We start from the raw sequence: 55,601 nt of genomic DNA on the forward strand, positions 1-55,601 counted from the left end.
CGCCGATGGTACTGCAGGGGGGACCCTGTGGGAGAGTAGGACACCGCCGAACAATTCTTCAGAAAAGGCCCACGCCGAAAAGGCGTGGGCCTTTTCGTTTTGCTGGACTACCGTGGCCCCATGAGCAGCCCCGACAGCGATGAGAAGTTCATGGTCCGCGCCATACGCGCCGCGGAGTGGCCGGCGATGAAGGCGCTGCGGCTCCTCGCCCTGCAGGACCCGATGGCCCCTCTCGCGTTCCTGGAGACGTACGACGAGGCCGTGGCCCGGCCGGACTCCTTCTGGCAGGACCGGGCGACCAACGCCGCGGTGGGTGCGACCGAGGCCCAGACGTTCATCGCGGAGGGGCCGGACGGCGAGTGGGCCGGGACCGTCACGATGCTTCTGGAGCGGGCCGGCACCACGGACTGGGCCGGGTTCCCCGTCGAGCGGCGGCAGGGTCACGTCGTCGGCGTGTACGTACGGCCCGAGCACCGTGGGTGCGGGCTGACGGAGGTGCTGTTCGACGAGGCCCTCCAGTGGGCGTGGAACGCGGATGCCGAACGGGTGCGGCTGATCGTGCACGAGGACAACGGGCGGGCCCAGCGCTTCTATCGCAGGGTCGGGTTCGTGCCTACCGGGCGTACCGTGCCGTTGAGCTCCCGCCCCGACGAGATCGAGCTGGAGTACGTCCTCGAGCGCCCCTGAGGGTCACGCCGGAAGCTCGTCGTGCGGCCAGCGGGCGCGGCCCTGTTCCCTGGAGCGCAGCAGGGCCAGCGTCGGCATCCCGCGGTCGGCTCCGCCGGAGAGCAGTTCGGGGAGCTGCGGCAGCGGGGCGACGGCGGCGACGTCGTCCAGGACGAGCGTGAGTGGTGGGTCGAGCCGACCGGAGGATGACCGTTCGGCCATGCGCCGGCCGCGCTCGACCACGCTTGCGGCGAGTGCCGTCAGCAGCGGCATCGCGCCCGGGTTGGTGCGGGGATCCTCGATGGATTCCCCGACCACATAAAGCGTTCCCCCCTCGTTCACGAAGGAATCCAAGGCGAGCGCATCACTTCGGTTGGGTGTGCAGGCTTCCCGGATGTTCACCATGACGAGTGAGGCCAGTGCCCGGCTGGTCAGCTCCAGGGCGATGTCGCGTCGTTCGGGATGCGAGGTGAGTGCGGCCTCCAGCTCGCCGGCGGATCCGGCCGCCGCCTTGGGGTTCGTACGCAGGGACCGTACGGCCTCCTGGAGCTGGCCTCCCTGCGACCAGCGGTGGACGTGGCGGACGGTGCGGCCGTCGATGGCCGCGGCGTGCAGATAGCTGCGCAGGAGTGTGTGTGCGGTGTCGCTCACCGCCTGGTCGATCCTGGCCGTCGGGCGGACCGGGGCGAGGAGGGCGTCCGCTCTCGCCACCGCCGTCTCCTTGTCCTCGCAGCCGCTGATGGGCGACCAGTGGAGGCGTGCCGGGGTGTCGCAGAGGTGACCGGGGTCGTAGAGGAGGACCGGGCCGAGCTTGGCCCTGGAGTCCTTGGTCTCCTGCCACAGGGCGGGGTTGGAGGTGACCACGAGGGCGGGGCCTGCCGCGTCGCGGATCGCCTGGGCGGCGGTCACCTGCCGCTCTTCACGCGGTGCCACGAACACCGTGGTCCGTCGGCCGCCCGCGAACACCGGTTCCCGGGTTTCGGGCGCCGGCCTCGGCTGCTGGGCCGGCGCGAGCGACGGCTGCTGCGGACCGGCCTGTGATCCAGGCTGCTGTCCGGGCTGCGGTCCAGGCCCCGGCTCGGGCTGCGGTTCGGGCTGTGGTTCGGGCTGTGGCGCAGGCTCCGGGGCCGCCCTCTGCGTGGGGACCTCGTGGGGGACCGGGGAAACGGGCGCCTCCCGCGGACCTCTCGCGGCCGCTTCCCGCGGCTCCCTGGCCGCCGCCTCCCAAGGCTGCGCGGCCGCCGCTTGTTCAGCCCGTCTTCTCGCCCGCCCGGCCCGCCATCTCGCCACCGTGCCCATCACGAACACCGTCAGCACGAACAGCACCATCAGCTGGCCGATGAACAGGCCCCAGAACAGCCCGTAACCCGAGAGCTGCCCGGTCGGGGTGTCCGGCCAGGCGCCGGCGATGTCGTGCGGCTCGCCGACGAGGTGGCGCATGGCCAGGGGCGTACGGGTGAAGGTGACCCCGGACGGCCAGGCGCCGTGTGCGAACAGACCGGCCAGGCCCGTGGCCGTCCACACCAGCAGGGTCATGCCGAGAAGGAAGGCCAGGAGGCCGATCAGCAGGCCGTCCGGGATGCCGCCCTGGCCGTCCCTCCGGCCCTGCGCCTGCTGCCCCTGACCCTGACCCTGCTGTCTTGGATAGTGGTCGTTCGGTCCCACCTCTGTGCGCCCCCCTTACGCCACCGTCGACTCGGAGGAGCCGCCCAGATCGGGGACGTGCTGCTCCATGAAGGCCGCCGCGCGCTGTTCGGCCTCCAGCTCGGCGGCGCGCAGTGCGTCGTCGGCGGCGAGGTCGCGGGACGACTCCGTCATGGCGCGGTCGGTGAAGACCAGCGGCCGTTCGGTCTCCGTGACCAGGTGTTTGACGACCTGGACGTTGCCGTTGACGTCCCACACCGCGATGCCGGGCGTCAGGGTCGGGATGATCTCCACCGCCCAACGGGGCAGGCCCAGCACCCGGCCGGTGGCCCTGGCCTCGTCGGCCTTCTGGGCGTAGATCGTCCTGGTCGACGCCATCTTCAGGATCGCGGCCGCCTCCTTCGCCGCCGCCCCGTCCACCACGTCGGACAGGTGGTGGACGACCGCGACGAAGGACAGACCGAGCCGGCGGCCGAACTTCAGCAGCCGCTGGAACAGCTGCGCCACGAAGGGGCTGTTGATGATGTGCCAGGCCTCCTCGACCAGGAAGATGCGCTTCTTGCGGTCGGGGCGGATCCAGGTGTGCTCCAGCCACACGCCGACGATCGCCATCAGGATCGGCATGGCGATGGAGTTGCGGTCGATGTGGGAGAGGTCGAAGACGATCAGCGGGGCGTCCAGGTCGATGCCGACCGTCGTCGGTCCGTCGAACATGCCCCGCAGATCGCCGTCGACCAGGCGGTCGAGGACCAGGGCGACGTCCAGGCCCCACGCCCGCACGTCGTCGATGGCGACGTTCATCGCCTCGGCCGACTCCGGCTCGGGGTGGCGCAGCTGTTCGACGATGTCGGACAGGACCGGCTGGCGCTCCACGATCGACTCGTTGACGTAGGCGTGTGCGACCTTCAGCGCGAAGCCGGACCGCTCGTCCAGGCCGTGCCCCATCGCGACCTCGATGATGGTGCGGAGCAGGGCGAGCTGCCCGGTCGTCGTGATCGCCGGGTCCAGGGGGTTGAGCCGGATGCCGTGGTCGAGTGCGGCCGTCGGGTCCAGCCGGATGGGAGTTATCCCCAGCTCCTGCGCGATGAGGTTCCATTCGCCGACGCCGTCCTCGCCCTGGGCGTCCAGGACGACGACCTGGCGGTCGCGGAAACGCAGCTGGCGCAGGACGTAGGTCTTCTCCAGCGCCGACTTGCCGTTGCCGGACTCGCCGAGGACCAGCCAGTGCGGGGCGGGGAGCTGCTGGCCGTACAGCTGGAAGGGGTCGTAGATGTAGCCCTTCCCGGAGTACACCTCGCGGCCGATGATGACGCCGGAGTCGCCGAGGCCGGGTGCGGCCGTGGGCAGGTAGACCGCCTGGGCCTGGCCCGTGGAGGTGCGCACCGGCAGCCGGGTCGTCTCGACCTTCCCGAACAGGAAGGACGTGAAGGCGTCCGTGAGTGCGGTCAGCGGGTCCCGCATCAGAGCATCAGCCCCTACCGTCGGATTCCGGTGGCGAACGGGAGCGTGTTCACGAAGGCGCGGTGGTGCTCGCGGTCGCACCACTCCAGTTTCAGGTACGACTTTCCGGCCGAGGCCCTTATGGTCCGCTTGTCGCGGGCCAGGGCCTCGGGGGTGCGGGCGGAGACGGTGATGTAGCCGACCAGGTTGACGCCGGCGGCGCCGCTGGCGAGGTCCTCGCCGCGCTGGTCGAGGCGGTGGTGGGCCTGGACGTCGCGCGGGTCCACGGTGCGGTTCATCTTGGCGGCGCGGCTGGCCTCGGCGACGTCGTTGGTCTTCTCGGTCAGCATGCGTTCGATGGCGACCTCGGTGGGTTCGAGGTCCATCGTGACGGCGACCGTGCGGATGACGTCCGGGGTGTGGACGAGGAGCGGCGCGAGGAAGTTGACGCCGACCGGGGTCATCGGCCACTCCTTGATCCACGCGGTGGCGTGGCACCAGGGCTGGCGGGTGGCGGACTCGCGGGTCTTGGCCTGGAGGTACGTCGGCTCCATCGCGTCCAGCTCGGCCGGCCAGGCGTTGCGCTGGGTCATCGCCTGGATGTGGTCGATCGGGTGGTCCGGGTCGTACATGGAGTGGATCAGCGAGGCCAGCCGCCCCTGACCGAGCGGCTGCCGTACGCGGATGTCGGCCTCCTGGAGCCGGGAGCAGATGTCGGTCAGCTCGCGCGCCATGACGACGGCGAGACCCGCGTCCCGGTCGAGTCTGCGGCCGGACTGCGCCCGGGCCGCCCGCGCCATGGCGTTGGCCTCGGCGGCCAGTTCGCGGCTGTAGTGCATGCAGGCGACCAGGTAGGCGCGGTGCTGCTCGCTGCTGGTGGACACCATGGACTGGAGCTGGTCGTAGGACTGCCGCAGCCACGCCGGCGCGCGCTCGTCCCCGCGCTGGGTGACGTCCTTGGCGTGGGCGTCGGGGTCGGCGGGCAGGGTGCGGGCGAGCATCTGGAGGCGGGTGACGAAGCCGTCGCCGTTGGCGACGTGCTTGAGCAGGGTGCCGAACCGGTCGACGAGGGCTTCCTGGTCCTCGGAGTCGCGCAGTCCGACGCCGGGGCCCTCGATCTCGATCGCGGCGGTGACGGTCTTGCGGTCGGCGTGCAGCAGTACGGCGATCTCGTCCGGGCCGAAGGGCGCGGCCAGCCAGGTGATGCGGCCGATCCCGGGCGGCGGACCGATCTCGATCTCCCGTCCGTCGATGCGCGTTCCGGCCTCCATCACGCCCGAGCGGTAGGCGGCGCCCCGCTTGACGGTGCGCTTGTAACTGCGGTTGATCTCGAACCACTTGTAGAAGGTGCGGTGCCGGTACGGCACGTAGACCGCGGCCAGCGCCAGCAGCGGAAAGCCCGTCAGCAGGACGATCCGCAGGGGCAGCACGGGGACGAGGAGCCCGCACATCATGCCGATGAACGCGCCCACGACGATCAGCGCGATCTCGCCGGTCTCGCGGTTGCGGCCGATGATCGCGTTCGGCCGGGCGCGGCCGATCAGATACGTACGGCGGGGCGTGACCGTATGGGACATGTGGGACTCGGTCGTCAACGCCCTTCACCTCCCGTGCGGTTGGTACTGCTGTTGCGGCTGCTGCTGGCGTGGGGAGTGTTCACCGGGCTGGGTGCGCGGGGAGCAGGTGCGGCGGAGGGGACGGATCCGCCGCCGTCCGGGACGCGTGTGCTGTGTGCGGCGACGCCACCGGAGACGGGGTTGGCCGGGCGGGGCGCGGGCGTGTGGCCGGCCGCGGCGCCGTTGCTGTCGGCCCGGGTGCTGTGGGTCTTGATGCCCTGTGCGACCAGGGTCGCCGGGGAGCTGATGACGGCCGCGGCCTTGCTCTCGGCGCCCTGCATGATGCGGTTGTTGCGGCCGGCGGCGATCTCGTCGCCGAAGCCGGGGACGAAACGGTAGATCATCGCGCTGGCGAAGATGGCGAGCAGGATGATGGCGAGGCCGGAGACGACGGCGGAGAACGCGCCGGGGCCGTTGTCGTCCGACGACAGGGCCCCGGCGAGCCCGAGCACGATCACGATGACCGGCTTGACCAGGATCACCGCGATCATGATGCCGGCCCAGCGGCGGACGTGCCCCCACAGGTTCTTGTCGACGAGTCCCGCGTAGACGACCGTTCCGAGCAGCGCGCCGACGTAGAGCAGCGCGGCGCGGATGACCAGCTCCAGCCAGAGCACTCCGGCGGCGAGGATCGACACGAGGGAGACGACGATCAGCATGATCGGGCCGCCGCCGATCTCGTTGCCCTTGCCGAGCGCGGCGGAGAACGTGCCGAAGAACGTGTCCGCCTGGTCCCCGGTCGCCTTGGCGAGCACGTCGGAGACGCCGTCGGCGGCCGAGACGACCGTGTAGAGGATCAGCGGGGTGAACGCGGAGGCGAGCACGGTCAGCCAGAGGAAGCCGATCGCCTCGGAGATCGCGGTGGTCAGCGGTACGCCGCGCACGGCCCGCTTGGCCACGGCCAGCAGCCACAGCAGCAGGGTGAGGATCGTCGACGCGGCGAAGACGACGGCGTACTGCTGCAGGAACTTCTGGTTCGTGAAGTCGACGTTGGCCGTCTCCTTCACGGCGTGGCTGAGCTTGTCGATCGTCCAGGAGGCGGCGTCGGCACAGCCCTTGGCGAGGGAGGAGAGGGGGTCGAGGGCGGAGGTGGGGTCGGGTGCGTCGGAACCTCCGCCGCTGCTGCCGTTGCCGCGTTCGCAGTACTTCTTGGCCTCGCCGAAGATGAGGTCGCAGTTGTTCTTGCTCGGCGACGGTGTCGGGCTGGGCGAGGGCGCGGCGACGGCACGGGTCGCCAGCAGCACGACCGACGTCTGCACGGCTGCCACGACTCCGGTGAGTTCGAGCGCGCGCTGCCTGCTACCGGGCATACGTGAACCCTCCGTACTCTTCGATGGCCTTGCGGATCTCGTCGGAGGTGGCGGCCTTGTCGTCACCGGGGACGGGGGCTGGGCCGTTCTGCTGCGCGTCGGAGACGATCTTCCAGTCGTCCCTCGTCCACCGCAGGTCGAACGTCCACGTCTTCCAGGACGAGGTGACCGGGTCGGTCGAGGTCTCACCGGACATCCCGATGAGCCCCACGTACCAGACCGCGACCTTGGCGCTGTCGGCGCTGTACTGCTGCACGGTGGTGCCCACGGGGACCACCCGGGAGACGAACGTCTTGCCGGCCGGGGCCTCGCCGTCTGCGTTCAGGCCCATCTTGTCGAGGAAGCCGGGCGAGTAGGCCTGGTCCATGGGGCCCTGGAGTCTGGCCGCGGCCTGGGGCGTGTAGAGGAGGTCCACGATGGCGTGCCGGCTGTCCTTCTTGAACATGCCGGTCGAGCCGAGCGTCACGGCGTAGTTCGCCGCCGCGCTCTGCACCCCCTGTTCGTCGTGGCCGAAGCCGGAGGGGATGCCGCTCGTCTTCGTGGTGACCGGGCGCTTGCCCGTGGGGGCGGTGGCGGAGGCCTTGGGGTCGTTGCCGTGGCCGCCGGAGTCCGCGGAGGAGGAGCCGCCTCCACCGCGGTTCGCGAAGGCGATCGCGGCGACGAGGAGGACGACGACGGCGACCACCGTGATCAGGCTGCGCGAGGACGAGCGGGGGCCGCGGCGGGCACCGCCGTAGGGGTCGGTGGAACGCTCGGGGAGCCGGGTGCGGGTCTGCCCGCCGCCCGCGTACAGCTCGTCGTCGGCGCGCGCGGAATCGCCGTGTCCGTGCTCGTCTCCGAGACTCATGTCCCGTACGCCCCCTCGACCTCGACCTCGTACCGGAACGCGTAGGAGTACGACGGTAGCCGTGCTGGTTCCCGCGTGGGCGCGGTGTGGTGACTCGACATCAGGGAAACGCAACCTCGGCCGGTGGGCACGGTGGGTGGGTGGGGGCAGCGGGGGCACCGGACGCGCCCGGGCGGGCCGGCCGGCGGCGCGGGCGGGGCACCGTGCGCGGCATGCGCGGGTGTGCGCCGGGCACAGGGCGGCGATCTACACCGCCATGCCGTACACGATGGTGAACAGTGTGCCGAGGGAGCCGATGATGAAGACGCCCGTGAGGCCGGCGATGATGAGGCCCTTGCCCTGTTCGGCGCTGAAGGTGTCCCGTAGGGCCGTCGCGCCGATACGCTGCTTCGCCGCGCCCCAGACGGCGATGCCGAGGCAGAGCAGGATGGCCACCGCCATCACCACCTCGATCATCACCTTCGCCTCGTTGCCCAGGCTGCCGAAGGGGCCCCAGTCCGGAGCGATCCCGCCGATGATGGTGTTGATGTCTCCCTTGTCGGCCGCAAAGAGCATGTAAGTCACCGCCCCTGGTGGGTAGTTCCGGACCCCTGCGGGCACGCAGAGGTCAGGCCTCATTGTCACCGACAATGACGCCCGCGTATGTCGACTTGACGCCATTGCCGACGGGTTTCGTGCGTACGGTTACTCTGTGTATCACGGCAGGTCACGCCTAGCACACTTTTCACGCTCCCGCAGGGCTTCTGACGGCCGGTCGGGTGAGTGGTGGCGTGTGGTCGCGTGCCCTGACGATGGTCTCACGCCGTGCCGGTCGTGAAGAGGCCGAACTCGCATGTCCGTACGCCCAGTCCGGCTGCGGGCGGTGCGCGGGGAGGTGGCCCGTGCCGGGTGCGGGTGAGGTGGGGCAAGAGGGACGATGCCGGGCAGAGTGTGCGGTGAACGGGGGTTTCACAGAAAAATCTCAGTGAAGTCGGGATCCCTTTCTCACCTTCTTGGGACACAGTGGGGCCTGATGAAGCGCACCTCAGGGATCCAGAGCCACGTCCGTCACGTACGTCCGCGCGCCCGCACCCGGAACTCCGCGCTGTTCGTCGGTCTGGTGCTGATCGCCGTGACGTCGGCCTCCGTCGCGTCCGCCTCCGACGGGCCAGGCCCCCTCGGGGTGACCGCGGTGATCGCGGAGAACGCGCAGAGCGCGCGGATCGGGGCGCTGTTCGGCGCCGACAAGGCCGGCGACCTCCCCGGCAACCACTTCTGCACCGCGTCGGTCGTGCACAGCCCCAACCGGAACCTCGTCCTCACCGCCGCGCACTGCCTGACAGACGGCAGCGATCTGGTCTTCGCGCCGGGATACCGGGACGGCAAGGCGCCGTACGGGGTATGGCAGGTCAAGCGGCGTTTCCTGCCCGACGGTTGGTCCAAGGACCAGGACGAGGACAGCGACCTCGCCTTCGCCGTGATCGCCCCGAAGGTCGGCAGGAACATCGAGGACGTCGTCGGCAGCAACCGTTTCGTCAGCGGGGTGGCGACCGGGGCGACCGCGGTGACGGTCACCGGGTATCCGGACTCCCGCGAGGTGCCCATCACCTGCACCAACAAGCCGCACCCGCACAGCAGCACCCAGCAGCGCATCGACTGCCCCGAGTTCACCAGCGGCACCAGCGGCAGCCCGTGGATCAACGGCGACCGGCAGGTGGTCGGGGTGCTCGGCGGGCACGAGCAGGGCGGGTCCACGGCCGACACGTCGTACAGCGTCGTCTTCGGCGCCGAGGCGGCCGCGCTCTACAAGGACGCCGCCGCCGATCCGTGAGGGCCGATCCGCGGCCCGTTTCCGCTGGGCCGGCCGCGGTAGCCCCCTAGACTGTCCTGGGCGGACTGACTCCCGGGCGGCGAGGGGTGGTTGACGGTGCGTAAGGCATGGGTCGTGGCGATCGCCGCCGTCGGATCCGGGGTCGCCTTCGTGATGCTGCTCGTGGTCGGCGTGTACGTCGTCGCCGGCAACCTCGTCAACGGGGTGGGCGGCGGGGCCGTCCGACTCGCCAAGGGGGCCGTGCCGGCCGTCTACCAGTCGCTCGTGCAGAAGTGGGGCAATCTGTGTCCCGCCCTCAACCCTGCCCTGCTCGCCGCCCAGTTGTACCAGGAGAGCGGGTTCAACCCGAACGCCAGGTCGGCGGCCGCGGCGGAGGGCATCGCGCAGTTCATCCCGGGGACCTGGGCCACGCACGGCGTCGACGGCGACGGGGACGGCAAGCGGGACGTCTGGGACCCGGACGACGCGATCCCCTCGGCCGCGTCCTACGACTGCGAGCTCGCGAAGTACGTGAAGGACGTGCCCGGCGATCTCTCGCACAACATGCTCGCGGCCTACAACGCGGGGGCGTACGCCGTCATCAAGTACGGGGGTGTGCCGCCGTACGCGGAGACCCAGAACTACGTGAAGACGATCACGACCCTGGAGAAGAGCTTCGCCGCGCCCGCCACGCGGGTCGATCCCTCGCAGCAGGCCGCCGGTGCGATCTCCTACGCTCAGAGCAAGCTCGGTACGCCCTATCTCTGGGGCGGGAACGGCACCGCCGACCAGGGCGGGCGGTTCGACTGCTCGGGGCTGACCAAGGCCGCGTTCGAGAGCGTGGGGATCAGCCTGCCGCGGGTGGCCAACGACCAGTACAACGCGGGTCCGCACCCCCGGCGGGAGGAACTGCTCCCGGGCGACCTGGTGTTCTTCTCCGACGATCCGACCAATTCCCGGGCCATTCGGCACGTGGGTATCTACGTCGGCGGCGGGTACATGATCGACGCGCCGCGGTCGGGGGCGGTCATCCGCTTCGACCCGATCGACACACCGGACTACTTCGGGGCCACCCGGGTCACCGAAGATGGCGCGAAAGCGCTCCCCACCTCGGTGTGAACCGAGCGTGAACCCCACCCCTGAGCTGCGACGACGAGTCTCTCTTCGATAACGTCTGCGTGATCATTCGGTGGACCGTGGAACGTATCAAACGGGGTCGTGCGTTCCTGTTGACGTACTGACGTCCAAGGACACGACGAAGGGGCCGCAGCACGATGGCTGGACTCGCCGAATCCGGGTCGAACCCCGACGTCGACCTGCTCTACGACATCAACGGCCTGGCCAAGGACGCGCCGCACTGGTTCGACCGGGTCATGGAGTACGTCGGTGAGTACGGGCTGCTGCTCGCCATGGTCCTGCTGGTGGTGTGGTGTTGGTGGTCCGTGCGGCGGCGGGGCGCCGAGAATGCCGCCTCCTCCGTGGCCGCGCTGGTGTGGGCGCCGCTCGCGGCGGGCATCGCGGTGCTGGTGAACGTGCCGATCCGGGGTTTCGTGCAGCGGCCCCGGCCGTTCCGGGACCATCAGGGGCTGGACGTCCTGGTGTCGGGGAAGACCGACTTCTCCTTCGTCAGCGATCACGCGACGCTCACCATGGCGATGGGGGTGGCGCTGTTCGTGGCCAACCGGAGGTTCGGGCTGGTGGGGATAGGGCTCGCGCTGCTGGAGGGGTTCTGCCGGGTGTACATGGGCGTGCACTATCCGACGGACGTGGTCGGGGGGTTCGCGCTGGGTACGGCGGTGGCGCTGCTGCTGTCGCCCGTCGCCATGGCGCTGCTCACGCCTGTGCTGAAGGCTGTCGAGGGCGCTCGGTGGGGGGCGTGGGTCGTGCGGGCTCGGTCGGCCGGGGTGCGCCGGGGGGCTGTGCTGGCCGGGACACGGGGGGATGAGCTGGCTGCCGCGGAGGAGCGGGATCTGGCGGCATAGCGCAGCGGCACCCCGCAAGCGTGGCGAGCGCACCGCCGGCCTCAGCGACGGCGGCTGCGCCTACAGCCCCTGCGGGTACGTGAAGAAACCCTCCGGGTCGTACTGGTGCTTCAGTTGCTTGAGGCGGGGGGCCGCCGCGCCGTAGTAGGCCGTGCGCCAGTTCGTCAGGGCGGGGTCGGTGTAGTTCTGGTAGGCGGCGCCGGAGGCGTACGGCCTCATCGCGGTGTGGGCGGACGTGAGCCAGGACCGGGCGCTCGTGCCGGTCGTGCCGGGGCTCCAGGACGCTATGTACTGGGCGAGCATGCGCGAGCGGCGGTGGACGAAGGCCGTCGCCGTGGGGGAGACACGGTTGACCGCGCCGCCGAGTGCGGTGAGCGCGATGCTGCCCGCGCCGCCCCGCACCGACGGAAGCTGTGACAGCAGCGTCTGCACGCCGGCGGCGGACAGGGACCGGTCGAAGAAGTCGGAGCGGGCCGCGTAGGTCTCGCGGCCGAGCCTGCCCTGCGCGGAGCGGCCGGGTGTCGAGCCGGGCAGGTGGCACTGGGGCTCGGTGGGGAAGGACGAGCAGCCGGCGTAGGCCTCCATGGCGCCCTCGTAGGAGTGGCGGTTCAGCGAGACGCTGGAGGCACGGGCGCCGATCCTGGCGGCCAGGCGGTCCACCGCGTTCTGCAGCTCGCCGTAGGTGCCGAGGGAGAAGGCGGCCACGGACACCCTCGGGGTGCCGCCCGGTGTGTTCTCCAGGTGGAGGGAGGACCAGATCTCGTCCGGCTGACCGGGGCCCCACTCCTGCCAGGCCGTCACCACCGCCGCCGCCTTCGCCCACGGCCAGGTCAGGTAGGCGGACACCCCCTGGGGCGCGGGGTGGGTGCGGAACCGCAGTTCGGTGACGACGCCGAAGTTGCCGTTGCCGGCGCCGCGCAGCGCCCAGAACAGGTCCTTGTTCTCGGTGGCGCTGACGGTCAGTTGACGGCCGTCGGCCGTGACGATCGTGGCCTGGGTGAGGCTGTCGCAGGTCAGGCCGTAGGCGCGGGAGACGACGCCGTGGCCGCCGCCCAGCACCAGGCCGGAGACGCCGACCGTCGGGCAGGAGCCGGCGGGTATCGTCACGCCCTTCGCGGTGAGCGCCCGGTAGACGTCGATGAGTTTGGCGCCGGCCCCGACCACCGCCGATGTGCCACTGGCCCTGACCTGGCTGAGCCCGGAGACGTCGAGGATCAGGCGGCCGTCGCCGGAGGACCAGCCGGCGTAGGAGTGGCCGCCGTTGCGGATGGCCACGCGCAGGCGGTGGGCGCGGGCGTAGGAGAGCGTCGTACGGATGTCGTCGGCGTGGGCGACGTAGGCGACGGCGGCGGGCCTCAGTCCGTCGAAACGGGTGTTGTAGAGCTGGTGGGCGGTGCTCCAGTGGGCGTCGCCGGGGCGGATCAGGGTGCCGTCCAGGGCGCGGCCGAGCGCGGTCCAGCCGGCGGGGGCCGCGGCGCCGGTGGCGCGCGTCCCCGTGCCGGAGGGCGCCCCGCCGGAGGACGATGAGTTCGCTCCGGCGGCCGTACCGGCCGCCCCCGCGGCCGACCCGCTGCCGCCGCCGCTGCACGCGGCCGTGACCAGCCCGGCCACCGCCGCCGCCCCGCCCCCGATGAACGCACGCCGTTCCATGTCTGTGCCTCCCGTCGCTCCCGTGGACCGAGACGACGGCCCGGCCCGGCGGGTTCCAGGAAGTTTGAACGGGCGGTCGCGGCCCGTCCGTCGGGACCTTCGCGTGCCCTCCCCGTGAGCGTTCCGTGACCTCACCGCACCGTCGGCAGGGGTTCACCCCTCGTTCACTTCCGGCCATCGGCGGCTTCACCTGTTCTGCCTAATTTCGGCCTTACCCGGTGCTGATGCGGCATCTCGCCGCATCGGCGTCCACCACTCTTCGCACGCCGCCGATCAGGACGGCGGCTCCTGGAAGGAACTCCCTCAGTGAAGCTTCAGCGCAAGAACCGGCGGGCACTCGCTCTCGGCGTCCTCGCCGCCTCCGGCGCCCTGGCCCTCACGGCGTGCGGCTCCGACAACAACAGCGGCAAGGACGGCGGCGGCAGCAGCTCGTCCGCCGCCGCCGCTCCCGGCTCGGTCAAGTGCGACAGCGCCAAGGGCCAGTTGCAGGCGTCCGGTTCCTCGGCGCAGAAGAACGCCATCGACGCGTGGGTCAAGCAGTACGGCCAGGCCTGCAAGGACGTCCAGATCAACTACAACCCGACCGGTTCGGGCGCCGGCATCACCGCCTTCCTCCAGGGCCAGACCGCGTTCGCCGGCTCGGACTCCCCGCTGAAGCCGGAGGAGATCGACCAGTCCAAGAAGGTCTGCTCCGGCGGCCAGGCGATCGACCTGCCCATGGTCGGCGGCCCGATCGCGGTCGGCTTCAACGTCCCGGGCGTGGACAGCCTGACGCTCGACCCGGCCACCATCGCCAAGATCTTCAATGGCAAGATCACCAACTGGAACGACGAGGCGATCAAGAAGCTGAACCCCAGCGCCAAGCTGCCCGACCTGAAGATCCAGGCGTTCCACCGCTCCGACGAGTCCGGCACCACGGACAACTTCACCAAGTACCTGATCGCCACCGCCAAGAGCGACTGGCCGTACTCGGGCGGCAAGGCCTGGCAGGCCAAGGGCGGCCAGTCCGCGCAGGGTTCCTCCGGCCTCGCCCAGCAGGTCAAGCAGACCTCCGGCGCGATCTCCTACTTCGAGCTCTCCTACGCCTCCGACGGCATCAAGACCGTCGACCTGAAGACCGGCGCCGCCACCCCGGCCAAGGCCACCGTCGAGAACGCCACCAAGGCCATCGCCTCGGCGCAGGTGGTCGGCACCGGGCAGGACATGGCGCTGAAGCTCAACTACGAGCCGAAGGAGGACGGCGCCTACCCGCTCACCCTGGTCACCTACGAGATCGCGTGTGACAAGGGCAACAAGGCCGACACCCTGCCGGCCGTGAAGTCCTTCCTGTCCTACATCGCCTCCGAGGACGGCCAGAAGCAGCTGACCGGTGCCTCCTACGCGCCGATCCCCGACGAGATCATCACCAAGGTCCGCTCCACCATCTCGGGCCTGAGCTGATCTGAGCGTGCGGCCGGGTCCCGCCACCGAACGGGACCCGGACCGCATCGTCCGGTGCACCGCCGCCAGGAGCCCGTACACCGCGTACGGCTCCGCAGACCGGAGAACCCGATGGACACAACAACACAGCACAACGACGCAGCGCCGCCCCTCACCCCCACGGGCCCGGGCGCCCACAAGCGCGCCACCCGTGGCGCCACCCGTCCCGGGGACCGCATCTTCCTCGGGCTCTCCCGGGGGTCGGGCATCCTGCTCCTGGTGATCATGGCCGCGATCGCGGTCTTCCTCACCTACCGTGCCGCCCTCGCCATCAACAAGGACGACGGCAACTTCCTGACCACCTTCGAGTGGAACACCGGCCTGCTGCCGCCCCAGTTCGGCATCGCCGTGCTGGCGTTCGGCACGGTCGTCTCCTCGATCGTCGCCATGGCCCTCGCGGTCCCGGTCGCGGTCGGCATCGCGCTGTTCCTCACGCACTACGCCCCGCGCAAGCTCAGCGGCCCCATCGCCTACGTGATCGACCTGCTGGCCGCCGTGCCGTCGATCGTCTACGGCCTGTGGGGCGCCCTGGTCCTCGTACCGCACCTGAACGGTCTGTACGGCTGGCTCGACGACTACTTCGGCTGGACCGGCATCCTGTCCTGGCAGGGCGGCGCCCCGCGGTCGCTGCTCACCGTGGGCATCCTGCTGGCGATCATGATCCTGCCGATCATCACCAACGTCAGCCGCGAGGTCTTCCGCCAGGTCCCGCAGATGCACGAGGAGGCCGCGCTGGCCCTCGGCGCCACGCGCTGGGAGGTCATCCGCATGTCGGTGCTGCCCTTCGGCCGCTCCGGTGTGATCTCCGCCTCGATGCTCGGCCTCGGCCGCGCGCTCGGCGAGACGATGGCCGTCGCCACCGTGCTCTCCCCGACCTTCGACATCAAGGCCAGCCTGCTGGACCCGGGCGGCGGCACCTTCGCCCAGAACATCGCGAGCAAGTTCAACGAGGCCACCGAGTTCGGCCAGGACGCGCTGATCGCCTCCGGTCTCGTGCTGTTCGTGATCACCCTGCTGGTCAACGGTGCGGCCCGCATGATCATCAACCGCCGCAAGGAGTACTCGGGGGCCAACGCATGAGCACGCCAGCCGTCACCGACAAGCGCGCCGGCTCGCTGCGCGGCGCCAGCCTTCCCAAGTGGTTCCCGCTCGCCGTCGTCGTGGGCTCCGTCGCCGTGGCCGTGGCCATCGGCCTGGGCGCCGGACTGGACAGCAAGGTGCAGTGGGGCCTGATCGCCGCCGTCCTCGCCGTCCTCGTCACCTATGTCGTCGCAAGCCGGGTCGAGGGCCGCAGGCAGGCCAAGGACCGCATCGCCACCAGCCTGGTCTGGGTCTGCTTCCTCGTCGCCGTCGTCCCGCTGGCCTCCCTGATCTGGGCCACCGCCAAGCGCGGTGTGAAGGTCCTCGACGGCTACTTCCTCAGCCACTCCATGGCCGGCGTCGCCGACACCGAGCCGGGCGGCGGCATCTACCACGCCCTGCTCGGCACCCTGGAGCAGGTCGGCCTCGCCACCCTGATCGCCGTGCCGATCGGTGTGCTGACCGCGATCTACCTGGTCGAGTACGGGCGCGGCGGGCTCGCCAAGGCCGTCACCTTCTTCGTCGACGTGATGACCGGCATCCCCTCGATCGTCGCCGGCCTCTTCGTCCTCAGTTTCTGGATCCTGATCCTCAAGATGGGCTACTCCGGCTTCGCCGGCTCGCTCGCCCTGGCGATCCTGATGATGCCCGTGGTGGTCCGCTCCACCGAGGAGATGCTCAAGCTCGTCCCCAACGAGCTGCGCGAGGCCTCCCTCGCGCTGGGCGTCCCGAAGTGGCGCACCATCCTCAAGGTGGTCCTGCCGACGTCCATCGGCGGCATCGCCACGGGTGTGATGCTCTCCATCGCACGCATCACCGGTGAGACCGCTCCCGTCCTGCTGCTGGTCTGGGGTACGAACTTCATCAACACCAACCCCTTCAAGGACCCGCAGGGCTCGCTGCCGCTGTACATCTACCAGCAGTACGCGAACAGCTCGGGTTCCGGCGCGGCCTACGACCGCGCCTGGGCGGCGGCTCTCACCCTCATCGCCTTCGTGATGATCCTCAACCTGGTGGCCCGCGGCATCGCCCGCTGGAAGGCCCCCAAGACCGGTCGCTGACGGCGGCCACTCAGCGACTGAGACGACTGGAAGTGAAGAAGTAGTCATGGCCAAGCGAATCGACGTGAGCGGGCTCACCGCCTACTACGGCTCCCACAAGGCGATCGAGGACATCTCGATGACGGTCGAGCCGCGTTCGGTGACGGCCTTCATCGGGCCGTCCGGCTGCGGCAAGTCGACGTTCCTGCGCACCCTGAACCGGATGCACGAGGTCACGCCGGGCGGCCGGGTCGAGGGCAAGGTGATGCTGGACTCCGAGGACCTCTACGGCGCCGGGGTCGACCCGGTGTCCGTCCGCCGCGAGGTGGGCATGGTGTTCCAGCGGCCGAACCCGTTCCCCACCATGTCGATCTTCGACAACGTGGCGGCGGGCCTGCGCCTGAACGGCAACTACAAGAAGAGCCAGCTGAACGACATCGTCGAGAAGTCGCTCAAGGGCGCGAACCTCTGGAACGAGGTCAAGGACCGCCTGAACAAGCCGGGCTCGGGGCTCTCGGGCGGTCAGCAGCAGCGGCTGTGCATCGCCCGTGCGATCGCGGTCGAGCCGAAGGTGCTGCTCATGGACGAGCCCTGCTCCGCCCTGGACCCGATCTCCACCCTCGCCATCGAGGACCTGATCGGCGAGCTGAAGGAGCGCTTCACGATCGTCATCGTGACGCACAACATGCAGCAGGCGGCGCGTGTCTCGGACCGTACGGCGTTCTTCAACCTGGCGGCCGTCGGGCAGCCGGGCCGGCTGATCGAGATCGACGACACCGAGCGGATCTTCTCCAACCCCTCGGTCCAGGCGACCGAGGACTACATCTCCGGCCGCTTCGGCTGATCCGAGCCGGTACCTGACCCCTCGCGGTGCTGCATGGCGGTGCCACCGTGAGGATGCGGAAAGGCCCGCCCCTGGCTCCCGGGGGCGGGCCCTACGCGTTGTGGCCGGGCGCTCCCGCCACGGCCGACGCTCCTAGAGGAACGCCAGGTTGATCAGCCAGAAGGCCAGGGCCGACACGATCGCGGCGGCCGGCATGGTGATGAACCAGCCGAGGACGATGTTCTTCGCCACGCCCCAGCGGACGGCGTTCACCCGCTTCGTCGCGCCCACACCCATGATCGCCGAGGTGATGACGTGGGTGGTGGAGATCGGCGCCTTGAACAGGAAGGCGGTGCCGAACATGATCGACGCGCCGGTCGCCTCGGCCGCGAAGCCCTGCGGCGGGTCCAGCTCGATGATCTTGCGACCCAGGGTGCGCATGATGCGCCAGCCGCCCGCGTAGGTGCCCAGCGACAGCATCAGCGCGGAGATCAGCTTCACCCACACCGGGATCGGGTCGCCGTACGTCTCGACGCCGCCGATGACCAGCGCCATCACCACGACACCCATGGTCTTCTGGGCGTCCTGGAGGCCGTGGCCGAGCGCCATGCCGGCCGCGGAGACGGTCTGCGCTATACGGAAGCCGCGCTTGGCCTTGTGCGGGTTGGTCCGGCGGAAGATCCACATGATCAGCGCCATGACCAGGTAGCCGACGATCAGGCCGACCACCGGCGACAGGAACATCGGCGTGACGACCTTGTCCAGGACGCCGTTCCAGTGCACCGCCGTACCGCCCGCCAGGGCCGCGCCCACCAGGCCGCCGAACAGGGCGTGCGAGGAGGACGAGGGCAGGCCGAAGTACCAGGTGACCAGGTTCCAGACGATGGCGCCGAGCAGCGCCGAGAAGAGGATTCCCATCCCCTTGCCGCCGCTGGGGGTCTCGATCAGACCCTCGCTGACGGTCTTGGCGACCCCGCTGCCCAGGAAGGCGCCGGCGAGGTTCATCACCGCGGCCATCGCCAGCGCGGCCCGCGGGGTGAGCGCGCGGGTGGAGACGGAGGTGGCGATGGCGTTCGCGGAGTCGTGGAAGCCGTTGGTGTAGGCGAAGCCGAGGGCGACCAGGATGGTCAGTATCAGAGCGAAGGTGTCCATGGACGCCTCAGGACTCCTTGACCGCGATGGTCTCCACCGTGTTCGCCACGTGCTCGAAGGCGTCCGCCGCCTCCTCCAGTACGTCCACGATCTGCTTGAGCTTGAGCACCTCGATCGCGTCGTACTTGCCGTTGAACAGGTGGGCGAGGAGCTTGCGGTGGATCTGGTCCGCCTGGTTCTCCAGACGGTTCACCTCGATCCAGTACTCGGTGAGGTTCTCCATCGTGCGCAGGTGCGGCATGGCCTCGGCGGTCAGCTCGGCCGCCCGCGCCAGGACCTCGATCTGCTGCTCGACGCCCTTGGGCAGTTCCTCGATGTTGTAGAGGACGACCAGGTCGACGGCCTCCTCCATGAAGTCCATGATGTCGTCGAGGGACGACGCGAGGGAGTAGATGTCCTCGCGGTCGAAGGGCGTGATGAAGGAGGAGTTCAGCTGGTGGAAGATCGCATGCGTGGCGTCGTCACCTGCGTGTTCCGCGGCCCGCATACGCTCTGCGATCTCGGCCCGGGCGGAAGCGTCCGCCCCGAGCAGTTCCATCAGGAGTTTCGATCCCGTGACGATGTTGTCCGCGGACGCGGCGAACATGTCGTAGAAGCTCGTCTCCCTGGGGGTCAGACGAAAGCGCACGTGGGGTCCTCGGGGTGCTTCGGTTTCGGTCAGGGTGATGCTAAGCGCATCATCCGGCCACGGCTAAGGGGCCGTCCCCCAGTGTCGCCCATCGGGCACGGTGCTCGTCACGGGGGCTTGCCAGGGGTCCCTACCCCGGAAAATTCGGTACGATATACCCGGCAGGGGTATGCCCTTGACTCCGTTACGAGCGGGAGGACGCGATGACGACCACCGAGGCCGGCGCGACGGCGCCCTCCGACGGCACCACGGCCGCGCTCCCCGAGGACGCCGGGCATGAGCACGCCACGTACGGCTACCACAAGCAGAAGGACGAGCACCTCAAGCGGCTGCGCCGGATCGAGGGCCAGATCCGCGGACTGCAGCGGATGGTCGACGAGGACACCTACTGCATCGACATACTCACCCAGGTGTCCGCCTCCACCAAGGCCCTGCAGTCCTTCGCCCTGCAGCTGCTGGAGGAACACCTGCGGCACTGCGTGGCCGACGCGGCCGTCAAGGGCGGCTCGGAGATCGACGCGAAGGTGGAGGAGGCCACCAAGGCGATCGGGCGGCTGCTGCGTACCTGAGCACGCGCAGGGGGCCGGCGGGGCCCGCTCAGCCGTCGGAGCCGGTGCGGCGTTCCTCGGCGACTCTCAGCACCTCGTCGATGCTCTCCAGGCTGAGCCGCTCCCGGGCCGCCGAGGCAGCGATGATCAGCTCTCCGCACAGCTCGATCTCGGCGAGGGCCACGTGGTCCTGGACTGCCGTACCCACCGGAGCCACGCGCGTCACCTCTTCTCTGTCGTCGCCGGCTTCCTAGAGTAGGGAGCCGTCCACGGACCGCGCATGGCACGGAAGGGCTAGTTCGCCGGTCATTTCCGGCCACCGGGCCGCTTCACCGGGCCGCCCGGTGCCCCTCTCACTGCTCGGCGATCCGGCCGGCGTAGATGTCCTTCGACTGCGGCAGCGTCACGCTCACCGGGGTCCCGAAGGCGTACAGCAGGGTCGTGGAGAAGACGGCCACCGTCTCCTTGCCGTGCCCGTGCCCGCCGACGAAGCTGAAGCGCTGCCGGAGCTTGCGGACCCGGCCCTGGTCGTCGAGGTAGACGTCGAAGGGGACATCGGCCGTGGCGAACCCTTTCGCCGCCGCCTTCAGCGCGGCCCTCAGCGCCGCCTCGTCGGCCGCCGAGGCGTTCTCCGCCGCCAGCGCCAGATCGGCGGTGCCCCGGAAGTGCCGCACCGCGACACCCGCCACCTGCGTGTCCCCCACGAACGCCGCCGTGCGCGTCCCGCGCAGCACCTGGGCGGCGGCGAACGGGTCGGTGGCGCCGCCGGTGACCAGGTTGCCGTCGGAGAGCGTCGCCGTCTCCACCCGCACCCACTTGTCGGCGGGCACGCCCGCGCCCCGGTTCTTCATGAACAGGGCGCCCGGAGCGAGCAGTTCGGTGATCGGCCGGTGCTCGGGGGCCCCGGCCGGGTCCTGCGGCAGCACCAGCGTCAGCCGCCCGAGCTGCTGCCGGAAGTCGTAGACCCCCTCGCCGCGGATCGTCACGCGGGTGCCGCCCGCGGCCATCTCCATCGCCGTACGGGCCTGGGAACTGCCCGCCGCGAGCAGCGCCTCGGGCGCCTGGCGCACGGTCCGCACCGGGTCGTGGGCCGCGCGCGAGTCCTCGGCGGCCACGCCGTCGCCGGAGCATCCGGTGGCACACGCGCAGAGCAACAGCCCCGCCGCGAGCACCGCCTTGCCCGTCTGCCGCCGCTGCCGCTCCGCCATCGCCTGCCTACCCCCAGCCGGTCCGTCCGTCACGGGCCCCTGTCCCTCGGTTCAACGACGAGTGCTGAGGCCCGTCACGCGCCGGGGCGGCACCCACAGGAAGCCGCAACCGGTTGTTCATCTGGCGTGGGTAGCGTGGTCGGCGTGGCGCGACAAGAAGGGCTCGGCCCTGCGCAAGAGCAACGGCAGCACCAGGAACACCGCACGACGACCGTCGAACAGGGGCGTTTCTGCCTGGCCCGGTGCAGCTGCGGCTGGCGCGGCCCCGCCCGCCGGGCGCGCAGCCTGGCCCGCTCGGACGCGGAGGGGCACGCGCGGGACGCCTGACGGCCCCGAAGGGGCGCCGGGCCGTTCCACGGCATCAGGTCAGGCGCAGGGCCGTCAGCAGTTCGTCGACGAGTTCGCGGTCGCGGAACTGGGTCAGCCGGTCGCGGGCGGCGGCGGGCGGCAGCCAACGCAGCCGGTCCACCTCCTTGTTGGGGGTGAAACGGCCCGCGGTGGCCTCGGCCACCCAGTACCGCACCCGCTTGGGGCGCCCGCCCGCCATGTAGGCGACGGTGCTCAGCTCCACGCCCGGAACCGCCGTGTACCCGGTCTCCTCCGCCACCTCCCGCAGCGCGCCCGCGAGCGGGTCCTCGCCGGGCTTGAGCTTTCCCTTCGGCCAGGACCAGTCGTCGTACTTCGGCCGGTGCACCAGGCACAGCTCGAGGGAGCCGCCCGACGGCGCGCGGCGCCACAGCACGCAGCCGGCCGCCCGGACGACGGTGTCCTTCGTTTCCTTCGTACGCGGCACCGGGGCTCACCGCCTCCTTCGGTTCGTGCCTTTCAGTTCGCGCCGATCGCCTGCATCTGCCACGCCTGCTGGAAGGCGAACCTGGCCGCCTCCACCTCGTGGCGCTGATCCGCGTGGAGCACGCCGAGGGCGTACGCCGTCGCCGGGGCGATGCGGGGCGTACGGGCGGCCGCGGCCGCGGCGGCCGCCGCCTCCGAGGCGTCGCGGTGCCGGTCGAGGGCGCGGCCGGCCGTCAGAAGCCGTACGTCCACGGGGGCGCCCTCCCCGTCGACGGCGTGCAGTGCCTCCTGGGCGTACCGGTGCAGGCGCAGCAGCAGGCGGACCTGGTGCCAGGGGGCGTCCTGGGGGTGCGGGGACGGGTCCGGGGACAGGCCGTGGACCAGTGCGGCCGCGTTGTACGGGCTGCCCGCGGTGACGAGGGGGAGCGCGGCGACGGCGTCCGTCAGGCGTTCTTCGGCGTCGGTGGCGAGGGGGTGGGGGGCCATGGTGTGTGCGGTGGGGGTGAGGGGGACGTCGCTGGCGAGGACGGCGACCTTGTCGGCGACGGCGTGGAAGCGGCTGGAGCCGAGGGCTTGGAGGGCTGTGGAGTGGGCTCGGGTGCGGGCGAGGGTGAGCTGGCGGTCCAGGAGGGCGCCTGCTTTTGCGGCGCCCACGGTGAGGTTGCCGTTGCCGTTGCCGCGGTCGGGGGTGGGTGCGGTTGGGTGGGGAACGGTTCCGGCCGTCCCGGGTGCCTCCCCCACGCTCGAACGAGCTCGCGCGGGGGCACCCCCATCGCCCACCCGTGCCGCCCTGGGGGTACCTCCCAGGCGTTCAGCACCGGGGGAGGTACGACTGCCCGCAGCTACGTCAGGGACATCCGTCTGCGGGGACAGCCTGTGGAGGGCCTGCAACAGGCGGTCCAGGCGGGCCTGGTAGGCGTGTTCCCGGGCCAGGGTGCCGGAGAGCCAGGCGAGTTCGGGGCGGAGTTCCTCCGCCCAGGTCTCGTCCAGCAGGGGGCGGAAGGTGTGGAGGGTGCCGCTGATGCGGCGGGCCGCGCGGCGCAGGGCCCGGGCCGCGTCGACGGATTCCTCGCTGCCGCCCGCGGCGCCGCTGCCGCCGGTCTCGCGGTGCAGGCGCAGGGCGCGGAGGAACTCCGTCGCCTGCGCCCGCAGATAACCCGCGAGGGCGTCGACGGCCACCGGTCCGGCGGCCGTGGGGTCCGTCGGGTCAAGGTGTCGTTGTGCCACGCCGGCGCCTCCGGGCGTCTATGAGCATCTCCTGAATGTTGCGCAGGGGCTGGCCGTCACCGTCGACCGCGTGCCGGGTCCAGTCGCCGTCCGGGCCGAGGTGCCAGGAGGCGGTGGTGTCGGACATGCCGGTCTCCAGGAGCCGGTTGAGCGCGGCTCGGTGGGCCGGGTCGGTGACCCGTACCAGGGCCTCGATACGGCGGTCGAGGTTACGGTGCATCATGTCGGCGCTGCCGATCCACACTTCCGGTTCGCCCCCGTTGCCGAAGGCGAAGATCCGCGAGTGCTCCAGGAAGCGGCCGAGGATCGAGCGGACGCGGATGTTCTCCGACAGGCCCGGTACGCCCGGGCGCAGCGCGCAGATGCCGCGCACCCACACGTCGACGGGCACTCCCGCCTGGGACGCGCCGTAGAGGGCGTCGACGACCGCCTCGTCGACCATCGAGTTGACCTTGACGCGGATGGAGGCGGGCCGTCCGGCGCGGTGGTGCTGGACCTCCTTGTTGATCCGCGAGACGAGGCCGTCCCGCAGGGACTTGGGGGCGACGAGCAGCCGGCGGTAGGTCTCGCGGCGGGAGTAGCCGGAGAGGCGGTTGAACAGGTCGGACAGGTCCGCGCCGACCTGCGGGTCCGCGGTGAGCAGGCCGAGGTCCTCGTACAGGCGTGCGGTCTTGGGGTGGTAGTTGCCGGTGCCGACGTGGCTGTAGCGCCGCAGGGTGTCGTCGCCCTCCTGGCGGACCACCAGGGACAGCTTGCAGTGGGTCTTCAGGCCCACGAGGCCGTAGACGACGTGGCAGCCGGCCTCCTCCAGCTTGCGCGCCCACTTGATGTTGGCGTGCTCGTCGAACCGGGCCTTGATCTCCACCAGGACCAGGACCTGCTTGCCGGCCTCGGCGGCGTCGATGAGCGCGTCGACGATCGGGGAGTCGCCGGAGGTGCGGTACAGGGTCTGCTTGATGGCGAGGACGTCCGGGTCGGCCGCCGCCTGCTCCAGGAAGGCCTGGACGGAGGTGGAGAAGGAGTCGTACGGGTGGTGCAGGAGGACGTCCCGCTGGCGCAGGGCCGCGAAGATGTCGGGCGCGGACGCCGACTCGACCTCGGCGAGGTCGCGGTGGGTGCCGGCGACGAACTTGGGGTACTTCAGCTCGGGCCGGTCGAGGCTGTGGATGCGGAAGAGGCCGGTGAGGTCGAGCGGGCCGGGCAACGGGTACACCTCGGCCTCGCTGATCTTCAGCTCGCGCACGAGGAGGTCGAGCACCTCGCGGTCGATGGACTCCTCGACCTCCAGGCGCACCGGCGGCCCGAAGCGGCGCCGCATGAGCTCCTTCTCCAAGGCCTGGAGCAGGTTCTCGGCGTCGTCCTCCTCGACCTCCAGGTCCTCGTTGCGGGTGAGCCGGAAGGTGTGGTGCTCCAGGACCTCCATGCCCGGGAACAGTTCCTCCAGGTGGGCGGCGATGACGTCCTCGAGGGGGACGTAGCGGCCCAGGGAGCTCTCCAGGAAGCGGGAGAGCAGCGGCGGCACCTTGACGCGGGCGAAGTGGCGGTGGCCGGTGACCGGGTTGCGTACGACGACGGCCAGGTTCAGGGAGAGGCCGGAGATGTACGGGAAGGGGTGCGCCGGGTCGACCGCCAGCGGGGTCAGCACAGGGAAGATGCGCTGCCGGAACAGGGTGAACAGGCGGGCCTGCTCCTTCTCCGTCAGCTCGTTCCAGCGGACCAGGTGGATGCCCTCCTCCGCCAGGGCGGGGGCGACGTCCTCGTGGTAGCAGGCGGCGTGCCGGGCCATGAGCTCGCGGGAGCGGGCCCAGATCATCTCCAGCACCTCGCGGGGCTGGAGACCGGAGGCGGACCGGGTGGCGACTCCGGTGGCGATACGGCGCTTGAGGCCGGCCACCCGGACCATGAAGAACTCGTCGAGGTTGCTGGCGAAGATCGCGAGGAAGTTCGCCCGCTCCAGCAGGGGCGTGTTCGGGTCCTCGGCGAGTTCCAGGACCCGCTCGTTGAAGGCGAGCCAGCTGCGCTCCCGGTCCAGGAACCGTCCCTGCGGCAGCTGTTCCCCTTCGGCGTCCGTCACCTCGTAGGCGTCGAGGTCGGCGTCGAGATCGGGGTCCAGGTCGGAGACCGCCGCCGCCACGGTGTGCGGGCGGTGCGCGGCTATGGAGCCCACGGAGGGCTGGACGTGCGGGGCCTGCGCTGCGGCCTGGGTGTCTGACTGGCTCATGAACCCATTCTTCCGCGCCATGGGGAAGACAGGCGCGTCGGAAAGCGCGGGCGGGAGCACGGCTGCGGTCCCCTCGGGGGGCGGCGAAGGCTCTGGCACGGCGGGTCTCATTGAGTGAGCGTCGCAAGACCGTCTGAATCGCCGGTTACGGAGACATGACGTGCCGGATAGCGGGGGGCGGCTCACAGGGATCAGCGGCTGCCCCCGGGCCCGGTGTCACTCCAGGTGACCGGATGCCGCCGTCACGTCTGCGTGCGGTGGACCGTCACGTCTCCGTGCGGTACATGAGGTCCGTCTCGTACGTCGTGAAGCCGAGTCGCTCGTAGACCGACACCGCCGCCTTGTTGTCGGCGTCGACGTAGAGCATCGCGGTGGGCAGGCCCTGCGCGGCCAGGTGGCGCAGGCCGATCAGCGTGAGGGCCTTGCCGAGGCCGCCGCCCTGCGCCCCGGGGCGGACCCCGAGGACGTACACCTCGCCGAGCCCCTCGGCCGGGTGGACCTTGGTCCAGTGGAAGCCGACCAGCCGGCCCTCGCGCTCGGCCAGGAAGAACCCGCTCGGATCGAACCAGGGCTCCGCCTCGCGGGCGTCGAGGTCACGCTGGGTGAGGGAGCCCTGTTCGGGGTGGTGGGCGAACGCCTCCGCGTTCACGGCGAGCCAGGCGGCGTCGTCCCGGCCGGGAACGAAGGTCCGTACCGTCACCCCTTCCGGCAGCACCGGCTCCGGCAGGTCGAGGCCGGTCAGCGGGCGCCGCATCTGCCGCAGTTCCCGGAACAGGGTGAGCCCGAGCACCTGCGACAGATGCCGGGCGGCGGAGTGGCCGCCGTGCGCCCACACCCGCAGCCGCTTGCCGGAGGCGGCCAGCAGCGCCGATCCGAGCGCCCGCCCGTGCCCGTGGCCGCGGTGCGCGGGATGGACGACCAGCTCGGCGGCGGGCGCCTCCACGGGGTCGGTGTCCTCCAGCTGCGCGTAGCCGACCAGCTCGCCGTCGATGCTCAGCAGCAGATGGGAGACGCCCTCCCGGGCGCCGCCGCGCAGCTGGAGCCGGCCCTGTTCGGACACCGCCTGCTGCCCGTCGGTGCGGGCGGCCTCCGCCAGCAGGGCGAGCACGGCTTCGACCTGGTCGGGGGAGAGCGCGGAGACGGACTCCAGGGAGCGGGCGATCGGTGCGGTGTCGTCGCTGGTCATGCGTCCGAGACTACCGACGACCACCGGATCGGGTGGTCGGCTTGCCACGGGTCACTGCAGTTCGGGCTGTTCCGGCAGTTGCGGCAGTTCCGGCAACTCCGGCAGTTCCGGCGGCGGAGTGGGTGCCCCCGGCAGCCGTACGGTCGCCACAGTGCCGCCGCCCTCGGCCGGGGCGAGGGCGACCTCGCCGCCGGCCTGCTGGATCGTGCGGGCGACGATGGACAGGCCCAGGCCCGAGCCGGGCAGCGCGCGGGCGCTCGGGGAGCGCCAGAAACGGTCGAAGACGTGGGGGAGCTCGTCGGCGGCGATGCCGGGTCCGTGGTCGCGGACCGTGAGGACACCGTCGGCCAGCAGCACCTCGACCACCCCGGCCTCGGGGCTGAACTTCACCGCGTTGTCCAGGACGTTGACGATCGCGCGTTCCATGGCCGCCGGTTCCGCCCGTACGTACCAGGGGTCCAGGTCCGCCGTGACGGTCAGCTCGGGGCCGCGCAGCCGGGCGCGGCGCAGCGCCGTGTCCACGGTGTCGTGGAACGCGATCACCTGGACCCGCTCGCCCCGCTGGCCCTCCGAGCGCGACAGCTCCTGGAGGTCGCCGATCAGGGAGGCGAGCTCCGTCATCTGCGCCTTGACCGAGGCCAGCAGTGCCTTGCGGTCGGCCTCCGGGAGCGGGCGGCCGGTCTCCTCGCTGCGGGAGAGGAGCTCGATGTTGGTGCGCAGCGAGGTCAGCGGGGTGCGCAGCTCGTGGCCCGCGTCCGCGATCAGCTGCTGCTGCAGGTCGCGGGAGCTGGCCAGGGCGGACGTCATCGAGTTGAAGGAGCGGGACAGACGGGCGATCTCGTCCTCGCTGTCGTCCTCCACGGGGATGCGGATGGTCAGGTCCTCGGTGCGGGCCACGTGCTCGACGGCCTCGGTGAGCCGGTCGACGGGGCGCAGACCGGCGCGGGCGACGGCGAGGCCGGCGGCTCCGGAACCCACGACCCCCAGGCCGGAGACGAGCAGGAGCAGCAGGGCCAGGTCGTTGAGGGTCTTCTCGGTGTCCTCCAGGGACAGGGCGAGCATGAAGGCGATGCCCGGGTAGGCCTCGGCGTCGGGGCCGGGGCCCGTCGGGACGGCGAGGGTCATCACCCGGACGTTGTTGCCCTGCGTGTCGGTGGCGGTGTGGAAGGTGCGCTGCCGCACGTTCGGGTCGGCGGCCACCTTCTTGTCCACGGCGCTGACCTTGATCACCCCCTCGGAGCGGGGGTCCACGCAGAACCGGCCCTGCGCCGTCACCAGCTGCACGTAGAGGAACGAGCGCTGCATGTCGCCGGTCGAGTCGTCCGTCGTCTGCGTGCAGTTGGCGACCAGCGACGACGCCGTGGTGGCGGTCACCCGGCCGTAGCTCCCCAGCCGGGAGTCCACCTCGCTGTACAGCCGCCTCTGCACGACGAACCAGCAGGCGATGGAGACGGCCGCCACCGCGAACGCCACCGCCGCCGCCACCAGCAGCGCCAGTCGCGAGCGGATGGGCAGCGAGCGGAACCGGCGCGCGACCTTGCTCACTCGGCGCCGCCCTGCCGCAGGACGTACCCCACCCCGCGCACCGTGTGCACCAGGCGCGGCTCGCCGCCCGCCTCGGTCTTGCGGCGCAGGTACATCACGTAGACGTCCAGGGAGTTCGACGACGGCTCGAAGTCGAAGCCCCAGACCGCCTTCAGGATCTGCTCACGGGTGAGCACCTGGCGCGGATGGGCCATGAACATCTCCAGCAGCGTGAACTCGGTGCGGGTCAGCTCCACCTGGCGTCCGCCGCGCGTGACCTCGCGGGTTGCCAGGTCCATGCGCAGGTCGGCGAAGGTGAGCACGTCGCCCTCGTCCGCCGCGCCCGCCACGGCCGCGGCATAGGAGCTGCGGCGCAGCAGGGCGCGGATGCGGGCGAACAGCTCGTCCAGCTCGAACGGCTTGACCAGGTAGTCGTCCGCCCCGGCGTCCAGCCCGGTGACCCGGTCGCCGACCGTGTCGCGGGCCGTCAGCATCAGGATCGGGGTGGTGTCGCCCGCCCCGCGGATGCGGCGGGCGGCGGTCAGGCCGTCCATGCGGGGCATCTGGATGTCGAGGACGACCAGGTCCGGTTCGTACGCGTTGGCCTTCTCCAGGGCGTCCGCGCCGTCGACCGCGACCTCGGTGTCGTACCCCTCGAAGGCGAGGCTGCGCTGGAGTGCCTCGCGCACCGCCGGCTCGTCGTCGACGATCAGGATGCGCTGGAGGTCACGGTCGCGGTCGCGGTCACGGTCGCCGTCGAGGGGGCTCATCGGTGGTTGTTCCTCGGTTTTCCTGGGGCCGGTCGGCAGGGGGAGCGGCAGGGACGCTCCCAGCCTCGCACGTTCCGCGCCCGCCGGGTGGGGCACGGGACCTCGCGGCCTGTCACACCGCCAGGGTGCCTCGCGTCCGTCACGCCGCGAGGGCCGTGAGCCGCCTGAGCGGCACCTTGGGGCGGCGCGAGCGCCCGGCGGGGGCGCGCAGTCCCATCAGCTGCGGGACGGCGGCAGGGGGCAGCGGGGGGCGGTCGGCGGGGCTGTCCGCCGGGCTGTGGAGTTCCTTCGCTACGGCCAGCGTCAGGGAGACGCCCGCGGGGACGCTCGCGTCGACGGTCTCGGTCCACTCGTGTACGACCTGCTGGATCATGGCGGTACTCCTTGGTGCGAGGTGTTGCGCGGTGCTGGCTGGGTCTGCTGGTCGTCGTCCTTGGTGTCGCTGTCGGTGGGTGTCGGTGGTGTCGGGGGGTGTCGGTGCTGTCGCTCCGTCGCCGGCGCTGTCGCTTCGGCCCCGGTCAGCTCCGGGAGCCGGAGCGCAGCTTGGCCAGGTCGGCCTTGACGGTGTTGATCGGGATGGCGAAGCCGAGGCCCACGCTGCCCGCGCTGGACGAGTCCGAGGCGGCGGCGGCCGAGTACATCGCCGAGTTGATGCCGATGATGTTGCCGTTCGCGTCGATGAGCGCGCCGCCGGAGTTGCCCGGGTTCAGGGAGGCGTCGGTCTGGATCGCCTTGTAGGTGGTCGTGGAGGAACCGGTGTCGCCGTTGAAGTGGCGGCCGCCGAACTCGAACGGCCACTGGCCGTCGTCCTGCCCCTGTCCCTGGCTCTCGTCGGTGGAGACGGTCACGTCCCGGTCGAGGGCGGAGACGATGCCACTGGTGACCGTGCCGGTCAGGCCTTCGGGGGAGCCGATGGCGACGACCTGGTCGCCGACCGCGACGCCGTCGGAGTTGCCGAGGGCCGCCGGCTTCAGGCCGGAGGCTCCGTCCAGCTTGATCAGGGCGAGGTCCTTGGAGCTGTCGGTGCCGACGACCTGCGCGGTGTAGGTCTTGCCGTCGCTGGTCCGGGCCTTGACCGAGGAGGCTCCGGCTATGACGTGGTTGTTGGTGAGGATCTCGCCGCCGCTGCTGATGATCACCCCGGAGCCGGTGGACGTGCCGTTGGCCAGGGTGGCGGTGATCTCGACGACGCTCGGGCTGACCGCCTTGGCGATCGCCGCGATGCTGCCCCGCTGACCGGTGGGCACCACGTTGGTGCTGGTGCTGCTGGAGGCCACCGTGTCCTTGCCGGTCAGCTCCTGGAAGGCGAACGCGGTGCCGCCGCCCACGGCCGCGGCGGCGATCGCCACGGCGGCGAGCAGGGCGACCGGGCCCTTGGCGCGCTTCTTCGACGGCTGCGCGGGAGGGTACGCCGGGGGGTAGGCCGGAGGATGCGCCGGCGGGGCCGGCCACTCCGGGTTCACCGCGCTCCCCGCGTTCCCGGCGTTCCCCGGGTTCACCGGGGAGGCGTGCTGCTGCCGGTACGGGAACGGGTCCTGCCCGTCACCCCGGGGGTCCTCGTACGCGCCGCTGCGGCGGAAGCTCTCGGTCATGTCATTGAGAGTGTCCCGGGATCATGAGAGCTTCGTGAGTCCCCGCTGAAAAGCCCGACAGAACCGCGTATGCCCGAAATAAGGGCGGCCGAGGAGGGTCGGAGAGGCGAGCCGGGAGGGGCTACACGCAGCCGCAGGACTTGCGGACCACCAGCCGTGACGGGAACACCTTCAGCCGCTCCCGCCGCGACCCGGCGACCCGCAGCCCGTCGTCGAGCACCAGGTCCACGGCCGCCCGGGCCATCGTCGAGCGGTCGGAGGCGACCGTGGTCAGCGGCGGATCCGTCAGCGCCGCCTCCTTGATGTCGTCGAACCCGGCCACGGCCAGCTCGCTCGGAACGTCGATGCGCAGCTCCCGCGCGGCCCGCAGCAGGCCGATCGCCTGGTCGTCCGTGGAGCAGAAGATCGCCGGCGGCCGGTCGGGGCCGGAGAGGATCTCCAGGCCGACCTTGTAGGCGTCGTAGCGGTTGTACGGCGCCTCGAAGAGCCGTCCCTCCGTCGGCAGGCCCGCCTCGGCCATCGCGCGCCGCCAGCCCTCGACGTGGTCGGAGACCGGGTCGCCCACGGCCGGTGTCTCGGCGGTGCCGCCCACACAGGCGACGTAGTCGTAGCCGTGCTCCAGCAGGTGGCGTACGGCGAGCTGGGCGCCGCCGAGGTCGTCGGTGACCACGGCCACGTCGTCGATGGCCTCGGGCCGCTCGTGCAGCAGTACGACCCGGGCGTCCCAGGCCTCGATCTCGGCCGCGGCCTGGTCATTCAGCGCGTGGCTGACCAGGATCAGGCCGGAGACCCGCATACCGAGGAAGGCGCGCAGGTAGTGGACCTCGCGCTCGGCGACGTAGTCGGTGTTGCCGACCAGGACCATCTTGCCGCGCTCGGCGGCGGCCCACTCGACCGCGTGCGCCATCTCCCCGAAGAAGGGCTGGCGGGCGTCCGGGATGATCAGCCCTATCAGGTCCGTACGGCGCGAGGCCATCGCCTGGGCGACCCGGTCGGGCCGGTACCCCAGTTCCTTGATCGCTGCGAGGACGCGCTCGCGCGTGGCCGGGGCGACCGGCCGGGGTCCGTTGTTGATGACATAGCTGACCACGGCGGTGGAAGTCCCCGCCAGCCTCGCCACGTCGTCCCGAGTCACCTTTGCCACGCGCGGAGTCTACGCGGATGGATCCGCCCAGGGGCAGGGCGTATCAAAGCTTGGATGTGCGCCCGCAACGCCCACCACGCCGACGAGTACGCCCCGGGCCCCGCACCCGGGCGCACTCCGGCCGCCCCGAGCGGCCCTTCCCGGGCGCGCTCCGCCGCCCACGCGGGCCGGCCCCGCGCCCGCTCGTGCCCCCGACCCGGGTCAGGCCTTCGCGGGGGCGTCCGCTCGGACGGCGGCGGCCGCGGAGTCCGTGTCGTCCGCGGGCGGCTGGGCCTTCTCTTCCTTCGCCTTGTTCTTGGCCTCGTCCGTGGTGCGGTCGCTCTTCTCGGGGGTGACGAAGCGGTAGCCGACGTTGCGTACGGTGCCGATCAGCGACTCGTGCTCGGGCCCGAGCTTGGCGCGCAGCCGCCGTACGTGGACGTCGACGGTCCGGGTGCCGCCGAAGTAGTCGTAGCCCCAGACCTCCTGGAGCAGCTGGGCGCGGGTGAACACGCGCCCCGGGTGCTGCGCGAGGTACTTCAGCAGCTCGAACTCCTTGAAGGTGAGGTCCAGCACCCTGCCCTTGAGCTTGGCGCTGTACGTCGCCTCGTCCACTGAAAGGTCGCCGTTGCGGATCTCCATGGGCGAGTCGTCGCCCACGATCTGCTGGCGGCCCATGGCCAGCCGCAGCCGCGCCTCGACCTCGGCCGGGCCGGCGGTGTCCAGCAGCACGTCGTCGATGCCCCAGTCGGCGGTGACGGCCGCCAGGCCGCCCTCCGTCACGACGAGGATCAGCGGGCAGCCGGGGCCGGTGGAGCGCAGCAGCTGGCACAGGCTGCGTACCTGCGGCAGGTCGCGCCGCCCGTCGACCAGGATGACGTCGGCACCGGGGGTGTCCACGAGTGCCGGGCCCTCCGCCGGAGCCACGCGCACGTTGTGCAGCAGCAGGCCGAGGGCGGGGAGCACCTCCGTCGACGGCTGAAGGGCGTTGGTCAGGAGCAGCAGTGAACTCATCGCGCCCCACCTGCCTGGGTCATATGTTCGTGCACGGTTCGCTCGTCCATGGCGTCTGGTTCCTCCTCGGGTCCCGGCGAGGACGTGTGCGGCACTGCTTCGTCGGTTCGTTCCGTGGTGCGAATCCCGCGCCCCTGGGACCCGCCGTGACCGTGGTGGCCACTGTGCGCTCGACGGCCCGTACACCTGCGGTTTCCCGCGTCGTATACAACGCTTCCGAAAGCACAAAAGGACCCGGGGGCTTCGCTGCCCGAGTCCTCTTCCCAGCAGAATAGCCGACATGAGCTCGGATTCGGCAGGTCATGTGGCACGTTCGACGATCGTCCCGGAGTCTGAGACGCCGCCGCGGACACGTGTCAGGAGGTTCCTGACCACGGCGGACGGGGTCGCGATCGACGCCGTGTACGAACCCGGCGCGGCCGGCGGGCACGGCTCGGGCGGAGTGTTCGTGATCGCTCACGGGTTCACCGGCGACCTGGGCAGGCCGCACGTGCGCCGGGTGGCGCGGACGCTGGCCCGGTACGGGGCCGTGGTCACGTTCTCCTTCCGCGGCCACGGGGCCTCCGGCGGGCGCTCGACGGTCGGTGACCGGGAGGTGCTGGACCTGGCGGCGGCGGTGGCGTGGGCGCGCGGCCTCGGGCACGCGCGCGTGACGACCGTCGGCTTCTCCATGGGCGGCTCCGTGGTGCTGCGGCACGCGGCGCTGTACGGCGCGCGATCGGACGCCCGGGAGGTACGGGAGGACGCCTGGGAGGCCCGGGAGGACGCCTGGGAGGTCCGGGAGGTCCGGGAGGAGGCGCGGACGGACGCCGTGGTCTCCGTCAGCGCCCCCGCCCGCTGGTACTACCGGGGCACGGCCCCCATGCGCCGGTTGCACTGGCTCGTCATGCGCCCCGAGGGCCGCCTGCTGAGCCGCTACGGCCTGCGCACCCGCATCCACCACCGCGACTGGGACCCCGTCCCGCTCTCCCCGGTCGAGGCGGTCCCGCTCATCACGCCCACGCCGCTGCTGATCGTGCACGGCGACCGGGACGCCTACTTCCCCCTCGACCACCCCCGGATGCTGGCCACGGCCTCGGGTGACCACGGCGAACTCTGGCTGGAGCCCGGCATGGGCCACGCCGAGAACGCCGCCGCCGACGAGCTGCTGCACCGCATCGCGCGCTGGAGCGTGGATCAGGCGGGCTAGCCTTTCCCTGTTCATTGCCGAGTGAGTCGAGGAACGGGATGGCAAAGGTCACGGTGCGCTACTGGGCGGCGGCGAAGGCCGCGGCCGGGGTCGCCGAGGAGCCGTACGAGGCGGGAACGCTCGCCGAGGCGCTCGACGCGGTGCGCGAGCGCCACCCGGGCGAACTCGCCCGCGTCCTGCTCCGCTGCTCGTTCCTCATCGACGGCGACCCCGTGGGAACGCGCGATCACGACATGGTACGGCTGACCGAGGGCGGCACGGTCGAGGTGCTCCCCCCGTTCGCAGGAGGGTGAGCGATGACCGACCAGCCGTATGAGGGCGCCCCGGGGGCCCCAGGAGCCCCGTACCAGGGTTCCTACGAGGGCTCGTACGACAACTCGTACGACAACCCGTACGACAACCCGTACGGGAGCCCGTACCAGGGCCACGACCCCTACGCACAGCAGCCCCAGCACCCGCAGCAGCACCAGCAGCCGCACTTCCAGCACCAGCAGCCCCAGCCGTGGCCCGGGCAGCAGCAGGCGTACGGCGACCCGCACGCCGACCAGCAGCAGTACACGCAGCAGTGGCAGGGGCAGACGTGGGAGACCCAGACCCACGCCCGGCCCGTCCCCGCGGCGGCCGAGCCGGCCGCACAGACGGCCTACATGCCCCCGGTGAACCACCAGCCGGCTCCGGCGCCCGCGGCGCCCGCCGGTCCCTCCGCCACGGCCGCCCCGGAAGGCGCCGAGCCCGGCTACGGTCCCGCGACCCTCGCCGGCAACACCCGCGTCACCGACGCCCAGCGCGCCCGTGCCGAGGGCCGCTCGCCCATCATCGAACCCGGCATGCAGCCGGCCGCGCTCACCGCGCTGCTGGGGCTGCTGCTGGCCGGCGCGGCGGAGATCGGCACGTACGCGCTGCTCGTGCCGCTGGTGGTGCTCCAGGCCGTGACCGCCGCCGGCTGGTTCCGGCTGAACGGCATGTGGCCCGCCCGGCAGGGCATCGCCCTCGGTTTCGCGGGCGCGCTCGTCGCGGACGCGGCGGTGCTGGGCGCGGGCCGCGAGCACGCGCCCGCGGCGATCCTCGGCACGCTCGGGGTGTGGGTGCTGCTCTCCCTGGTCCTCCAGCTGCGCTCCCACGCCGACCCGGACGAACGGATGTACGGCCTGATGGCGACCGTCGCGGCCTCCGCGCTGGCGATCCTCGCGGCCGGGTATCTGGCGGGCGGTGCCGACGCGGTCGCGGTCGGCGCGGTGGCGGTCGCCGTGGCCGTCCTGGCGCGTGCGCTGCCGATCCCGACGGCGGCCTCCGTGGTCGTCTCGCTGCTCGCCGCGGCGGGCGCGGGCATCGCGGTCGGCGACATGACGGGTCTGGGCTCGAAGGGCGCGCTGCTGGGCGCGGGCGCGGCCGTGTGCGCCCTGATCGGCCATCGCGCGGCAAGCTACGACTACCCCTCACGCTTCGTGCACTTCACGGCCGGCGTCGCCCTTCCGCTGACGGCGGCGGCACCGGTGGTGTGGGTGCTGGGACGCGCGCTGGGGTGACGGGCCCGCTCTTGTCACAGGTGATCGACAATCCCCCGTCCGGGCGTCCGGCGGGCGTTACGCTCGCGAAGGGCGGCCGTCCGGCCGTCCCGGACCGCCGAGGGTGGGGGAACACCGGATGCGCGCGCTGCGGGTACTGCTGATCGTCGTCGTCATCCTCGGAGTGCTGTTCGTCGTGGTCGACCGGGTGGCGGTGCACTTCGCACAGAACGAGGCCGCCGACAAGCTGAGGTCCACGGAGAACCTGGCGAGCACCCCCGACGTGTCCATCAACGGCTTCCCGTTCCTCACCCAGCTGGCGAGCGGTGAGCTGGACGACGTCGAGGTCGGCATCAAGGACTACGACGCGGCCACGGGCAGCGGCACGCAGAAGATCCGTATCGACGACCTCAAGGCCGACATGAAGGGCGTGAGGTTCTCCGGCGACTACAGCTCCGCCACCGCGGACAGCGCCACCGGCACCGCGACCATCGCCTACGACGAGCTGCTGAAGACCGCCAGGTCCGAGCCCACCGACGTCGGCTTCGGCATCAAGGCCCAGGTGGTGGGCCTGTCGTACGGGGGCAACGGCAAGATCAGGGTGGCCGTCAAGTTCTCCCTGCTGCCCGAGCCGATCTCCGTGCTCAGCTCGGTCACCGTGCGGAACGACAAGGTGCAGGTGCACGCCGACTCCCTGCCGAGGCTCGCGGGCGTGCAGCTGATCGAGAGCCGGTTCCGGTCGATCACCGACTTCCAGCAGGCGATCGACCAGCTGCCCGGGGACATCAAGCTGGACTCGGTGCAGGCGGCCAAGGACGGCGTGGAGATCACGGTGAAGGGGTCGGACGTCAAGCTGGCCGGGTGACCGTCGAGGCCCGAGCCGGCCCGATGTCCGACTGGCGAGACGCCCCTGTCCGCAGCGCAGATGAGGTGACGGACACCGACCGCCGGGCCCCGCGCCGGGACCGCTCCGACGCCGCTTCGGTCCCATATTGCGGACGATCGCATCTCATCATGCGACACGCCGGTGACATGTCCGCCCGTCCCTCCCTACGATCGAGCACATGAAGCGACAGGCGGATCTCACGAAGCGGCGGGCAGTAGACCTGTGCCGCGTTGCCGCCATGCTCTGTCGCCCCTTCTGAGCGGGAGCTCCGCCTCCCGCCTCCGCCGGCCCCGCACCTGATCCGGGGCCGTCCCCGCGCCCCGTACGCCGGCGTACCACGTCGCAGCGCACCGGTGCGCCCCCTCGCACTCGCACAGCCCGCCGCAACTGCCCCGGAGGAGATTGAGCATGAGCCGCAGCGACGTCCTGGTCGACGCCGACTGGCTGCAGGAGCACCTGGACGACCCGACCATCGCCATCGTCGAGGTGGACGAGGACACGTCCGCGTACGACAAGAACCACATCAAGAACGCCATCCGGATCGACTGGACCAAGGACCTCCAGGACCCGGTGCGCCGTGACTTCGTCGACCAGGCCGGCTTCGAGAAGCTCCTGTCGGAGAAGGGCATCTCCAACGACCACACGGTCATCCTCTACGGCGGCAACAACAACTGGTTCGCGTCCTACGCCTACTGGTACTTCAAGCTGTACGGCCACGAGGGCGTCAAGCTCCTCGACGGCGGCCGCAAGAAGTGGGAGCTGGACGCCCGCGAGCTGGTCGACGGCACGGACGTGCCGGAGCGCGCGAAGACCGAGTACAAGGCCAAGCCGCAGGACACCTCCATCCGCGCCTTCCGCGACGACGTCGTGAAGGCCATCGGCGCCGAGAACCTGGTCGACGTCCGCTCGCCCGACGAGTTCTCCGGCAAGCTGCTCGCCCCGGCCCACCTGCCGCAGGAGCAGTCGCAGCGCCCGGGCCACGTGCCCTCCGCCAAGAACATCCCGTGGTCGAAGAACGCCAACGACGACGGCACCTTCAAGTCGGACGAGGACCTCAAGGCCCTCTACGCCGAGGAGAACGTCGACCTCGCCAAGGACACCATCGCCTACTGCCGCATCGGTGAGCGCTCCGCGCTGACCTGGTTCGTCCTGCACGAGCTGCTGGGCGTGGAGAACGTCAAGAACTACGACGGCTCCTGGACCGAGTACGGCTCCCTGGTGGGCGTGCCGATCGAGCTGGGCTCCGGCAAGTAGACCGTCCCGACCGACCTATCTGACCTCTGGAGAAACACATGTGTGGAGCGAAGGCCGGCGGCCCCGACGCCTCGACGATCAAGCCCGGTGAGACGACCATCCAGGGCCAGGTGACCCGCGACGGCGAGCCCGTGACCGGCTACGTCCGGCTGCTGGACTCGACCGGCGAGTTCACCGCGGAGGTTCCCACCTCCGCCACCGGCCAGTTCCGGTTCTACGCCGCCGAGGGCACCTGGACCGTGCGCGCCCTCGTTCCCGGCGCCACCGCCGACCGCACGGTCGTCGCCCAGCAGGGCGGCCTCGCGGAGGTCGCGATCGCGGTCTGAGGCCCTTCGGGTTCCTCGGACCAGCGGGACCGCTAAAGGGCCGCACCCCTCGGGTTGGACGCCTGGGGTGCGGCCCTTCGGCATACGCTGAAGGTATGTACGCCCGCCGCCGTCACGCGTATTTCGCCTTGATGGGCACCTGCATCGGGTTGTTCGTCCTGGCGTGGGGCGTCGTGCGCATCTGGTCGGTTCCCGCGGCGGTCGGGATGTGCCTGTTCGCCATGGTGATCCCGCCGGTCGCCGCGATCATCGCCAACCGGCGCGGCCCGGAGGACCGCTGGTGGGACGACCCGTCCGGCGACCCGAAGTCCGACGAGTGGTGGGACGAACTGGACGGCAAGAAACGGCACTAGGCGCTCCGCTTTCCCGGCGCTCCGCTTCCCCGCTGTTCCGGTTCCCGGTGCTCCGGGTCCTCAGTAGACGAGCGCCTGCGTCTCGTCGCCCAGCGCCTCCTGCACGAATACCTGCGCGCCCGCGATCCGCACGCCCTCGATCACGTCCTTCTCCGTGATGTCCCGGCGGGCCGCGCACTGCGTGCACAGGGTGACGCGGCCGGCCGCGAGGACCGCGTCGATCAGGTCGGGCAGCGGTGCCGCGTGCGGAAGCTCGAACTCGGCCGCCCGGCCCGGCAGCGCGAACCACGACGACTCCCCGGTCAGCCACAGCGAGACGTCGACCCCGCTGGCCACGGCCACAGCCGCCACCGTGAACGCCTGCGAGCACCGCTCGGGCGCGTCCGCCCCCGCCGTCACCTTGATCACGAGCTTCTTCGCCATGCCCGAATCGTAATCAGGTCCCTTACAACTTCGGGCATCGGCTGTGGGTCTCCCGTGGAGCGCGCATACGGAAGGCGCGCTTCACATTCTGTGGGGGACGTCTTGGAAGAACCGGAAAGACCCGAAGAATCACGGCCTCCGCGCCGGCGCGGGCGCACCGTTCTGCTCGTCGCCGTGGCCGCTGTGCTCGGCGTGGTGGCCGGCACCTGCACGGGTTACGTCGTCCAGGCCGGCCGCGAGCCCACCCCGCTGCCGCCGCTGTCGCAGCCGGTCGTCGGGCAGGCGAAGGGTGAGGTCGAACCGCTGTCGGCCGCGCAGGACCGGCGGGTGAAGACGGACGGCGACCTGCGCAAGCTGCTGGTCGGGCGGCCCAAGGGCGCCCGGGAGAACCCCTTCTTCGCGAGCGACGACGGTTGGTGGACCCTCGCCCACTACGCGGAGGACTTCACCAAGCCGGACCAGGCGTTCGCCAACGGGCTCTCGTCCCAGTTCCGGCGCGCGGCGGTCACCTCGTGGCGGACGAGCGACACGCATCTGGTGGAGATCCGCCTCGTGCAGTACCGCCAGGAAGAGGGGCTGGCGGCCGCCGACAGCGCCGAGAACGGCATGTATTGGGCCGAACGGAACAACAAGGGCCACAGCTGGGCCGTTCCCGGCACCGGCGACGGCATGGCGTACTCGGACACCGAGCCCTACCGGAAGCCCGGGTACGTCCCGCTGTACTCGGCCGAGGCGCACGCCTGGCGCGGCGACATCGCCATGGAGATCTACATCAACGACACCAAGCCGATCACCAAGAAGGAGATCATGAGCCTGGCCGAGCGGCAGACGGAGCGGCTTTGAACGAGAACCCGCCCCCGCAGCCCGAGCAACCGACGGAGCCGGAGCAGCCCGCACAGCCCGAGCAGATTGCACAGCCCGAGCAGTCTGCGCAGGCCTTTCAGCTCGACGGGCTGCCCCCCGAGCCGTCCCCGCACCCCACCCGGCGCCGGCGCAGGGTCGTGCCGGTCATCGGCTGCGCCGTGCTGCTGGCCGCGCTGGTCGGCGGCACCGGCTTCACCGTCGTCACCGCGCGCGACGCCGACCGCGATCCAGGCGCCCCCGTCTGGCGCCTGCCGAAGGCCGCTGCCGACGACGAGCGCCAGGCCGAGGCACGCGGGCTGAAAGGGCTGCTGCTGCCCTATGGCACCACCGAGAACGTCCGGGGTCCGGACCTGAGCCAGTTCGGCGCCGACGCCGAACTCAACGGTGCGCAGGCCACCGCGTTGCGCAAGGAGTCGCTGCGAAGCCTGCCCCGCTCCCAGCGGCGGCGGCTGGAGAAGGAGATCGACAAGCAGCACATCCAGGGCATGGCGATGCGCAGTTATGTCAGCACCGCGACCAACCAGGGCTGGCAGCCCGCCAAGGATGCCTTCACCGTCGAGATCGTCCTGTCCCGGATGGACCGGCGCAGCGCGCGCTCCATCGTCGCCTTCCAGCAGGACTTCCTCGACGCGCTGAAGGTCTTCCGTGCCGGGCCAAAGATCGAGGGCCACCGGAACGCCAAGTGCTTCCTGCCGCCCGCGGGGTCCAAGGACAAGCTCGATGTCATGGTCTGCTCCGCCTACGAGGGCGACATTCTGGTCAGCGCGACGATGAACGCGGTGAAGCCGCTGGACACGAAGGCCGCGGCGCGGCTGCTCCGTGACCAGCTCGACCGCATCAAGGACCCGGGGAAGGCGGTATGAGCGAGCAGACCCAGGACCAGCGGTCGACGGTCCCGCCGATGTCCGAGGAGGCGCCTCCCTTGCCCACCCAGGCACCCGTCGTGCCGCCCGCGCCACGCGAGGCACCGGTACTACCCGGGGCCCCCGCCGCCCCGCCCGCCGTACCGGCGCCACCCGTCAAGGACCGCCGGCGGCTGCGGGCCGTGCTGCGCTGGACCGCAGCCGTCGTGGTCTTCGCCGTGGCCGGTACGGGGACGGCGTACGGCATCACGCGCATGGACCGCACCGACGTTCCCGGTCTCGCCACTGCCTCGGACGGCCGCTGGGACTACCCGGAGATCGTCAGGCCGCCGCTGCCCTCCGGCAGCCCGGCACCGTTCGCCGACAGCAACGCCGCCGGGGCGCACCACGCCGATCTGCGCGCCTTGCTGCTGCCCGCACCCCGAGGTGCACGGGAGGACAAGGCGCTGCGCGGCACCGGCGGCTGGCTGGCGAAGAAGGACTTCCTCGCCGAGTACGCACGGCCTCAGGACCGCACCGAGCTCGCGCAGCAGCTGACCGACCACGGGCTGCGGCACATCGCCGCCCGCGGCTGGACCTCGCAGGACGGCACGCACACCCGGATCTACCTGCTCCAGTTCGACACCGCAGCCGTCGTGGACGACCTGGCCGAGGGAAAACTGTTGCAGTACGACAGCCCCGGGTATGCCCTGCGCGGCGCCGGCACGTCGGTCTTCGACGCGGACTTCCCGATCGAGGCCCGGAACGACGACATCCCGGGCACCTACTACGTGGAGTCCAAGCCGTACGGCGCCGAACAGGTGCGCCAGGCCTACCTCCGCGCCGGGGACGTCCTCGCCGTGGTCGTCCAGTCCCGCAAGGGCGCCGCCCGCGCCGTTCCGTTCCAGCAGACGGTCACATTGCAGAGCGAGCTGCTCGGCTGAGCGGATGAGGGTCACCTCGACAGGAGGGCCGGATCCCGCCCGACTAAGCTGGGGTCCGGCCCTGTGTACGTACGTACCGCACCGCGCTCAACAAGGAGCACCCCGTGGAGATCTTCTTCGAAACCCTGCTGGTCCTGGTCTGCGTCGGCGTCCTCGCCTTCGCCTACCTGACCGTGAAGAAGCTGTACCAGGGCCAGCGCTGAATCCGAACAGGGAACGCAGCTCATGATCGAGATCCCGTCCGACCTCCACAAGGACCTCGTCCCCCTCGCCTTCCTGCTCGGTGACTGGGCCGGTGCGGGTGTCTTCGACTTCCCCGGCGCCGAGAAGTGCAACTTCGGCCAGGAGGTCACCTTCACCCACGACGGCCGGGACTTCCTGGAGTACCACTCCCGCACCTGGGTGCTGGACAACGACGGCAACAAGGTCAGGCCGCTGGAGTCGGAGGCCGGCTTCTGGCGGATCGATTCCGACCGCAAGGTCGAGGTCACGATGACCCGCGACGACGGCGTCATCGAGATCTGGTACGGCGAGCTGGCCGACAAGAAGCCGCAGATCGACCTGGTCACGGACGCCGTGGCGCGCACCGCCGCCTCCCGCCCCTACACCGGCGGCAAGCGGCTGTACGGCTACGTCAAGAGCGACCTGATGTGGGTCGGCGAGAAGCAGACCCCCGAGGTCGAGCTGCGCCCCTACATGTCCGCCCACCTGAAGAAGGTCGTCACCCCGGAGGACGTGGAGCGCTGGGCCAAGGCGCTCCCGGACGACCTGCCGGACGACGGGATCGCCTTCTTCAAGTAGTCCTAGACTCTCTGGTGTGGTGAGCACCGACTGGAAGACTGACCTGCGGCAGCGTGGCTACCGGCTGACGCCGCAGCGGCAACTCGTGCTCGAAGCCGTGGACACCCTGGAGCACGCGACCCCCGACGACATCCTCAGCGAGGTGAGGAAGACGGCGTCGGGGGTCAACATTTCCACCGTCTATCGGACCCTGGAGCTGCTGGAGGAGCTGGGCCTGGTCAGCCACGCCCACCTCGGTCACGGCGCGCCGACCTACCACCTCGCCGACCGCCACCACCATCTGCACCTGGTCTGCCGGGACTGCGAGAACGTCATCGAGGCCGACGTGGACGTGGCCGCCGACTTCACCGCCAAGCTGCGGCAGCAGTTCGGTTTCGACACCGACATGAAGCACTTCGCCATCTTCGGCCGCTGCAAGGACTGTTCACGGAAGAGGCCGAACAGCACGTCGTAGGCTTGCTCGTATGAAGAGCCCCCTGCTGTCCCTGCCCGGCGCCGTTCCCGCCGAGGGCGTGGACGAAGGTGTCGCCGCCCACTACGGCGACCTGTTCCGTGAGCAGCGTGCCCTCGCCGACGGCACCGGCTTCGTCGACCTCTCGCACCGCGGTGTCGTCACCGTCAGCGGCGAGGACCGGCTCAGCTGGCTGCACCTGTTGCTCACCCAGTACGTCAGCGAGCTGCCCCCCGGCCAGGCCACCGAGGCGCTGGTCCTGTCCGCGCACGGCCACATCGAGCACGCGCTGTACCTGGTCGACGACGGCGAGACGGTCTGGGCCCATGTGGAGCCCGGCACCCAGGAGGCGCTGATCGCGTACCTGGAGTCGATGAAGTTCTTCTACCGGGTCGAGGTCGCCGACCGGACGGACGACTTCGCCGTGGTGCACCTGCCGGCCGGCTCGATCGCCGAGGTGCCCGAGGGGGTCGTCGTACGCGAGACCCCGTACGGCCGTGACCTGTTCCTGCCCCGTGCGGACCTGGAGTCGTACGCGGAGCAGGCCGGCCCGCCCGCCGGGATCCTCGCCCACGAGGCGCTGCGCGTCGAGCAGCACCGCCCCCGGCTGGGCTTCGAGACCGACCACCGCACCATCCCGCACGAGCTGGGCTGGATCGGGACGGCCGTGCATCTGCACAAGGGCTGCTACCGGGGGCAGGAGACGGTGGCCCGGGTGCAGAACCTGGGCAAGCCGCCGCGCCGCCTGGTCTTCCTGCACCTGGACGGCAGCGAAGTGCACCTGCCGGTCCCCGGCACCGAGATCCGCCTCGCCGACGAGGGGCCCGACGGCCGCAAGATCGGCTTCGTCACCACCTCCGCCCGCCACCACGAACTCGGACCGGTGGCCCTCGCCCTGGTCAAGCGGAACGTCCCGCTGGACGCCCGGCTGATGGCGGGGGACACGGCGGCGGCCCAGGAGGTCGTCGTAGAGCCGTAGCGCTCGTCGGTTCACGGCCGCGCCAGGACACCCCCTAGGGAGTGTCTCGCCGATCATGCCGGGCTCGCGGTGGCCGGCCTGATCGACGAGATACCCCCTAGATCTCCAGCAGCACCGTGAACGGCCCGTCGTTCGTCAACGACACCCGCATCGCCGCCCCGAACCGGCCCGTCGCGACCGTCGCGCCCAGCGCACGCAGCTGGGCGACCACCTCCTCGACCAGCGGCTCGGCGACGTCGCCGGGGGCCGCCGCGTTCCAGGTGGGGCGGCGGCCCTTGCGGGCGTCGCCGTAGAGGGTGAACTGGCTGATGACCAGCAGCGGGGCACCGATGTCGCTGCACGACTTCTCGTCGTGCAGCATGCGGATCGACCAGAGCTTGCGGGCGAGCTGCGCCGCCTTCTCCTTGGTGTCCTCGTGGGTGACCCCGACGAGGACGCACAGCCCCTCGCCCTCGATGGCCCCCACCGTCCGGCCGTCCACGACGACACTCGCGCCGTCCACCCTCTGCACCACTGCACGCATGCCGACCATCATGCCGGGCGGCCGGCCGCGGTCCGCGGCGGGCTCTGCCCCGCGCCGGCGCTGCGTCCATATCGTGCTTCTTTATGCTTCGTAACCCCCCATCTGGGGCTGATCGGGGGCACTCGGTCACATACTGGCCACTCGGGGTGGCACGATGCTTCCGTACGCGCCGGTCGAGGGGACGGTTGAGGCGCATGAGCACATCGAGTACCGAGCAGCAGGCGCAGCCCGGAGCGGTCCCGCCGTTCCGCGCCGCGATCGCGGAGACGACCCATCGGCCGCCGGTGCAGCGCACCGACAGCCCGCCCATCCCATCCATCCCGCCGATCCCATCCATCCCGTCGGACCCGCCACCGGTGGACACGGGACACACCGGGCTGCCGATTGACCTGTCGGAGCCCGACCTGACCGTGCCGAGCCTGCCCGAACTGCGCGCCCTGCGCCGGCAGGCGCAGCGGGACGAGGCCGACCTGAGTTACGTACGGCGGTTGCTCCAGGGGCGGATCGACATTCTGCGCGCGGAACTGGCCCGGCGAGGGGCCGCGGCCGGGCGCGCCGCCCGCGGTTCGGCCGCCGGGCTCGCCGCCGTCGTGGACAGCGGGCAGGCGTCCGTCGTCGAACGGCTCGCGGAGATCCTCAAGGACGCGCCCGCCCGGCAGCGCTCGTCGGCGCGGCATGTGACGCTCGGCACACCGCAGAGCGAGGAGTACCGGCGGCTGGCCGCCGAGATGCTCGCCGAGGTCGAGCTGTCGGACCTGGGTGCCCGCACCGATCCGGAGCTGGGCGCGGCGATGGGGCGGCTGGTGCGGTACGAGCAGCAGGTCTCCCGGCGTCGGCAGCAGTTGCAGCGCACGGCGGACGGCTGCAGCGCGGAGATCGCCCGCCGGTACCGTGAGGGAGAGGCACAGGTGGACGACCTGCTCGTCTGACGGTGTGGCCGCGGCGACCCCGGGCCCGCGCGGGGCACGTCTTCCTCGTGCCGTGCGTCTCCCAGCCCGCCGTCGCCGCAGTCCCCGGAAGGCCACCGCCGATGTCCGTGTTCCCCGCGTCCCCCGCTTCGTCCGCCTCTGCTGCCCCGTCCGGCGTCTCCTTCGCCGTCTCCCCCGTCCTCGCCGAAGTGGTGCGTTCGGGGTTCGTGGAGGGGCGGCACCGGGGCAGCCTGGTGGTGCTGGGCGCGGACGGCGCGGTCGAGCACGCGTGGGGGGAGGTGACGGCGCCGGTCTTCCCGCGTTCCTCCAACAAGCCCATGCAGGCGGCGGGCGTGCTGCGGGCGGGCCTGGACCTGGCCGGGGAGCGGCTCGCGCTCGCGGCGGCCAGCCACTCGGGGGAGCCCTTCCACCGCGACCTCGTCCGCAAGATGCTGGACGAGCACGGGCTGTCGCCGGAGCGGTTGCAGTGCCCGCCCGACCTGCCGCTGGACCAGGAGGAGAGGGAGGCCTGGCTGGCGGCCGGGGCGGGGCGCGACCGGGTGGCGATGAACTGCTCCGGCAAGCACACCGCGATGCTGGCGGCGTGCGCGCTGCGGGCGTGGCCGCTGGAGTCGTATCTCGACCCTGCGCACCCGTTGCAGCAGCTCATCCACAGGGTTGTGGAGGAAGCGGCGGAGGAGGACGTGGCGGCCGTCGGCACGGACGGCTGCGGCGCGCCGCTGATGGCGATCAGCCTCACGGGCCTGGCCCGTGCCCACCGCTCCTTCGTCCTCGCCGCGCCGGGCACGGCCGAGCGCCGTGTCGCCGACGCCATGCGCGCCCACCCCGAGTACGTCGCCGGCACCCGCCGCCACGACACCTGGCTGATGCGCGAGGTGCCCGGCGCCCTGTCCAAGGTGGGCGCGGAGGCCGTCCAGGCCGTCGCCCTCCCGGACGGCCGGGCCCTGGCCCTCAAGATCGACGACGGCGCGGCAAGGGCACTGGGCCCGGTCCTGGCCCGCGCCCTGACCCACATGGGCGTCGACGCCCCGGTGATCCAGCGCATCGCACACGCTCCGCTCCACGGCGGAGGCCGAGTGGTGGGGGAGATCCGGGCGACCTTCTGAGCGAGGAAAATCCCCACGACACACCCGCACCCGCCCCCTACCGTCAACCCATGACTGCCACCCGCCCGCACAACGCCGCCCGCCCCGACATCGACGTACGCCCCATCACCGAAGCCGAGATCCCCGACTGGATCCGCGCCCTGAACACCGGCTTCCTCCGCAGTCCCGCGGTCTCCGCCGAGGAGGTCGCCGACCGCAGCACCTACATCGTCCCCGCCCGCACCCTCGGCGCCTTCGACGCCGGCCGGTGCGTGGCGACGTTCCGCTCCTTCCCGCAGGAGCTCACCGCCGTCGGCGGCACACCCGTCCCCGCCGACGCCATCTCCAACGTCACGGTCACCGCCACCCACCGCCGCCGCGGCCTGCTGACCCGCATGATGGCCCACGACCTCAGCGCGGCGAAGGAGCGCGGCGACGTCGTCGCCACCCTGATCGCGGCCGAGTACCCGATCTACGGCCGCTACGGCTTCGGCCCCGCCACCTGGACCACCGAGTGGACGATCGACGTACCCCGGGCGGGTGTCGACCCGCGCTGGTCGGGACCGGAGGACGGCGGCCGGGTCGACCTCGTGGACGGCGACGACGTACGCAAGCTCGGCCCCGAACTCCACGAGCGGCTGCGCCGCACCCGGCCGGGCCTGATCGACCGCTCCGAGCGCTGGTGGCAGGTCAGCACCGGCGCGCGGCGCCTGCAGCGCGAGTCGTGGACCGAGCCCTTCTACGCCGTGTACCGAGCGGCGGACGGCACGGTCGAGGGCCTGGCGGCGTACGTGTGCGACGAGACCTGGTCGGATGCCAAGCAGCCGCTGAACACGGCCACCGTGAAGAGCCTCATCGCGGTGACGCCGGCCGCCGAGCGCGCGCTGTGGCTGCACCTGTGCTCGATCGACTGGGTGGTGAGGGTCAAGAGCGGCCGCAGGGCCCCGGACGACCTGCTCCCCCTCCTTCTGCCGGACCCGCGCGCGGCCGCGGTCACCACGCAGGCGGACTGGCTGTGGGTGCGGATCCTGGACGTCGTACGGGCGTTGGAGGCGCGGACGTACCAGGGGACGGGCACGCTGGTGCTGGAGGTCGTCGACGGGACGGGACCGGCCGGGGGCCGGTGGCGACTGGAGGCCTCGCCCGAGGGAGCGTCCTGTACGCCGACGACTCGGAGCGCGGATCTGACGCTGGAGGTGGGCGAGCTGGCGACGCTGTGGCTCGGCGACGAGTCGGCGGTGCGGCTCGCGGCGCTCGGCCGGGTCCGGGAAGAACAAGCGGGCGCCGCCGTGGTGGCCGACGCCCTGCTGCGTACATCCAGGCGACCGTGGTGCCCGGACGTGTTCTGAACGCTCCTTCCTGCCGGTGACAGTGACAGGGGTGACGCTTCCGTAGCTTGGCTGTTCAGTTGTGGCTGTGCTCGCGATGTTCGGTTGTGGCTGTGCCGACTGTCTTCAGTTGTGACTGTGCCGACCGTCTTGAGTTGTGGCTGTGCGTCCCGGCCCTCGAGCCGTGGCTGTGCGGCGCCGACCGTGCTCCCGGCTCCCCTCCGGAAGGGAGCGCGGTACGGCGTTCCCCGACTGTCACCCTGGTGGCCAACCTTTGGATGGTTCAACCATGTCGCTCAAGTTGGCCACCAACTTCACTTGTCTTATCTCCGCCTGGAAGCGTCTCATAACCACCTTTCCGCGAACTGTCCAAAGATGGCGGGAAGTTGTACCGTTCGACCGTGGACCCGGAACACGCCTCCGCCACTGGGCGGAAGAGGTCACAACGGCCACAGAGGTCACACCGCGAGGTGGCCGACGAACTGCGGCGGCGGATCAGGACCGGTGAACTGCGGCCGGGCCAGCGCATGCCCACGCAGGCCGAACTCGCCGAGGAGTTCGGCGTGGAGCGCACGGCGGTGCGGCGGGCCCTGCGCATCCTGCAGTCGGAGGATCTGCTCAGCAATGTGTCCAAGGGCAGCCCGGCGACCGTAGCCCCCGACCCGCGACGTGCCCTGACCGGCGCCGCAGCCCCTCCGCTGCCCACCACGGCCGCGCTCGCCCCCCGTATCGCCACCGCCTTCGAGGCCTCGCACGTGGAGATCGACGCCCTGTGCCTGACGTCGATCTCGCTCACTCTCGCCATCGGCGAACCGCTCCGGCAGATCCATGCCGGGCGACTGAAACCGGCCAAGGTCGACGTGCGGGTGCTGCTGCCCAGCCGGGACATCGACCTCGCCTTCCCGGCGCCGGTGGACTCCGCCGCGGCGGGCCGGCTGCGCAGGCGGTGGCTGGCCCAGCGCAACGCCCAGGGCCAGGTGCTCAGGCACGGCCTGCTCGCCCTGCGCGCCACGCACGGCATCGACGTGCACGTCAGCTTCCGGGCCCTGCCCTTCACCCCGCCGGTCAAGCTCTACCTGCTCAACGCCACCGAGGCGCTGTTCGCGTACTACACCGTGCGGCGGCGCGAGCAGGAGATCGACCACGAACACCTCCAGCTGTACGACGCGGAGGGCTCCCAGTCGATGCTGTTCTCCTTCGTCGAGGGCGCCGGGCTGCGCGACACGACGTTCGTCGAGCAGTCGCTCGTGTGGTTCAACGCACTGTGGGAGACGATCAGTTCGGAGCTGGTGCTGACGAGCTGACGTCTCCCACGGGTCGTCGGAACGACGGGTCGACCGGTCCACGGGGCGTGACGCGCAGCGGCCCCGGGCCGTTCACAGGGCGGGACCGGCGACGAGCATCGCCAGCACCACCGCCCCGGCGGAGCTGACGGCCGGGCTCTTGGCCTTGATGCCGACGGTGAGCAGCAGCAGGCCGACGATGCCCGTCGCACCGTACTTCACCTGGACGAGCTGCTCGAAGCCGACGACGAAGACGGCGGACAGAAGAGCGAGAGCAACAGGCACGGCGTTCCCCCTTCGGGCTGTCCTGGGCGGATGGGAGTGGGGGTGCTGTGGAGCAGGAGGTGCAACTAACTTTCGCCAACTCATCCAAGTTGGCGGCCAACTCTTCTATAGTTGTCCCCACTTGGCGGCCACCTATAAACAGGTTTCAAACAACTCCCGTCAGGTGGATCAGAGTTGTAGCGTTTGGTCGTGACCCAGGAGAACGTGGCCGTGAACGGGAGCCGCAGAAGCTCTGCCCAGGAGATCGCCGAGACACTGCGGGACAGGATCCGCACCGGCGAGCTCAAGCCGGGCGACCGCCTGCCCACCCAGGCCGAACTCGCCGAGGAGTTCGGGGTGGAGCGCGGTGCCGTGCGCCAGGCCCTGCGGGAGCTCCAGGAGGACGGGCTGCTCAGCAACGTGAGCAAGGGCAGCCCGCCGAGGATCGCCGAGGCGGCACCCGTGCGCGAGGAGCCCCTGCCGACGATGGTGGGCCTCGCGCCCCGGCTCACGGAGGCGTTCTCGGCCCGGCGGGTGCGGATCGACGTCGTGTGCCACACGGCGGAGACGCTGATGGTCGCCATCGGCGAGCCGCTGCGGCTGATCCACGAGGGCCGGATGCGCCCCGACGCCATCGACGTCCGCATCCTGGTGCCGTCCAAGCACATCTCCCTCGCCTTCCCGGTCCCCGTGGAGGGCGGTGACGAGGACGAGGTGGTGCACCAGCGCTGGCTGGAGATGCGCAACGCCCAGGGGCACGTGCTGAGGCACAACCTGCAGTCCCTGCGCGCCACCCACGGCATCGACGTGCACGTGGCATTCCGGGCCCTGCCCTTCACCCCGCCGGTCAAGCTCTACCTGCTCAACGGCGAGGAGGCGCTGATCGGCTACTACACCCTCACCCGGCGCGAGGAGGACTGGGGCGACGAGACCCTGGACATGTACGACGCTCTGGGTTCCGCCTCGCTGCTGTTCTCCTTCGTCAAGCGGGCCGGGCAACGGGACGCCGCGTTCGTGACGGAATCGCAGAAGTGGTTCGACGCCCTCTGGGAAACCATCACCACGGACCTGACACTCTCCTAGTGACTTCTGATACGACGCAGACCGATTCGGTGGCAGAGACGACCGAGAACGAGAAACTGCGGGAACTGGTCACCCGTGCGCGGGCCGTGCTCTGGGACTTCGACGGCCCGATCTGCCGTCTGTTCGCCGGGCACTCCTCGGAGCGGGTGGCGACCGGGCTGGTGCGGTGGCTGGAGGGCCGGGGGCTGCACGGCCTGCTCACCGAGGGGGAGCGCGAGTCGCTGGACCCGCACGTCGTGCTGCGTGCCGTGGACCGCCGGCACCCCGGCAGCGACCTGGTCGCCGAACTGGAGGCCCGCCTCACCCACGAGGAGCTGCACGCCGCCTCCTCCGCCTGGCCCACGCCGTACGCCGACCCGCTGATCCGCACCTGGGTCGCGCTGGGTTCCCGGCTCGCCATCGCCACCAACAACTCGCCGCTCGTGGTCCGCGCCTACCTCGAGAGCCGGGGCCTCACCGCCTGCTTCGACCCCCACATCTACGGCCGCACCCAGGACCTGCACCACCTCAAGCCGGACCCCCACTGCCTGAACCGGGCCCTGAACGCGACGGGCGCGGCCCCGGCGGAGGCCCTGATGATCGGCGACACCCCCTCCGACCACGAGGCCTCGCTCCGCGCCGGCGTCCCCTTCCTGGGCTACGCGCACAACGCGCGCAAGGAGAAGCTCCTGAAGGAGGCGGGCGCCACACTGATCGTGGACTCGCTGGAGCCCGTACTGCGGATCCTGCGGGGTCAGGCCTGAGTCATCAGCAGCGTGAACACCACGGCGGCACCCACGGCGAGCCCGGCCCGGCGGGCCCGCACACCCACGGTGACCGCGACCAGCAGGGCCGGCCCCGCGAAGCCCAGCCTCGCCTGGGCCTCGCGGGGCAGCAGGAATTCTCCCCCCACCCGCAGCAGTTGCAGCAGGACCACGTTCCCCACCCACCCTTCCAGTTTCTGTGATTCGGCCAACTATTGGGCCAATTGGACTGGTTGCCGTGAAGTGGTTGTCCCCGGTCTGATTGATCGGTTAACCGGCTGAATTCGGCCGACGTGGCGCATCCGCCATACGCGCCGGACCGACAGGCGGACCAGAAATCTGTTTGCGGGTGGACCGGCGGCGGTACGGTCCAGTCGTGACCGAAGAACGCACCGGCGACGGCGGCGGGCGGGCTTTCCGCAAGGTGTCCGAGGAACTGCGGTCCCGGATCGCCGACGGAACGTACCCGAGGCGCTCGTTCCTGCCCTCGCAGCGGGACCTGGCCGAGGAGTTCGGGGTCTCCCGCGACACCGTGCAGCGGGTGCTGCGGGAACTGAGCTACGAAGGCTGGATCGAGTCACGGCAGGGCAGCGGTTCACGCGTCATCAAGAACCAGCGGATACAGTCCTCGTCGGCCAAGGCCAGTCGGTCGTCGCGCGGGGCGACGCTCGCTCCCTTCATCAGCGAAGCCTTCGAGCAGCCCGAGGTGGCCCTGGACGTCTACACGCTGACGTCCGAGTCGCTGGACGCGCACATCCGGCTCCAGGCGGAACGGATCCGGGCAGGCTTCATCCGGCCCCGGCGCATCGCCCTGCGCATGCTCCTGCCGTCCATTTCGCTGCCCCTGCCCTATCCCAGGGCCATGGACGACAAGGACGCCGACCTGCTGCGCGACCGTCTGCACGCCATCACGCGGCGGCACACGGAGTCGCTGCGGGGTGTGCTGGCCGAGCTGAGGACCGAGGACCTGGTGCCCGACGTCGACGTACAGATCCGGCACGCACCGCTGACGCCGACCTTCAAGCTGTACGTCATCAACGAGGCGGAAGTGCTCTTCGGCCCCTACGAGGTGATCGAGCGTCCGGTGGTCCTGGAGAGCGGCGAGGAGATCAGAGCGCTCGACGTGCTGGGTCTCGGTGCCACCCTGACCCACCATGTGGGCGACGCCGATCCCGACTCACCCAGCTCCGCCTTCGCCACCTCCATGCAGGCCTGGTTCGAGTCCGTGTGGACTCTGCTGTCCGAGTAGCCGAAGTGGCGAGTGGCTCCAGGGGCGTGCTGTAGCATGCCCGCACCGCGTGAGCAACAGCTCGGCACGGCACGTACGGCTCGCAAGAGGTGGTGTGCAAGGCGACCTCGGATCCGCGACGCGAGCCGCGGGCACAGGCATGGGCACACCACCCGTTGTGCCGACAGGAAGCGCGCTCAAGTCGTGCCCGATATGAGCGTTGTCGTACGTTTTGTCATACTGTGATTCTCGCGTGAGCACTTGGAGCGGCCGTGGGCGCACCTCCTCCTCCCCGCCCCTTTCTCGGGGAGCGTGCCGTCCGCGATGTGAAGGAGTTCGTACAGATCGCGGCGGAGCTGGGCCAGGCCAGCAGCGGGCACCACAACCAGAACTACGTGCTGCCCCTGACGGAGCACATGGCACGCCTGCTGCACCGGGAGGCCGGCACCTCGGTGACCGTCCGGATCCGCCGCGCCGAGGCACTGCCCGTGGTGATCAGGACGTGGCCGGACGAGTCGGCGATCCTCGACTCCATCCGGGGCGTGCTGCCGAACGTCCCCGAGTGCCTCGTCAAGCGTGACTCCTTCGCGATCCACAGTTACGTCGAGGGCGTACCCCTCTCCAGCGTCTGCGCCAACGGAAAGCCGGTCGACGGACTGCTCGTGCGGGCCCTGGCGGAACTGCTCGCCCAGATGACCCAGGTCCGCCGAGAGGCGCTGCCCCCGCTGCCGGCGGAGTGGCCGCGCAACGACAAGGACAGCCAGGGCTTCCTGCAGACCCTCGCCCGCCGTGCGGATCGGCAGATCCGGCAGCCCAATTGGCAGGGATTTGGTGGGCTGTTCGCCGCGCTGGGCATTCCGGAGGACGCCCTGGTCCAGTTGGCGGACCGGGTACCGGCCATGGCCCGGCGGCCCTACAGCCTGCTCCACGCGGATCTGCACCGTGACAACCTGATCATGTCCTACGGTGGTGATCCGCCCCTCATCTGCGTCGACTGGGAACTGGCCACCTACGGCGACCCCCTGCACGACTTGGCGACGCACCTGGTCCGGATGCGCTACCCCGGCCACCAGTGGGGCGAGGTGATCGACGCCTGGGCGGCGGCCATGACCCGCATCCGGCCCGCGGCCGTCAACGGCCTGGCCAAGGACCTGCGGCACTACGTCGCCTTCGAACGGGCACAGTCCGTCTACCCGGACGTGATGCGGGCCGCGCAGGCCCTGGAGGACGCACCTGACCAGAAGAGCCTGGACGAGGCAGCGGCCTCCGTGTGCCGGGCGCTGGAGGTGGCCGCCCAACCCCTCGGATTGAGAAACGTCCCGGACGCGGCGGAGGTGGAACGCGTCCTCTTCCGCTGGCGGGCCTCCCGGACGGCGGTGCGGGGCGGCCCGGGCCGGGCGACCGGAACGATCTCGTGGTCGTGGGACCGCCGACTCCCCGAACGCTCCGACTTCCCCGCCGCCGCCGTCGAACACGCCCTGGTCGCCGAGGGAATGGCACCGGCCAGCCGCGTCTTCAAGGGCACCGCGCATCTGAACTCGGTGGTGCGGGTGCCGGGCTACGACCATCCGGTCGTGGTGCGCCGCAAAGTGGCAAACGTCTGCCGGAGGGAACCGAGCTTCCTGAGCGAGCACGCCGTACTGGTGGCCATCGAGCGGTCGGGGCTCCCGGTGGCGGCACCGCGGGTGCTTGCTCTGGGCCGCAGCCACCGGGGGGAGCAGTACGCCATCCACACCTACGTCGGGCCCGAGGACACCGACCGCCCGCCCAGCCATCCGGTGCACGGCCTGCTGCCGCATGAGGCGGACGGGCTTGTCGACCAGCTCTGCGCGCTGACCCGCGTGGACTACGACCCGCTCGACCCCGTGGCGGGCAACGAGACCTTCTTCACCTGGCTCTGCGACCAGCTGGTGATCATGGTGGGGAACCTGCCGAAGGAGTCGCAGCAGCTGGCCTGGCTCCTGGGTCTGCCCGACGCCCCCCGGCTCCGCCAGATCCTGAGCCGGTACCGGGTGAGCCCGCGCCGGCCTGCCCTGCTGCACGGGGACCTGAACCCCTGGAACCTGGTGCGCCGGGACGACGCCCTGGCGCTCACCATCATCGACTGGGAGATGGCCCTGATCGGTGATCCCCTGTACGACCTGGTCCGGCACATGCACCTCACGCCGACCCGCCCGGAGATCCGGCAGCGCATGTTCCGGCGCTGGGAGCGCGGTCTGTCGGAGGAGTACACGGCCGACTGGCCGCAGGACTGGCGCGTGTACCGGTGGATCGAGACGGTGCGCTCCGCCTATGTGGACCTGGACCGCCTGGTGACCGGCGCCAGCCTCGACGCCCCCAACGTGCGCAGGGCCGTCGACTCGTACGCGATGACCCTCGCCGCGGCCACCGGCTCCCTGGGGCTGAGGGTCCGCTCCACCGCGAACCCCTATCTTGCCCGCGCCCTGGCGTAGGGACTCCGCCGCGGCGGCAGCGGCCGGCCCCCGACGACGACGCCGCAGATGGGCGTGCCGGCCCCCGCGTCTGCGCCATGATCCGCCGGACAGGCCCTAGGGTCGTCGACATGACCGAGCCCGTCGTCGTCGAAGCCTTCCGGGACGTTCCCGTCACCACGCTCGCCGATCTGCTGGGGCGCGAGCAGGTCATGGACATCGGGATCCGGCCGCTGTGGCAGCCGGTGCCGCGCGTGGCCGGGCCGGCGTTCACCGTGCGCTGCCCGCCCGGGGACAACCTCATGCTGCACGCCGCCGTCCACCGCGCCGAACCCGGCTCGGTGATCGTCGTGGAGTCCGGCGACCTGGACTACGCGCTGGCCGGCGGCAACGTGTGCGCCGTGGCGCGGCGCAGAGGTGTCGCCGCCTTCGTCGCCGACGGCCTGATCCGCGATCTCGCCGAGGTACGGGAGATGGGATTCCCGGTCTTCGCCCGGGGTGTCATCCCGGTCCCGGGCGGCAAGTCGGTCGCGAGCCCTCTGAACCGGCCCGTGCGCTGCGGCGGGGTCCAGGTCGACGCCGGGGACATCGTGGTGGCCGACGAGGAGGGCGTGGTGACGGTGCCGGCCGCCCGCGCCGACGAGATCCTGACGGCGGCGCACGCACAGCTCGTCAAGGAGGCGACGCAGACCCCGGAGGAGTGGGAGAGCGCCCATCGGGCGCGCATCGACGGGATCCTCGGCGAGCAGGGGTTCGAGGTCTGAGCCGAGGCCGGGCCACGGACCTCCTCGAACCCCCGCCCGCGCACGGCAGGGTCAGGCTCCCACGTAGGCCGCGAGGTGCTCGCCGGTGAGGGTGGAGCGGGCGGCGACGAGGTCGGCGGGCGTGCCCTCGAAGACGACCCGGCCGCCGTCGTGGCCGGCGCCGGGGCCGAGGTCGATGATCCAGTCGGCGTGGGCCATGACCGCCTGGTGGTGTTCGACCACGATGACCGACTTGCCGGAGTCGACCAGGCGGTCGAGGAGGGCGAGGAGCTGTTCGACGTCGGCCAGGTGGAGGCCGGTCGTCGGTTCGTCCAGCACGTAGACGCCGCCCTTGTCGGCCATGTGCGTGGCCAGCTTCAGGCGCTGGCGCTCGCCGCCGGAGAGCGTGGTGAGCGGCTGGCCCAGGGTGAGGTAGCCCAGGCCGACGTCCGCCATGCGCTCGAGGATCCTGTGGGCCGCCGGGACCCGCGCCTCACCCGTGGCGAAGAACTCCTCGGCCTCGGTCACCGACATCGCCAGCACCTCCGCGATGTCCCGCCCGCCGAGGGTGTACTCCAGCACCGACGCCTGGAACCGCCTCCCCTCGCACTCCTCGCAGGTCGTCGCGACCCCGGCCATCATCGCCAGGTCGGTGTAGACGACCCCCGCGCCGTTGCAGTTCGGGCAGGCCCCCTCGGAGTTCGCACTGAACAACGCCGGCTTCACCCCGTTGGCCTTGGCGAACGCCTTGCGGATCGGCTCCAGGAGACCGGTGTACGTCGCCGGGTTGCT

The 55,601-nt window shown here is 71.1% G+C and carries 59 protein-coding genes (1 of these 59 running past the window's edge); 33 read left to right on the forward strand and 26 right to left on the reverse strand.

Features of this window, described 5'->3' with window-relative positions:
• Positions 1–120: 120 nt before the first annotated feature.
• Positions 121–687, forward strand: coding sequence for a GNAT family N-acetyltransferase (locus IE318_RS31715; RefSeq protein ID WP_229903873.1), 567 nt, complete (start codon positions 121–123; stop codon positions 685–687).
• Between the two features lie 3 nt (positions 688–690).
• On the opposite strand, the gene IE318_RS31720 is transcribed toward IE318_RS31715, so the two are convergent.
• The 6 genes from IE318_RS31720 to IE318_RS31745 all read right to left on the reverse strand — a co-directional run bounded on the left by IE318_RS31720 (position 691) and on the right by IE318_RS31745 (position 8,078).
• Positions 691–2,331 carry a type IV secretory system conjugative DNA transfer family protein gene (locus IE318_RS31720; RefSeq protein ID WP_373311335.1) on the reverse strand — a complete coding sequence of 547 codons (1,641 nt, stop codon included), beginning with the start codon at positions 2,329–2,331 and terminating at the stop codon, positions 691–693.
• Positions 2,332–2,346: 15 nt separating this feature from the next.
• On the reverse strand, positions 2,347–3,771 hold the full coding sequence (locus tag IE318_RS31725; RefSeq protein WP_030183832.1) for an ATP-binding protein: 1,425 nt from the start codon (positions 3,769–3,771) through the stop codon (positions 2,347–2,349).
• Positions 3,772–3,785: 14 nt separating this feature from the next.
• Positions 3,786–5,327: an SCO6880 family protein gene (locus IE318_RS31730; RefSeq protein WP_107473544.1), complete on the reverse strand. Its 1,542-nt coding sequence runs from the start codon at positions 5,325–5,327 to the stop codon at positions 3,786–3,788.
• Between the two features lie 14 nt (positions 5,328–5,341).
• Positions 5,342–6,676, reverse strand: coding sequence for a hypothetical protein (locus IE318_RS31735; protein WP_189905902.1), 1,335 nt, complete (start codon positions 6,674–6,676; stop codon positions 5,342–5,344).
• Positions 6,666–7,523 (reverse strand): hypothetical protein, encoded by an 858-nt coding sequence (locus tag IE318_RS31740; RefSeq protein ID WP_189905904.1) that lies wholly within the window; start codon positions 7,521–7,523, stop codon positions 6,666–6,668. The genes IE318_RS31735 and IE318_RS31740 overlap by 11 nt, the downstream gene beginning before the upstream one ends.
• A 246-nt stretch (positions 7,524–7,769) precedes the next feature.
• Positions 7,770–8,078: a DUF8827 family protein gene (locus IE318_RS31745; protein ID WP_014673544.1), complete on the reverse strand. Its 309-nt coding sequence runs from the start codon at positions 8,076–8,078 to the stop codon at positions 7,770–7,772.
• Positions 8,079–8,535: 457 nt separating this feature from the next.
• On the opposite strand from IE318_RS31745, the gene IE318_RS31750 reads away from it, so the two are divergent.
• The 3 genes from IE318_RS31750 (at position 8,536) to IE318_RS31760 (ending at position 11,294) form a co-directional block, all read left to right on the forward strand.
• On the forward strand, positions 8,536–9,333 hold the full coding sequence (locus IE318_RS31750; RefSeq protein WP_189905906.1) for a trypsin-like serine peptidase: 798 nt from the start codon (positions 8,536–8,538) through the stop codon (positions 9,331–9,333).
• A gap of 90 nt (positions 9,334–9,423) precedes the next feature.
• A complete protein-coding gene (locus IE318_RS31755; RefSeq protein WP_229903874.1) occupies positions 9,424–10,431 on the forward strand; it encodes a C40 family peptidase in 1,008 nt (335 codons plus the stop codon).
• A gap of 155 nt (positions 10,432–10,586) precedes the next feature.
• Entirely contained in the window at positions 10,587–11,294 is a 708-nt protein-coding gene (locus IE318_RS31760; protein WP_030183814.1) for a phosphatase PAP2 family protein, read from the forward strand.
• A 60-nt stretch (positions 11,295–11,354) separates the two neighbouring features.
• Here the strand turns inward: IE318_RS31760 and IE318_RS31765 are convergent, their stop codons facing one another.
• Entirely contained in the window at positions 11,355–12,944 is a 1,590-nt protein-coding gene (locus IE318_RS31765) for an FAD-binding oxidoreductase (protein WP_189905910.1), read from the reverse strand.
• Positions 12,945–13,250: 306 nt separating this feature from the next.
• Here IE318_RS31765 and pstS point away from each other — a divergent pair, with 306 nt between their 5' ends.
• From pstS to pstB, 4 genes are all read left to right on the forward strand, one after another.
• Positions 13,251–14,384: a phosphate ABC transporter substrate-binding protein PstS gene (gene pstS, locus IE318_RS31770; protein ID WP_189905912.1), complete on the forward strand. Its 1,134-nt coding sequence runs from the start codon at positions 13,251–13,253 to the stop codon at positions 14,382–14,384.
• A gap of 111 nt (positions 14,385–14,495) precedes the next feature.
• Positions 14,496–15,503, forward strand: coding sequence for a phosphate ABC transporter permease subunit PstC (pstC, locus tag IE318_RS31775; protein ID WP_030183806.1), 1,008 nt, complete (start codon positions 14,496–14,498; stop codon positions 15,501–15,503).
• Positions 15,500–16,564 (forward strand): phosphate ABC transporter permease PstA, encoded by a 1,065-nt coding sequence (gene pstA / locus IE318_RS31780; protein ID WP_030183804.1) that lies wholly within the window; start codon positions 15,500–15,502, stop codon positions 16,562–16,564. Before pstC ends, pstA begins: the two co-directional genes overlap by 4 nt.
• A 46-nt stretch (positions 16,565–16,610) precedes the next feature.
• Complete coding sequence (pstB, locus tag IE318_RS31785) at positions 16,611–17,387, forward strand: phosphate ABC transporter ATP-binding protein PstB (protein ID WP_030183801.1); 777 nt, start codon at positions 16,611–16,613, stop codon at positions 17,385–17,387.
• 132 nt (positions 17,388–17,519) lie between these two features.
• On the opposite strand, the gene IE318_RS31790 is transcribed toward pstB, so the two are convergent.
• Both IE318_RS31790 and IE318_RS31795 read right to left on the reverse strand, forming a co-directional pair.
• Entirely contained in the window at positions 17,520–18,518 is a 999-nt protein-coding gene (locus IE318_RS31790; RefSeq protein WP_030183798.1) for an inorganic phosphate transporter, read from the reverse strand.
• 7 nt (positions 18,519–18,525) lie between these two features.
• Entirely contained in the window at positions 18,526–19,146 is a 621-nt protein-coding gene (locus IE318_RS31795) for a DUF47 domain-containing protein (protein WP_030183796.1), read from the reverse strand.
• A gap of 203 nt (positions 19,147–19,349) precedes the next feature.
• Here IE318_RS31795 and IE318_RS31800 point away from each other — a divergent pair, with 203 nt between their 5' ends.
• The gene (locus tag IE318_RS31800; protein WP_030183793.1) at positions 19,350–19,715 is read left to right on the forward strand and encodes a metal-sensitive transcriptional regulator; all 366 of its coding nucleotides are present in this window, start codon (positions 19,350–19,352) and stop codon (positions 19,713–19,715) included.
• Between the two features lie 28 nt (positions 19,716–19,743).
• On the opposite strand, the gene IE318_RS31805 is transcribed toward IE318_RS31800, so the two are convergent.
• Both IE318_RS31805 and IE318_RS31810 read right to left on the reverse strand, forming a co-directional pair.
• Entirely contained in the window at positions 19,744–19,911 is a 168-nt protein-coding gene (locus IE318_RS31805; protein WP_189906024.1) for a hypothetical protein, read from the reverse strand.
• Positions 19,912–20,047: 136 nt separating this feature from the next.
• Positions 20,048–20,902: an SCO4651 family lipoprotein gene (locus IE318_RS31810; RefSeq protein WP_189905914.1), complete on the reverse strand. Its 855-nt coding sequence runs from the start codon at positions 20,900–20,902 to the stop codon at positions 20,048–20,050.
• Positions 20,903–21,046: 144 nt separating this feature from the next.
• Between IE318_RS31810 and IE318_RS31815 the strand changes: the two genes are divergently transcribed.
• The gene (locus IE318_RS31815) at positions 21,047–21,229 is read left to right on the forward strand and encodes a hypothetical protein (protein ID WP_189905916.1); all 183 of its coding nucleotides are present in this window, start codon (positions 21,047–21,049) and stop codon (positions 21,227–21,229) included.
• Between the two features lie 34 nt (positions 21,230–21,263).
• Here the strand turns inward: IE318_RS31815 and IE318_RS31820 are convergent, their stop codons facing one another.
• The 10 genes from IE318_RS31820 to IE318_RS31865 form a co-directional block, all read right to left on the reverse strand.
• Entirely contained in the window at positions 21,264–21,695 is a 432-nt protein-coding gene (locus tag IE318_RS31820) for an NUDIX hydrolase (RefSeq protein ID WP_189905918.1), read from the reverse strand.
• A 32-nt stretch (positions 21,696–21,727) separates the two neighbouring features.
• Entirely contained in the window at positions 21,728–22,921 is a 1,194-nt protein-coding gene (locus IE318_RS31825) for a CHAD domain-containing protein (protein ID WP_189905920.1), read from the reverse strand.
• Positions 22,902–25,253, reverse strand: a complete 2,352-nt coding sequence (locus tag IE318_RS31830; RefSeq protein WP_189905922.1) for an RNA degradosome polyphosphate kinase — start codon at positions 25,251–25,253, stop codon at positions 22,902–22,904. The genes IE318_RS31825 and IE318_RS31830 overlap by 20 nt, the downstream gene beginning before the upstream one ends.
• A 154-nt stretch (positions 25,254–25,407) precedes the next feature.
• On the reverse strand, positions 25,408–26,328 hold the full coding sequence (gene mshD / locus IE318_RS31835) for a mycothiol synthase (protein ID WP_189905924.1): 921 nt from the start codon (positions 26,326–26,328) through the stop codon (positions 25,408–25,410).
• A 51-nt stretch (positions 26,329–26,379) separates the two neighbouring features.
• A complete protein-coding gene (locus IE318_RS31840) occupies positions 26,380–27,873 on the reverse strand; it encodes a sensor histidine kinase (protein WP_189905926.1) in 1,494 nt (497 codons plus the stop codon).
• Positions 27,870–28,622 (reverse strand): response regulator transcription factor, encoded by a 753-nt coding sequence (locus tag IE318_RS31845; protein WP_189905928.1) that lies wholly within the window; start codon positions 28,620–28,622, stop codon positions 27,870–27,872. The genes IE318_RS31840 and IE318_RS31845 overlap by 4 nt, the downstream gene beginning before the upstream one ends.
• Positions 28,623–28,761: 139 nt before the next feature.
• A complete protein-coding gene (locus tag IE318_RS31850; protein ID WP_030164654.1) occupies positions 28,762–28,995 on the reverse strand; it encodes a hypothetical protein in 234 nt (77 codons plus the stop codon).
• 145 nt (positions 28,996–29,140) lie between these two features.
• Positions 29,141–30,214, reverse strand: a complete 1,074-nt coding sequence (locus IE318_RS31855) for a S1C family serine protease (protein ID WP_189905931.1) — start codon at positions 30,212–30,214, stop codon at positions 29,141–29,143.
• A gap of 121 nt (positions 30,215–30,335) precedes the next feature.
• A complete protein-coding gene (locus IE318_RS31860) occupies positions 30,336–31,358 on the reverse strand; it encodes a LacI family DNA-binding transcriptional regulator (protein ID WP_189905933.1) in 1,023 nt (340 codons plus the stop codon).
• Between the two features lie 201 nt (positions 31,359–31,559).
• Positions 31,560–32,351, reverse strand: a complete 792-nt coding sequence (locus IE318_RS31865; RefSeq protein ID WP_189905935.1) for a response regulator transcription factor — start codon at positions 32,349–32,351, stop codon at positions 31,560–31,562.
• A 280-nt stretch (positions 32,352–32,631) separates the two neighbouring features.
• Between IE318_RS31865 and IE318_RS31870 the strand changes: the two genes are divergently transcribed.
• The 8 genes from IE318_RS31870 (at position 32,632) to IE318_RS31900 (ending at position 37,864) form a co-directional block, all read left to right on the forward strand.
• On the forward strand, positions 32,632–33,540 hold the full coding sequence (locus tag IE318_RS31870; RefSeq protein ID WP_189905936.1) for an alpha/beta hydrolase: 909 nt from the start codon (positions 32,632–32,634) through the stop codon (positions 33,538–33,540).
• Between the two features lie 38 nt (positions 33,541–33,578).
• Entirely contained in the window at positions 33,579–33,833 is a 255-nt protein-coding gene (locus IE318_RS31875) for a MoaD/ThiS family protein (protein WP_189905938.1), read from the forward strand.
• Between the two features lie 3 nt (positions 33,834–33,836).
• On the forward strand, positions 33,837–35,066 hold the full coding sequence (locus tag IE318_RS31880; protein WP_189905941.1) for a hypothetical protein: 1,230 nt from the start codon (positions 33,837–33,839) through the stop codon (positions 35,064–35,066).
• Positions 35,067–35,184: 118 nt separating this feature from the next.
• A complete protein-coding gene (locus tag IE318_RS31885; protein ID WP_189905943.1) occupies positions 35,185–35,910 on the forward strand; it encodes an LmeA family phospholipid-binding protein in 726 nt (241 codons plus the stop codon).
• A gap of 199 nt (positions 35,911–36,109) precedes the next feature.
• Entirely contained in the window at positions 36,110–36,190 is an 81-nt protein-coding gene (locus IE318_RS46655) for an Ms5788A family Cys-rich leader peptide (RefSeq protein WP_350751515.1), read from the forward strand.
• A 149-nt stretch (positions 36,191–36,339) separates the two neighbouring features.
• Positions 36,340–37,185 (forward strand): sulfurtransferase, encoded by an 846-nt coding sequence (locus IE318_RS31890; protein ID WP_030164679.1) that lies wholly within the window; start codon positions 36,340–36,342, stop codon positions 37,183–37,185.
• A 38-nt stretch (positions 37,186–37,223) separates the two neighbouring features.
• Positions 37,224–37,511: a DUF1416 domain-containing protein gene (locus IE318_RS31895; RefSeq protein WP_010351646.1), complete on the forward strand. Its 288-nt coding sequence runs from the start codon at positions 37,224–37,226 to the stop codon at positions 37,509–37,511.
• A 95-nt stretch (positions 37,512–37,606) separates the two neighbouring features.
• On the forward strand, positions 37,607–37,864 hold the full coding sequence (locus tag IE318_RS31900; protein WP_030164685.1) for a DUF3099 domain-containing protein: 258 nt from the start codon (positions 37,607–37,609) through the stop codon (positions 37,862–37,864).
• Between the two features lie 60 nt (positions 37,865–37,924).
• Here the strand turns inward: IE318_RS31900 and IE318_RS31905 are convergent, their stop codons facing one another.
• Positions 37,925–38,287 carry a DsrE family protein gene (locus IE318_RS31905; protein ID WP_189905945.1) on the reverse strand — a complete coding sequence of 121 codons (363 nt, stop codon included), beginning with the start codon at positions 38,285–38,287 and terminating at the stop codon, positions 37,925–37,927.
• A 174-nt stretch (positions 38,288–38,461) separates the two neighbouring features.
• Between IE318_RS31905 and IE318_RS31910 the strand changes: the two genes are divergently transcribed.
• The 6 genes from IE318_RS31910 (at position 38,462) to ygfZ (ending at position 43,168) form a co-directional block, all read left to right on the forward strand.
• The gene (locus IE318_RS31910) at positions 38,462–39,130 is read left to right on the forward strand and encodes a hypothetical protein (RefSeq protein WP_229903875.1); all 669 of its coding nucleotides are present in this window, start codon (positions 38,462–38,464) and stop codon (positions 39,128–39,130) included.
• On the forward strand, positions 39,127–40,014 hold the full coding sequence (locus IE318_RS31915) for a hypothetical protein (RefSeq protein ID WP_189905949.1): 888 nt from the start codon (positions 39,127–39,129) through the stop codon (positions 40,012–40,014). The genes IE318_RS31910 and IE318_RS31915 overlap by 4 nt, the downstream gene beginning before the upstream one ends.
• Positions 40,011–40,937, forward strand: coding sequence for a hypothetical protein (locus IE318_RS31920; protein ID WP_189905951.1), 927 nt, complete (start codon positions 40,011–40,013; stop codon positions 40,935–40,937). The genes IE318_RS31915 and IE318_RS31920 overlap by 4 nt, the downstream gene beginning before the upstream one ends.
• 225 nt (positions 40,938–41,162) lie before the next feature.
• Positions 41,163–41,738: a heme-binding beta-barrel domain-containing protein gene (locus IE318_RS31925; protein ID WP_030164704.1), complete on the forward strand. Its 576-nt coding sequence runs from the start codon at positions 41,163–41,165 to the stop codon at positions 41,736–41,738.
• A 16-nt stretch (positions 41,739–41,754) separates the two neighbouring features.
• A complete protein-coding gene (locus IE318_RS31930) occupies positions 41,755–42,192 on the forward strand; it encodes a Fur family transcriptional regulator (RefSeq protein ID WP_189905953.1) in 438 nt (145 codons plus the stop codon).
• A 10-nt stretch (positions 42,193–42,202) separates the two neighbouring features.
• Positions 42,203–43,168, forward strand: coding sequence for a CAF17-like 4Fe-4S cluster assembly/insertion protein YgfZ (gene ygfZ, locus IE318_RS31935; protein ID WP_030164709.1), 966 nt, complete (start codon positions 42,203–42,205; stop codon positions 43,166–43,168).
• Positions 43,169–43,265: 97 nt separating this feature from the next.
• On the opposite strand, the gene dtd is transcribed toward ygfZ, so the two are convergent.
• A complete protein-coding gene (dtd, locus tag IE318_RS31940; RefSeq protein WP_189905954.1) occupies positions 43,266–43,691 on the reverse strand; it encodes a D-aminoacyl-tRNA deacylase in 426 nt (141 codons plus the stop codon).
• Positions 43,692–43,885: 194 nt separating this feature from the next.
• On the opposite strand from dtd, the gene IE318_RS31945 reads away from it, so the two are divergent.
• From IE318_RS31945 to IE318_RS31960, 4 genes are all read left to right on the forward strand, one after another.
• Positions 43,886–44,620 carry an RsiG family protein gene (locus IE318_RS31945; protein WP_030164713.1) on the forward strand — a complete coding sequence of 245 codons (735 nt, stop codon included), beginning with the start codon at positions 43,886–43,888 and terminating at the stop codon, positions 44,618–44,620.
• 101 nt (positions 44,621–44,721) lie between these two features.
• Positions 44,722–45,726: an asparaginase gene (locus IE318_RS31950; RefSeq protein WP_189905956.1), complete on the forward strand. Its 1,005-nt coding sequence runs from the start codon at positions 44,722–44,724 to the stop codon at positions 45,724–45,726.
• A gap of 50 nt (positions 45,727–45,776) precedes the next feature.
• Positions 45,777–47,054, forward strand: coding sequence for a GNAT family N-acetyltransferase (locus tag IE318_RS31955; RefSeq protein ID WP_189905958.1), 1,278 nt, complete (start codon positions 45,777–45,779; stop codon positions 47,052–47,054).
• A gap of 365 nt (positions 47,055–47,419) precedes the next feature.
• Positions 47,420–48,337: a winged helix-turn-helix domain-containing protein gene (locus tag IE318_RS31960; protein WP_189905960.1), complete on the forward strand. Its 918-nt coding sequence runs from the start codon at positions 47,420–47,422 to the stop codon at positions 48,335–48,337.
• Between the two features lie 72 nt (positions 48,338–48,409).
• Here IE318_RS31960 and IE318_RS31965 read toward each other — a convergent pair whose 3' ends face one another.
• Positions 48,410–48,601: a hypothetical protein gene (locus tag IE318_RS31965; protein WP_030164717.1), complete on the reverse strand. Its 192-nt coding sequence runs from the start codon at positions 48,599–48,601 to the stop codon at positions 48,410–48,412.
• 183 nt (positions 48,602–48,784) lie between these two features.
• On the opposite strand from IE318_RS31965, the gene IE318_RS31970 reads away from it, so the two are divergent.
• A complete protein-coding gene (locus IE318_RS31970) occupies positions 48,785–49,663 on the forward strand; it encodes a FadR/GntR family transcriptional regulator (RefSeq protein WP_030164718.1) in 879 nt (292 codons plus the stop codon).
• Positions 49,663–50,406, forward strand: coding sequence for an HAD family hydrolase (locus IE318_RS31975; protein WP_229903876.1), 744 nt, complete (start codon positions 49,663–49,665; stop codon positions 50,404–50,406). The genes IE318_RS31970 and IE318_RS31975 overlap by 1 nt, the downstream gene beginning before the upstream one ends.
• Here the strand turns inward: IE318_RS31975 and IE318_RS31980 are convergent.
• Positions 50,397–50,588: a hypothetical protein gene (locus tag IE318_RS31980; RefSeq protein WP_308438608.1), complete on the reverse strand. Its 192-nt coding sequence runs from the start codon at positions 50,586–50,588 to the stop codon at positions 50,397–50,399. The two genes, IE318_RS31975 and IE318_RS31980, sit on opposite strands and share 10 nt — an antisense overlap.
• Before the next feature lie 194 nt (positions 50,589–50,782).
• On the opposite strand from IE318_RS31980, the gene IE318_RS31985 reads away from it, so the two are divergent.
• From IE318_RS31985 to IE318_RS31995, 3 genes are all read left to right on the forward strand, one after another.
• The gene (locus IE318_RS31985) at positions 50,783–51,655 is read left to right on the forward strand and encodes a winged helix-turn-helix domain-containing protein (protein ID WP_030164725.1); all 873 of its coding nucleotides are present in this window, start codon (positions 50,783–50,785) and stop codon (positions 51,653–51,655) included.
• 251 nt (positions 51,656–51,906) lie between these two features.
• Positions 51,907–54,087 (forward strand): aminoglycoside phosphotransferase family protein, encoded by a 2,181-nt coding sequence (locus IE318_RS31990; protein WP_189905964.1) that lies wholly within the window; start codon positions 51,907–51,909, stop codon positions 54,085–54,087.
• 110 nt (positions 54,088–54,197) lie between these two features.
• Positions 54,198–54,830: an RraA family protein gene (locus tag IE318_RS31995; protein ID WP_189905966.1), complete on the forward strand. Its 633-nt coding sequence runs from the start codon at positions 54,198–54,200 to the stop codon at positions 54,828–54,830.
• 51 nt (positions 54,831–54,881) lie between these two features.
• Here the strand turns inward: IE318_RS31995 and IE318_RS32000 are convergent, their stop codons facing one another.
• Positions 54,882–55,601 carry the final stretch of an ATP-binding cassette domain-containing protein gene (locus IE318_RS32000; protein WP_189905968.1) on the reverse strand. It continues 1,671 nt past the right edge of the window, so the window shows 720 of its 2,391 coding nt (coding positions 1,672–2,391); the start codon falls outside the window, past its right edge — the gene reads right to left on this strand; the stop codon is at positions 54,882–54,884.

The sequence above is a fragment of the Streptomyces spiralis genome (genome assembly GCF_014654675.1).
Taxonomy (GTDB): Bacteria; Actinomycetota; Actinomycetes; order Streptomycetales; family Streptomycetaceae; genus Streptomyces; species Streptomyces spiralis.

Excerpts from the sequence above, each read along its gene's own strand:
- IE318_RS31905 (WP_189905945.1), bottom strand. The coding sequence starts at position 38,287 with ATGGCGAAGAAGCTCGTGATCAAGGTGACGGCGGGGGCGGACGCGCCC.
- IE318_RS46655 (WP_350751515.1), top strand. The coding sequence starts at position 36,110 with ATGAAGCGACAGGCGGATCTCACGAAGCGGCGGGCAGTAGACCTGTGC.
- IE318_RS31950 (WP_189905956.1), top strand. The coding sequence starts at position 44,722 with ATGTCCGTGTTCCCCGCGTCCCCCGCTTCGTCCGCCTCTGCTGCCCCG.
- IE318_RS31765 (WP_189905910.1), bottom strand. The coding sequence starts at position 12,944 with ATGGAACGGCGTGCGTTCATCGGGGGCGGGGCGGCGGCGGTGGCCGGG.
- IE318_RS31885 (WP_189905943.1), top strand. The coding sequence starts at position 35,185 with ATGCGCGCGCTGCGGGTACTGCTGATCGTCGTCGTCATCCTCGGAGTG.
- IE318_RS31850 (WP_030164654.1), bottom strand. The coding sequence starts at position 28,995 with ATGATCCAGCAGGTCGTACACGAGTGGACCGAGACCGTCGACGCGAGC.
- IE318_RS31870 (WP_189905936.1), top strand. The coding sequence starts at position 32,632 with ATGAGCTCGGATTCGGCAGGTCATGTGGCACGTTCGACGATCGTCCCG.
- IE318_RS31800 (WP_030183793.1), top strand. The coding sequence starts at position 19,350 with ATGACGACCACCGAGGCCGGCGCGACGGCGCCCTCCGACGGCACCACG.
- IE318_RS31920 (WP_189905951.1), top strand. The coding sequence starts at position 40,011 with ATGAGCGAGCAGACCCAGGACCAGCGGTCGACGGTCCCGCCGATGTCC.
- mshD (WP_189905924.1), bottom strand. The coding sequence starts at position 26,328 with ATGACCAGCGACGACACCGCACCGATCGCCCGCTCCCTGGAGTCCGTC.
- IE318_RS31890 (WP_030164679.1), top strand. The coding sequence starts at position 36,340 with ATGAGCCGCAGCGACGTCCTGGTCGACGCCGACTGGCTGCAGGAGCAC.
- pstB (WP_030183801.1), top strand. The coding sequence starts at position 16,611 with ATGGCCAAGCGAATCGACGTGAGCGGGCTCACCGCCTACTACGGCTCC.
- IE318_RS31925 (WP_030164704.1), top strand. The coding sequence starts at position 41,163 with ATGATCGAGATCCCGTCCGACCTCCACAAGGACCTCGTCCCCCTCGCC.
- IE318_RS31895 (WP_010351646.1), top strand. The coding sequence starts at position 37,224 with ATGTGTGGAGCGAAGGCCGGCGGCCCCGACGCCTCGACGATCAAGCCC.
- IE318_RS31745 (WP_014673544.1), bottom strand. The coding sequence starts at position 8,078 with ATGCTCTTTGCGGCCGACAAGGGAGACATCAACACCATCATCGGCGGG.
- IE318_RS31750 (WP_189905906.1), top strand. The coding sequence starts at position 8,536 with ATGAAGCGCACCTCAGGGATCCAGAGCCACGTCCGTCACGTACGTCCG.
- IE318_RS31875 (WP_189905938.1), top strand. The coding sequence starts at position 33,579 with ATGGCAAAGGTCACGGTGCGCTACTGGGCGGCGGCGAAGGCCGCGGCC.
- IE318_RS31740 (WP_189905904.1), bottom strand. The coding sequence starts at position 7,523 with ATGAGTCTCGGAGACGAGCACGGACACGGCGATTCCGCGCGCGCCGAC.
- dtd (WP_189905954.1), bottom strand. The coding sequence starts at position 43,691 with ATGCGTGCAGTGGTGCAGAGGGTGGACGGCGCGAGTGTCGTCGTGGAC.
- IE318_RS31735 (WP_189905902.1), bottom strand. The coding sequence starts at position 6,676 with ATGCCCGGTAGCAGGCAGCGCGCGCTCGAACTCACCGGAGTCGTGGCA.
- ygfZ (WP_030164709.1), top strand. The coding sequence starts at position 42,203 with ATGAAGAGCCCCCTGCTGTCCCTGCCCGGCGCCGTTCCCGCCGAGGGC.
- IE318_RS31845 (WP_189905928.1), bottom strand. The coding sequence starts at position 28,622 with ATGAGCCCCCTCGACGGCGACCGTGACCGCGACCGCGACCGTGACCTC.
- pstC (WP_030183806.1), top strand. The coding sequence starts at position 14,496 with ATGGACACAACAACACAGCACAACGACGCAGCGCCGCCCCTCACCCCC.
- IE318_RS31955 (WP_189905958.1), top strand. The coding sequence starts at position 45,777 with ATGACTGCCACCCGCCCGCACAACGCCGCCCGCCCCGACATCGACGTA.
- IE318_RS31730 (WP_107473544.1), bottom strand. The coding sequence starts at position 5,327 with ATGTCCCATACGGTCACGCCCCGCCGTACGTATCTGATCGGCCGCGCC.
- IE318_RS31830 (WP_189905922.1), bottom strand. The coding sequence starts at position 25,253 with ATGAGACCCGCCGTGCCAGAGCCTTCGCCGCCCCCCGAGGGGACCGCA.
- IE318_RS31715 (WP_229903873.1), top strand. The coding sequence starts at position 121 with ATGAGCAGCCCCGACAGCGATGAGAAGTTCATGGTCCGCGCCATACGC.
- IE318_RS31945 (WP_030164713.1), top strand. The coding sequence starts at position 43,886 with ATGAGCACATCGAGTACCGAGCAGCAGGCGCAGCCCGGAGCGGTCCCG.
- IE318_RS31810 (WP_189905914.1), bottom strand. The coding sequence starts at position 20,902 with ATGGCGGAGCGGCAGCGGCGGCAGACGGGCAAGGCGGTGCTCGCGGCG.
- IE318_RS31790 (WP_030183798.1), bottom strand. The coding sequence starts at position 18,518 with ATGGACACCTTCGCTCTGATACTGACCATCCTGGTCGCCCTCGGCTTC.
- IE318_RS31760 (WP_030183814.1), top strand. The coding sequence starts at position 10,587 with ATGGCTGGACTCGCCGAATCCGGGTCGAACCCCGACGTCGACCTGCTC.
- IE318_RS31855 (WP_189905931.1), bottom strand. The coding sequence starts at position 30,214 with ATGACCGAGAGCTTCCGCCGCAGCGGCGCGTACGAGGACCCCCGGGGT.
- pstA (WP_030183804.1), top strand. The coding sequence starts at position 15,500 with ATGAGCACGCCAGCCGTCACCGACAAGCGCGCCGGCTCGCTGCGCGGC.
- IE318_RS31865 (WP_189905935.1), bottom strand. The coding sequence starts at position 32,351 with ATGAGTTCACTGCTGCTCCTGACCAACGCCCTTCAGCCGTCGACGGAG.
- IE318_RS31995 (WP_189905966.1), top strand. The coding sequence starts at position 54,198 with ATGACCGAGCCCGTCGTCGTCGAAGCCTTCCGGGACGTTCCCGTCACC.
- IE318_RS31725 (WP_030183832.1), bottom strand. The coding sequence starts at position 3,771 with ATGCGGGACCCGCTGACCGCACTCACGGACGCCTTCACGTCCTTCCTG.
- IE318_RS31880 (WP_189905941.1), top strand. The coding sequence starts at position 33,837 with ATGACCGACCAGCCGTATGAGGGCGCCCCGGGGGCCCCAGGAGCCCCG.
- IE318_RS31900 (WP_030164685.1), top strand. The coding sequence starts at position 37,607 with ATGTACGCCCGCCGCCGTCACGCGTATTTCGCCTTGATGGGCACCTGC.